Consider the following 44,879-nt stretch of genomic DNA (forward strand, 5'->3'; position numbering starts at 1 on the left):
TCGCCCGCCTCCTCCGCCACTGCTGCCGCTCCCGCCACTACTGCCGCTCCTGTCTCCACCGACCCGACCGGCTCCATAGCCACCCCTGGTACGGCGGGCGCCGCGAGCTCGCCCGCCCCCGCCCCGCTCTTCGCCCCGCCCGAGCTGAACCCGGACGCGTGGGAGCGCGCGGCCGGCCGTCTGCTCGCCAAGACGCTCGGGGAGTTCGCGTACGAGGAGATCATCGCCCCCCGGCCGGTGCCGGCGTCCATACCAGCCTCGGAACCCGCCTCGGAACCGGCGTCCGCACCGGCGTCCGCATCCGCGGCCGGCCCCGGGCACTACGCGATCACGCTCGACGCCGGCGAGACGCTCACCTTCCGCGCCGCGCGCGGCGCGTACGGCCACTGGAGGGTCGCCCTCGGCTCCGTACGGTGCGACGACCGGCCCTTCACCGACCCCCTGCGCTTCCTGCTGATGGCGCGGCGGCTGCTCGGCCTGGACGGCACCACCCTCGGCCATCTCGTCCGCGAACTCACCACCACGCTCGCCGCCGACGCCAAGCTCGACCACACCGCCCTGAGCGCCGCCGAACTCGCCGACCTCGGCTACGCGGAGCTGGAAGGACACCAGACCGGCCACCCCTGGATCGTCCTCAACAAGGGCCGCGTCGGATTCTCCGGCAGCGACGCGGACCGCTGGGCTCCCGAGGGCCGCACCCCGGCCACCCTCCCCTGGATCGCGGTCAGCACCACCCTCGCCACCTACCGGGGCGTCGCCGCGCTCGCCACCCCGGAACAGCTCTACGCGCTCGAACTCGACGACGCCGTACGCGAACGCTTCGACACCGTGCTCCGGGAGCGCGGCCTCGACCCCGCCACCTACCTCTACCTGCCCGTACACCCCTGGCAGTGGGACGAAGTGCTGCTCCAGCTCTACGCGCCCGCCATAGCCGGGGGAGCGATCGTCCCGCTCCCCACCGACGGCGACCTCCGGCTGCCGCAGCAGTCGATCCGTACCTTCCTCAACGTCCGGCGGCCCGACCGGCATACCGTCAAGCTGCCGCTGTCCATCCTCAACACCCTCGTCTGGCGCGGACTGCCCACCGAACGCACCCTCGCCGCCCCCGCCGTCACCGCGTGGATGCACGGCGTGCGCGACGCGGACCCGTTCCTCCGCGACGAGTGCCGCGTGATCCTCCTCGGCGAGGTCGCCTCCGTGACCGTCGAGCATCCGCTCTACGATCACCTCCCCGAAGTCCCGTACCAGTACAAGGAACTGCTCGGCACGATCTGGCGCGAGCCCCTCCAGACCCGGCTGGCCCCTGGCGAACGCGCCCGTACGCTCGCCTCGCTCATCCATACGGATCCGGCGGGCCGCGCGTTCACCGCCGAACTGGTGGCCCGCTCCGGGCTCACCCCCGAGGAGTGGCTGCGCCGCCTCTTCGCGGCGCTGCTCCCCGCCCTGCTGCACTTCCTCTACCGCTACGGGACGGTGTTCTCCCCGCACGGCGAGAACGCCATCGTCGTCTTCGACGACCAGGACGTGCCCGTACGGCTCGCGATGAAGGACTTCGTCGACGACGTGAACCTCAGCGCCCGGCCGCTGCCCGAACACGACGCGATGCCCGACGACGTGAAGGACACGCTTCTCACGGAGGAGCCCGCCTTTCTCCCGCAGTTCATCCATTCAGGGCTCTTCATCGGCGTCTTCCGCTATCTGGCACCGCTGTGCGCCGACCAACTGGACGTGCCGGAGGACGTGTTCTGGTCCCTCGTACGGGCGGAGATTCTGCGCCACCAGGCCAGGTTCCCGGAGCTGAAGGAGCGCTTCGAGACATTCGACCTGCTCACGCCGCGTATCGAGCGTCTCTGCCTCAACCGTAACCGGCTGCATCTCGACGGTTACCGGGACCGCTCCGACCGGCCGCACGCCGCCGTGCACGGTACGGTGCCCAACCCGCTCGCCGTCGTACAGCCGAGCGACTGAGCATCGTTGTCGGCGTTGCCCCGTAGGGTGGTCGGGCTATGACGAAGCCATCACTCCCCGAGCTCCTCCACGCCGCCGTCAGCTCCGTCGGCGGCGTGGAACGGCCAGGCCAGGTCACCATGGCCGAGGCCGTCGCCCAAGCCATCGACGACCCCTCCCACCTGCTGGTCCAGGCCGGTACCGGCACCGGTAAGTCCCTGGGCTATCTGGTGCCGGCCCTGGCACACGGAGAGCGGGTCGTGGTGGCCACGGCGACGCTGGCCCTCCAGCGTCAGCTCGTGGAGCGTGATCTGCCGCGGACGGTCGACGCACTGCATCCGCTGCTGCGCCGCCGCCCCCAGTTCGCCATGCTCAAGGGACGGTCCAACTACCTCTGTCTGCACCGGCTGCACGAGGGCGTGCCGCAGGACGAGGAGGACGGCCTCTTCGACCAGTTCGAGGCCGCCGCGCCGACCAGCAAGCTGGGCCAGGACCTGCTGCGGATGCGGGACTGGTCGGACGAGACGGAGACGGGTGACCGGGACGACCTGACGCCGGGCGTCTCCGACCGAGCCTGGTCGCAGGTCTCCGTCTCGTCCCGGGAGTGCCTCGGCGCGTCGAAGTGCGCGTACGGCGCGGAGTGCTTCGCAGAGCTGGCGCGGGAGCGCGCCAAGCTCGCCGATGTCGTGGTGACCAACCACGCGCTGCTGGCGATCGACGCGATCGAGGGTGCCCCGGTGCTTCCGCAGCACGAGGTACTGATCGTGGACGAGGCCCATGAGCTGGTCTCACGGGTCACCGGGGTGGCCACCGGGGAGCTGACCCCGGGGCAGGTGCACCGCGCCGTACGCCGCTCGGCGAAGCTGGTGAACGAGAAGGCGGCGGACGCGCTCCAGACGGCGGCCGAGACCTTCGAGCGGCTGATGGAGCTGGCCCTCCCCGGCCGGCTGGAGGAGATCCCCGAGGACCTCGGCTTCGCCCTGATGGCGCTGCGCGACGCGGCGCGTACGGTCATCTCGGCGATCGGTTCGACACGCGACAAGTCCGTGCCGGACGAGGACGTCGTACGGAAGCAGGCGCTGGCGTCCGTGGAGTCCGTCCACGGTGTGGCGGAGCGGATCGCCAACGGCTCCGAGTGGGACGTCGTCTGGTACGAGCGGCACGACCGGTTCGGCGCGTCCCTGCGGGTCGCCCCGCTCTCCGTGTCGGGGCTGCTGCGGGAGAAGCTGTTCACCGACCGCTCGGTGGTGCTCACCTCCGCCACCCTCAAGCTCGGCGGCGACTTCAACGGGGTGGGCGCCTCCCTCGGCCTGGCGCCGGAGGGCACGGAGGGCGACGACGTCCCGCAGTGGAAGGGCATCGACGTCGGCTCGCCCTTCGACTACCGCAAGCAGGGCATTCTCTATGTCGCGCGCCATCTCTCCCCACCGGGGAGGGAGGGCACGCGCGGCGACATGATGGATGAGCTGGCGGAACTGGTGGAGGCCGCCGGTGGGCGGACGCTGGGGCTCTTCTCGTCCATGCGGGGAGCCCAGGCGGCGGCCGAGGAACTGCGGAGCCGACTGGACTCGCCGATCCTGCTCCAGGGCGAGGAGACACTGGGCGAGCTGATCAAGGCGTTCGCCGCCGATCCGAAGACGTGCCTCTTCGGCACTCTGTCGCTCTGGCAGGGCGTCGATGTGCCGGGGCCCAGCTCCCAGCTCGTGGTGATGGACCGGATTCCGTTCCCGCGTCCGGACGATCCGCTGATGAGCGCGCGGCAGAAGGCCGTGGAGGAAGGCGGCGGCAATGGCTTCATGGCCGTGGCCGCCACGCATGCCGCGCTGCTGATGGCCCAGGGCGCCGGCCGTCTCGTCCGGGCGACCGGTGACCGCGGTGTGGTCGCCGTCCTCGACCCGAGGCTGGCCAATGCCCGGTACGGCAGCTTCCTGCGGGCCTCGCTGCCCGAGTTCTGGTACACCACGGACCGCAATCAGGTACGGCGGTCGCTGGCGACGATCGACGAGGCGGCCCGGGCGGACGGGCGGTAGCCCTCTCCACGACGTTGCGGTACACGAGAGGTCGGCGTGTACCGCAACGGGATCCTGCTGCGCCGTGGGCCGTGCCGACCGTATGAACGGCGCGGGCGGCGCATTCCCCGTACGTGCCGTGCCCCCTGCGGGGCCCGGCGCACTCCGTCGCCCTTTCAGACCCGGCGCAGGACCGCGACCACCTTGCCGAGGATGGTCGCCTCGTCGCCGGGGATCGGCTGGTACGCCGCGTTGTGCGGGAGCAGCCAGACATGGCCGTCCTCGCGGCGGAAGCGCTTGACCGTCGCCTCGCCGTCCAGCATCGCCGCGACGATGTCACCGTTCTCCGCGACCGGCTGGCGGCGGACCGTCACCCAGTCGCCGTCGCAGATCGCTGCCTCGATCATCGAGTCACCGACGACCTTCAGTACGAAGAGCTCGCCGTCGCCCACCAGTTGGCGGGGGAGCGGGAAGACGTCCTCGACGGACTCCTCCGCCAGGATCGGTCCACCGGCGGCGATCCGGCCGACCAGCGGGACGTACGAAGCGGCGGGCTTGCCCGTCGTGTCCGTCTGCTGCGTGCTCGGCTGGTCCGACCCGCGGACCTCGTACGCCCTCGGCCGGTGCGGGTCGCGGCGCAGGAAGCCCTTGCGCTCCAGGGCCATCAGTTGGTGCGCCACCGACGAGGTGCTGGAGAGCCCCACGGCCTGGCCGATCTCCCGCATCGAGGGCGGGTATCCGCGGCGCTGCACGGAGTCCCGGATGACTTCGATCACCCTGCGCTGCCGGTCCGTGAGACCCGAGCTGTCCGCCCTGATCCCTGGAGGTCGGCCGGGCATCGAACGGGTGGGCTTGGCGCCCTCCGGGTTCGAGGCTGTGTCATTCACATTCATGGCATGCACCGGATCGAGTCGGCCCTGGGAGCGGTCCTGGGCAGTGATGGTGGCACTGTCTGCGGTGGTGGTCACGGTGGCCCCTCTCGAAATGTTCTCCCTAGCTGGACAACGGTAGTAGCTTTCGAAAGGTTGCGCCAAACACACGTTCGAGTGAAAAATTGCGGAGTGTCTGTCGTGGGCGGCTGACTGGGTGTATGAGCAGGTTCTTCCGGGTGAGACGCCGCCGTGATGCCACCGTGCGGCAGGCGGTCCGGGGCCCGTTCCGCGTCGTTTCGCGGCCCGGTTCCGTCCCCTGTCTCCCGGCCGGTTCCGCCCCCGCCGGGGCCTCCGTGAGCTCGCGTCCGGGGCGCTCCTCGCGGCCGCCCGGAGGGCGCTCCGGTACGCCGTCCGGGGCCCCTCCAGTCTCGCATCCGGTGGCCCGCGATCCCCGGCGCCGCGCCCTTCCCGTACTCTCGTGGCCGGTCGCCGCGGCCCCGCCGCACCCGCCCCGACGTGCGACACGCGCTGGGGCCTAGGATGCAGTCAAACCCCAGATCTAGTGGTTGGATTGTCGCAGCCACCCAGAAGTTGTGGTCCCGGGTCTTCGGTCCCGAGCGCATCGCCTATGCTGGGACATGCTTCGAGGGGCCCTTTCCGGGCCCTGGCGGGGCTATTCAGTCGTGCTGTGAAGGAGGGGTTGGGAGCCATGCACTGTCCCTTCTGCAGGCACCCCGACAGCCGGGTCGTCGACAGTCGCACCACCGACGACGGGACGTCCATCCGGCGCCGCCGTCAGTGCCCCGACTGCTCCCGCCGTTTCACGACGGTGGAGACCGCGTCGCTGATGGTGATCAAGCGCAGCGGCGTGACCGAACCCTTCAGCCGTACCAAGGTCATCTCCGGCGTGCGCAAGGCGTGCCAGGGACGGCCGGTCACCGAGGACGCCCTCGCCAAGCTCGGCCAGCGGGTCGAGGAGGCGGTGCGCGCCACCGGGAGCGCCGAGCTGACCACCCACGACGTGGGGCTGGCCATACTCGGCCCGTTGCAGGAACTCGACCTCGTCGCGTATCTGCGCTTCGCGTCCGTGTACCGGGCGTTCGACTCACTCGAAGACTTCGAGGCCGCCATCGCGGAACTGCGCGAGCGGCCTCCCTCGGAGGAATGCGGCACCGGCGAGGCCCTTGAGGTCCCCGTGCCCGCCACCGCCGCGGACTGACCGGCCGGCTCGATCCCGGCCGCTCCGCGGCGACCAAGACCTGTCACGGGTGCGCTGTGCGCGTGCCCGAGGCATCAGACACACACCCCGTGCCACGGGAAGAACATGGCACGACAGGGCGTTTTTGTACGTATATGGGAGGCGGCATGACAGAGACGGCGAGCGGCTCGGCACGGGGTTCCCGCACCAAGGGGACCAAGGCCGGCAAGGGGCTGCGTATCGAGCGGATCCACACCACCCCTGGCGTGCATCCGTACGACGAGGTGGCCTGGGAGCGCCGTGACGTCGTCATGACCAATTGGCGCGACGGCTCGGTCAATTTCGAGCAGCGTGGCGTCGAGTTCCCCGACTTCTGGTCGTTGAACGCGGTCAACATCGTCACCAGCAAGTACTTCCGCGGGGCCGTCGGCACCCCGCAGCGCGAGACCGGGCTCAAGCAGCTCATCGACCGGATCGTGAAGACGTACCGCAAGGCCGGTGAGGAGCACCAGTACTTCTCGGCACCCGCCGACGCCGAGATCTTCGAGCACGAGCTGGCGTACGCCCTCCTGCACCAGGTCTTCAGCTTCAACTCGCCCGTGTGGTTCAACGTCGGCACGCCCCAGCCGCAGCAGGTCTCCGCCTGCTTCATCCTGGCCGTCGACGACTCCATGGACTCGATCCTGGACTGGTACAAGGAAGAGGGGATGATCTTCAAGGGCGGATCGGGCGCCGGCCTGAACCTCTCCCGGATCCGCTCCTCCAAGGAGCTCCTCTCCTCCGGCGGCAACGCCTCGGGTCCCGTCTCCTTCATGCGCGGCGCCGACGCCTCCGCCGGAACGATCAAGTCCGGCGGCGCCACCCGGCGCGCGGCCAAGATGGTCATCCTCGACGTCGACCACCCCGACATCGAGGACTTCATCGAGACCAAGGTGAAGGAGGAGGAGAAGATCCGCGCCCTGCGCGACGCGGGCTTCGACATGGACCTGGGCGGCGACGACATCACGTCCGTCCAGTACCAGAACGCCAACAACTCCGTCCGGGTCAACGACGAGTTCATGAAGGCCGTCGAGGCCGGCGGCAAGTTCGGGCTGCGCGCCCGGATGACCGGTGACGTCATCGAAGAGGTCGAGGCGAAGTCCCTCTTCCGCAAGATGGCCGAGGCGGCCTGGGCCTGCGCCGACCCGGGCATCCAGTACGACGACACGATCAACCGCTGGCACACCTGCCCCGAGTCCGGCCGGATCAACGGCTCGAACCCGTGCAGCGAGTACATGCACCTGGACAACACCTCGTGCAACCTGGCCTCGCTGAACCTGATGAAGTTCCTCAAGGACGACGGCAAGGGCAACCAGTCCTTCGAGTCCGAGCGCTTCGCCAAGGTCGTCGAGCTGGTCATCACCGCGATGGACATCTCCATCTGCTTCGCGGACTTCCCGACGCAGAAGATCGGCGAGAACACCCGCGCCTTCCGCCAGCTCGGCATCGGCTACGCCAACCTCGGCGCCCTGCTGATGGCCACGGGCCACGCGTACGACTCGGACGGCGGCCGCAGCCTGGCCGGTGCCATCACCTCGCTGATGACGGGCACGTCGTACCGCCGCTCCGCCGAGCTGGCCTCGGTCGTCGGCCCGTACGAGGGCTACGCCCGCAACGCCGAGCCGCACAAGCGCGTCATGAAGCAGCACTCCGACGCCAACGGCGTGGCCGTCCGCGTCGACGACCTGGACAGCCCGGTCTGGGCCGCGGCCACGGAGGCATGGCAGGACGTTCTGCGCCTCGGTGAGAAGAACGGATTCCGCAACGCCCAGGCGTCGGTCATCGCGCCCACCGGCACCATCGGTCTCGCGATGTCCTGCGACACCACGGGCCTGGAGCCCGACCTCGCGCTGGTCAAGTTCAAGAAGCTGGTCGGCGGCGGCTCGATGCAGATCGTCAACGGCACCGTGCCGCAGGCGCTGCGCCGGCTCGGCTACCAGTCGGAGCAGATCGAGGCGATCGTCGAGCACATCGCCGAGAACGGTGTGGTGGTCGACGCGCCCGGTCTGAAGACCGAGCACTACGAGGTCTTCGACTGCGCGATGGGCGAGCGCTCCATCTCCGCGATGGGCCACGTCCGCATGATGGCGGCCATCCAGCCGTGGATCAGCGGCGCGCTGTCCAAGACGGTGAACCTGCCGGAGACCGCCACCGTCGAGGACGTCGAGGAGGTCTACTTCGAGGCGTGGAAGATGGGCGTCAAGGCGCTCGCGATCTACCGCGACAACTGCAAGGTCGGCCAGCCGCTCTCCGCGAAGAAGAAGGACGAGAAGGTCGCGGAGAAGGCAGAGGAGACCATCCGCGAGGCCGTCGAGAAGGTCATCGAGTACCGCCCGGTCCGCAAGCGCCTCCCCAAGGGCCGTCCCGGCCTCACCACCTCCTTCACGGTCGGTGGTGCCGAGGGCTACATGACCGCCAATTCCTATCCGGACGACGGTCTCGGCGAGGTCTTCCTCAAGATGTCGAAGCAGGGCTCGACGCTCGCGGGCATGATGGACGCCTTCTCGATCGCCGTCTCGGTCGGTCTGCAGTACGGCGTGCCGCTGGAGACGTACGTCTCCAAGTTCACCAACATGCGCTTCGAGCCGGCCGGTATGACGGACGACCCGGACGTACGGATGGCGCAGTCGATCGTCGACTACATCTTCCGGCGCCTCGCCCTGGACTTCCTGCCCTTCGAGACCCGCTCCGCGCTCGGCATCCACTCGGCCGAGGAGCGTCAGCGTCACCTGGACACCGGTTCGTACGAGCCCGCCCTCGACGTGGACGGTGCCTTTGACACCGAGAGCCTGGCCGCCACGGCCTCGCCCCGCCCGGTCACCCAGCAGTCCGCCCCCGCGGCGGCGCCCAAGGCGACGGTGATCCCGGCACCCAAGGAGGCGCACACCTCGGCCGAACTGGTCGAGATGCAGCTCGGCATCAGCGCCGACGCCCCGCTCTGCTTCTCCTGCGGTACGAAGATGCAGCGGGCCGGGTCCTGCTACATCTGCGAGGGCTGCGGCTCCACCAGCGGCTGCAGTTGAGCCGCGAGGGAACGGGCCGCGACGGGCAGAACCGTCACGACCGTGACGACCGCCACGTGGACGAGGTGGTCCGGTGACGAGGCGGTCCGGTGACGAGGTAGTCCCGTAGCACTCCGAGGGGCGGTGGGCCGAAGTGGCCCGCCGCCCCTCAGGCGGTGCCCATCAGGGCGCCGAAGGACTGCGGGTCCGTGTCGAAGCCGTGCAGGACCGGGCGGAACTGCCAGGTGCCCGATCCGTCGCGGGTGAACTCCGCGAACGTCGCCGCCGTCGCGTCGTCCACGGCCGTGAAGTCGTGCGCCGACAGCTCCGTGTACCCCTCCGCCAGACGGACCGAGGAGTTGGCCACGTCCCCGAACGTCCTGCGACCGCCCTGCTGCTGGATGGCCACCCCCACCACCACGCGGCGGTAGTCCGACCCGAGGCGGTCCAGCTCCAGCGTCATCTCCTCGTCGGAGCCGAAGCCCTGGCCCGTACGGCTCTCGCGGTCCAGCGTGATCGTCCCGTCCGGGGAGCGGCTGCCGAAGTGGACCAGATAGGCGGGTGTGTCCGGGGCGTCCGACGTGTAGGTGGCGGCGACGAGGTCCAGGTCGTGGGGGGTCTCGCCCCTGGGGCTTGGATCCCATTTGAGGGTGACCTCGATCTTGGACACGCCTCTGTTGAAACTGCTCACCAGTCTTCCCTCTCTGCGGAACCGGTGCGGATCTCCGGACCTTCACACAAGGCTAGACCGCGCCACCGACAACCCGCTGCCCCATCTGGCCAGTTGACGCCACCTTGGCCGATACTCGACAGGCCGGGCGTCCCCGCGGAGCCCCTGGCGCGTCCCGTCCGGGCGTGACCGATGCCACGTCCCGCCCCGTACGATGGCGCGGTGCTGGTCAAGTGGATTCGCTGCACCGTGATCGACCGTCGAGGTTTTGAACGCGGGCAGCGGAAATGGGCGGGGTTGCTCGGTGAGCCGGGGTTCCGGGGGCAGGGCGGGGGATGGAGCAGGTCGCGGCCGGGCGTCGTCCATGTCTTCACGTTCTGGGAGAGCCGCGCGTTCTACGACTCGTTCATGGCGCGCTCGCACGACCGGCTGTCCGCCTCGCAGTTCGGGACGTACAAGGAGATCCAGGTCAAGCTCTTCGACCACCGCTTCGACGTGAAGACCGGCTTCGAGCCGCGTTTCACCGACGCGGACGTGGTCCGGGTCGCGCACTCCCGGGTGCACGAGGAACGGGTGGAGCACTTCGCCCTCATGCAGGAGAAGGTGTGGAACCCCGCGATGGCCGGCTCGCCGGGGATGCTGCGCGGGCTCTTCGGGGAGGCGCCCGGCCATGAGTTCATCGTCCTGTCCATGTGGCAGTCGGCGGCCGAGCACGGCAAGTACCGCGTCGAGCGGGTCGAACGGCTGACGCTCCGTGCCCAGACGGCCACGGACGTCGCGGCGCTGGCCGGGGACGTCATCGATCTGGAGCCGTCCTGGACCGTGTGAACACGGTCCAGGACCCATTTGACGGGGCCGTACGGACGCCCGGAGTGCCGGGTGGCCGCACAGTCGCGGCCCGGGCGATCTAGGGTCGTGTCATGGCACGACCGCGGCGCATTGTCCTTGTCCGGCACGGCGAGTCGGAAGGGAACGCAGATGACACGGTGTACGAGCGCGAGCCCGACCATGCCCTGAGGCTCACAGAGAAGGGCCGCAGACAGGCCGAGGAGACGGGGGAACGGCTGCGTGAACTGTTCGGCCAGGAGCCGGTCAGTGTCTTTGTCTCGCCCTACCGCCGTACCCACGAGACCTTCGAGGCGTTCGGTCTCGACCCGGGCCAGGTGCGGATACGCGAGGAGCCCCGGCTGCGCGAGCAGGACTGGGGGAACTGGCAGGACCGTGAGGACGTACGCCTCCAGAAGGCCTACCGCGACGCGTACGGGCACTTCTTCTACCGCTTCGCCCAGGGGGAGTCGGGGGCCGACGTCTACGACCGCGTCGGGGCCTTCCTGGAGTCCCTGCACCGCAGCTTCGAGACGCCCGACTCGCCGGAGAACGTCCTGCTGGTGACCCACGGGCTGACCATGCGGCTGTTCTGCATGCGGTGGTTCCACTGGTCGGTCGCGGAGTTCGAGTCGCTGTCCAACCCGGGCAACGCGGAGTACCGGATCCTGATGATCGGCTCCGACGGCCGCTACACCCTGGACCGGCCGTTCGAACAGTGGCGCGTCCCGGAACCGTACGGCCGCACCGTATAAACCCGCGCAAGTGAGGCCCGTACCGGCTAAAGTGCCCGTTCGATGACCTCTGATTCCGTATCCGACCGGCGCTTCGAACGCGCCCTGGCCAGCCTCCGGGGACTGGCCGTGGGAGACGCCCTGGGCTCCCAGTTCTTCGTGCCCGCCAACTATCCGCTCCTCAAGCGCCGAGAGCTGCCGCCCGGCGGCTGGCAGTGGACCGACGACACCGAGATGGCCGCGTCGGTGCTGGCCGTGCTGGCCGCCCACCACCGGGTCGACCAGGACGCCCTCGCGCGCTCCTTCGCCGAGCATCACGACTTCGACCGCGGTTACGGCCCCGCCGTGAACCGGATGCTCCGGCTGATCAGGGAGGGCGGCGACTGGCGCGTGCTGGCCGCCGGGCTCTTCGACGGCCAGGGCTCCTGGGGCAACGGGGCCGCGATGCGGATCGCGCCGCTCGGCGCCTGGTACGCGGAGGACCCCGAGCAGGCCACGCACCAGGCGGAGATCTCCGCGTACACCACCCATCAGCACCGCGAGGCCGTCGTGGGCGCCATGGCGGTGGCCGCGGCGGCCTCCCTCGCCGCCGCCCCGGACGGACCGCCCACGGCGGAGGCGCTGCTCGACGGGGTGGTGGCGCTGGTGCCGCGCAGCGCGGTCGGGGCGGGGCTGCGCCGGGCCAGGGACATGCTGGACTACGACGACCCGGGCACCGTCGCCGCCGTGCTCGGCTGCGGGCGGCGCACCTCCGCCCACGACACCGTGCCGTTCGCCCTCTGGTCCGCGGCGCGCGGGCTCGGCGACTACGAGCGGGCCTTCTGGACGACCGCCCAGGTCGGCGGCGACGTCGACACCAACTGCGCCATCGTCGGGGGAGTGATCTCGGCCGCGGGCGCGAGCGGGGCGGCGCCGGAGCACTGGCGGGAGCGTACGGAGGCGCTGCCGGGGTGGCTGACGGTGACGGCCACCCGCTGACGGGGCGGGGCTCACGGGCAGGCGTGCGCGCCGGGGCGTGCGGCTTACGGGGTATATGCGCCGTTCATTGTCACGGCCCTGCCACAGCCGTCCTTCCGGAGGCATGAGCCCGAGAAACCTGTGCCTACCCTTCGGCCACGCCGCCGTGTTGATCTTCCACCGGCGCGCGCCGACGAGACACCGGGTTCCGCGCGCCGTTCCTCCGCCGCGAACGGGCCCGGTCGGGAGGGGGTCCCGTGACAGATTCACCGTCCACACCAGATGCACCGTCCACACCCGAGCCCGCCGTGGAGCCGGCCCCGGCACCGGAAGCCGCGACGCGCGACGCGGACGCGGAACTGCGGGAGGCGGACGCCGAACCGCGGGACGCGGTGCCGTCGCCGCCCGCTCCGACCCCGCGGCCGTACACGTACGGCAAGTACCAGGGCGCCCCGCCCCGGCCGGACCAGGCGGGGCAGAGCCCGGAGCAGTACCGGGAACAGTGGCAGCAGTACCGGGAGCAGTGGCAGCAGTGGCAGCCCCAGCGCGGCGAACCGCCCGCGTGGCTGACCGAGGTCAGGCCCGAGCCGCCCGCGCGGATCAGGACCGCCACCCTCTGGGCGGTCCTGGCGACCGCGCTGCTCAGCTCCCTGCTGCTGCGCGACGGGCTCGGTCTCAACCTGCTGGTCGTGGCCGTTCCCGCCGCTCTCGCCGCGTTCTTCGCCGCCCAGGCCGCGGGCCGGGCACCCCGCCCCTGGACGCTGGTCTGGGCCATCGGCGGCCTGGCCCTGCTGACCGTGCCCGCGCTGCGGGACGCCGGTCTGCCCACCTTCCTCGCGGTCGTCTCCGCCGTGGCGCTCGGCGCGCTGGCGCTGGGCGGCAGCCGCACCTGGCCAGGGGTGCTGTTCGGACTGCCCGGGCTGTTCGGCGCGATCGGCCCCGGCACCGTATGGGCCCTGAGCGGTCTGCGTGAGCGCGCGGGCGGGACCCGGGGCCGGGTGGTCCCCGTCCTGCGCGCGGTCGCCGTCGCCGCCGTTCTGCTGATCGTGTTCGGCGCGCTCTTCGCCAGCGCCGACGCGGCGTTCGCCGGACTCCTCGACTCCCTCGCCCCCGAGGTCTCCGTCTCCGGAGGGCCCTGGCAGGTGTTCCTCTTCGCGCTCGGACTCTTCGGCGCCCTGGCCGCCGCGCACACCGCCGCGTCGCCGCTGCGCTGGGACCGGGTGACCGTACGACCGGGGCGGGCCCGCGGCCGTACGGAGTGGGCGCTTCCGCTGATCGTCCTCAATCTGCTCTTCGCGGCGTTCATCGCCGTCCAGCTCGTGGTGCTCCTCGGCGGATACGACAAGGTGCTGAAGGAGACCGGCCTGATGCCCGCTCAGTACGCGCGCCAAGGCTTCTGGCAGCTCCTGTGGGTCACGGTGCTGGTTCTGGTGGTCATCGTGGTGGCCGGGCGCTGGGCCCCGCGTGGCGGAGCGCGCGACTCCGCCCTGGTCCGCGCCGTACTGGGCGCCCTGTGCGTACTGACCCTCGTCGTGGTCGCCGCCGCGCTGCGCCGGATGGACCTGTACGTCGACGCGTTCGGCCTGACCCGGCTGCGGGTCACCGTGGCGGCGGTGGAGCTGTGGCTCGGGCTCGTGATCGTCCTGATGCTCGTGGCCGGCGCGACCAGGGGCCGCTGGCTGCCGCGCGCCGTCGCCGCGAGTGTCGGGGCCGGGGTCCTCGCCTTCGGCCTGATCTCGCCGGACGCGCTGGTCGCTGAGCGGAACGTACAGCGGTACGAGGACAGCAAGAAGATCGACACCGAGTACTTCCGCGAGTTGTCGGCCGACGCGGTACCGGCGCTGGACCGGCTTCCCGAGCCGCTGCGTTCGTGCGCCCTGCGCGGGATCGACCTCGACCTGGTGGACGGGGACGGGCCCTGGTACGCAACCAGCCTCGGCGAGAGCAGGGCCCGCGACCTGCTGGCGAAGCGCGGGCTGCGGAGCGACGTCTCCTGCCCGGGGGTGTACCGCTGACGGGATCACGGTCCCGTGCTGCGCGCGCGGGCGGACTGGGACGGTACGTGACGGTGTGCCCGACTCGGCCGCGCGGCACGGCCGGTACCCGGTCTGTCGCGCGGGGTGCGGGCGGCGTAACCTGGCAGGTGCCATGCCGTACGAACCACCCACGCACACCGTTGAGCGCTCGCTGCGCGCCACCACAGACGCCAGGATCATCGCCGGCGTCGACGAGGTCGGACGCGGAGCGTGGGCAGGTCCGGTCACGGTGTGTGCGGCCGTCACCGGACTGCGCAGACCCCCGGCGGGACTCACCGACTCCAAACTCATCACGCCCAAGCGCCGTACGGAGCTGGCCGGTGAACTGGAGGCGTGGGTCACGTCGTACGCCCTCGGGCACTCCTCCCCGGAGGAGATCGACGCCCTCGGGATGACCGCGGCACTCAGGCTCGCCGCCGTACGCGCCCTGGAGGCGCTGCCGGTACGGCCCGACGCGGTCATCCTGGACGGCAAGCACGACTATCTCGGAGGACCCTGGCAGGTGCGTACGGTCATCAAGGGCGACCAGTCCTGTGTCTCCGTGGCGGCCGCCTCGGTGCTCGCCAAGGTGCGCAGGGACGCGATGATGGCCGAACTGGGCGCAGGGTCCGAGGAGTACGTACCGTTCGCCTTCGGCGCCAACGCCGGGTACCCCTCACCGGTGCACCGGGCGGCGCTGGAGGAACGGGGACCGACACCGCACCACCGGCTGTCGTGGTCCTATCTCGACGCGCTGCCCCGGTGGCGGCACCTCAAGAAGGTCCGGGTCCCCGCGCAGGCCGACGTGACGGAAAGCGGGGGCCAACTCGGCTTCGATTTCTGACCGTCGACCATCCGACAGCGGACCGTCCGGCGTCCGGAGCATCCGGCTCCGGAACGTCCGGCCCCGGAACGTGAGACTTCCGGCACGGGCCTCCCCGGGACACCCGGTGACCCGTCCGGCGAACCCCCGCCCGGGTGCCTCGCGGCCTCGGGCACGGGCACGAATGCGCCCACCCACCGATGCTTTTCGCGCCGGTGTTTGATAGACATCCAGTCATGCCTCTCATCCCTCAGGAGCCTCAGATTCACGAGAGAGCCCAGGGTCCCAGCGCCACGTCGGCCACCGGTCGCACCGCTTCGACCCCCCGTCCCGTACCCGGTCCGCGTCCCGTCCCCGGGCCGCGCTCCGCGACGACACCGAGGCCCGGACGTCCGGGTCCCGGTCCCGCGAGGCCCGCGCCGCCGGCGCAGCGCTCGCACAGCTCCGCCGGTCAGCCGAAGGCGTCCGGCACCGCCGACCCCGCCCCTTCCCCCTCTTCCGCCGTCCCCCAGGTCCAGGTGATCCCGGCTCCTGTGGACGGCGCGCTGGACGCCGCCGAGGAGGCGATCGACCTGCTGCTGGACGCGGGCCGGGCGCCGGGCGACATCCTGGTGCTCACCACCGGCGAACAGCACCCGTGGGCCACCCACGAGCTGTCGTTCGGTGAGAGCGCGTACTGGGCCCAGCACGACGCCTGCGAGGACGTGTTCTTCGCGGACGCCGCCGCCGTCGCCCGTGCACAGTCCCGGCCCGTCGTGGTCGTCGTTGTCAACGGTGGTGACGACGACGCCGTCGCCACGGCGCTGCCCCTGGCCCGTGGCCGGGCCACCGCGCTGCTCGTGGTGTCCGGTGACGCCGAGCGGATCAACGCCGTGCTCGGCGCGGGCGTCTGAGCCGTACGACAACCGGCGCGCCCGGTGGGCGCGCCCGCGTGGTCACGTTCCGGTGGTGACCCGGCCGCCCCTTTCAGGTGGGTGGCCGGGCCGCTTCGGGGAACCGCCCGCAGGGACGTACGCGTCGGCCGCCCCGCTTTCCGCGGGCGGCCGTTCAGCGCGCGGCGGTACGGCGCTGTGCCTCCACCGCGCCCCCTCCACCGCGCAGCGGTGACGGGGCCGGGTCGGCTGTCTCCGCCAGGTTCGCCGGTGGCGACTCCGAGTTGGGGCGACGGCCTCCGCGCCCCTCGCCCAACACCTGCCAGCCGCCGCGGGTCAGCGTGATGTACGCGCCGCAGCGCAGCCCGTGCAGCGTGCACGCGTCGCGCAGCCCCCACATCCAGGCGCCGTCCTCCTCCGTCCAGCGCTCGTCGCCCTCGCGGCAGTAGAGCAGCACAGCCGTGCGCACCGGCGTGCGCCGACGAAGGTCGTGCGGGATGACCCGACGCAGGTGCGCCAGCAGCGCGTTGCGGAACTCCCAGCCGTCCACCGGCGCGGCGCGCGGCACGAACGACGCGCTGGCGGCCAGCCGTTCCTCGGGGTCGAGCACGGCCACCACGGCGGTCGCCGGGGTCGGCGCGTGCCGGCTGTGCAGACCGCTGACGACCTCACGGGGATTGCGCAGGAGCGGAATCCCGGCGGCGGCCCACTCGGCGGGTTCGAGCATTCTGGCGAGGCGGCTGACGGAAGCGGCCTGAGCACTGATCGAAGTGGCTGCGGACGGAGCGAATCCGAAGGTCACGTTCCTCCCTTCGCATACGCGCCCATGGTGCGGGCAGGGTCGGGCGGGGACGCGCCGCGGCACAGCCCTTGCGGAGCGCGAGGGGACAGTGCGGGGGCAGTTCCAATTCTCACCGGCGCGGGGGCGCGCGGCAACGAGCAATTGGCGCTGCTGATGGAAATGCGTAGATATGAGGGCTATATACCTGCGCACTCCCGTCACCTTGCGGGCCGGGCGCCACAATCCCGGCACCCCATCAGCTCTGAACAGCGAGGACCAGCGGAAACACCCCCTCGGCTCCGGCCCTGCGGAGCAGCCGGGTGGCCACCGCGAGCGTCCAGCCGCTCTCCGAGAGGTCGTCGACGAGCAGCACGGGCCCGCCGGCCGCAGTCAGCGCCGCCGCCAGCTCCGGCGGCACGGTCAGGGTCTCGTGCAAGCCCCGCACCCGCTGGGCGCCGTTGGTGCGGGAGATCCGGGCCTCGTCGGCCCCCGGCGCGTACGCGACCGCACCGAGCAGCGGCATCCTGCCGATCTCCGAGATCCGGGCACCGAGCGACTCCACCAGCCGGGGCCTGGAACGGGAGGCGACCGTGACCACACCCACCGGCCGGGGCGGCGCGTCCTCGGCACCCGAGGCCCAACCGCCGGGCCCCTTCGCCCAGTCGGCGAGCACACTCACCACGGCGCTCACCACGTCGTCGGGCACCGGACCGTCCGTGGCGCGCGCCGTCAGCATCGGACGGAGCCGGTTTCCCCAGCCGATGTCGGAGAGCCGCCCCAGGGCCCGGCCGGGGAAGGACTGCTCGCCCTGCGCGATCCGCCCCTTGAGGGAGACCCCGACCGCGGCGAGACCGGTCGGCCACATCTTGCGGGGCTCCACCTCCACCCCGGGCCTGCCCAGCTCGCCGCGGGCGGCGTCGAGCGCGGCGTCGGTCACCTTGGCCTCGAAACGTGTCCCCGCGCAGTTGTCGCACCGCCCGCAGGGCACCGCCTCCTCGTCGTCGAGCTGACGCCGCAGGAACTCCATCCGGCAGCCCGACGCCGCCGCGTAGTCGCGCATCGCCTGCTGCTCGCTCTGCCGCTGCCGCGCCACCCATGCGTACCGCTCCGTGTCGTACACCCACGGTCGTCCCGTCGACGTCCAGCCACCCTTGACCCTGTGCACCGCCCCGTCCACGTCCAGCACCTTGAGCATCGTCTCCAGGCGCGTCCGCCGCAGCTCGACCAGCGGCTCCAGGGCTGGCAGCGACAGCGGCCGGTCCGCGCGCCCCAGGACGTCGAGGGTGCGGCGGACCAGCTCCTCCGGCGGGAAGGCCACCGACGCGAAGTACTGCCAGATCGCCTCGTCCTCCTTGCCCGGCAGCAGCAGCACCTCGGCGTGGGCCACCCCGCGCCCCGCGCGGCCCACCTGCTGGTAGTAGGCGATGGGGGAGGAGGGCGAACCCAGATGGACCACGAACCCGAGATCCGGCTTGTCGAACCCCATGCCCAGCGCGGACGTCGCCACCAGCGCCTTCACCCGGTTCCCCAGCAGATCGTCCTCGGCCTGCTGCCGCTCCGCGTTCTCCGTACGGCCGGTGTACGAGGCGACGGTGTGCCCGCACTGCCGCAGATACGCCGTGACCTCCTCGGCCGCCGCGACCGTCAACGTGTAGATGATCCCCGATCCCGGCAGCTCACCGAGGTGGTCGGCCAGCCATGCCAGCCGGTGCGCCGCGTCCGGCAGCCGGAGCACATGGAGACTGAGGCTCTCCCGGTCCAGCGGGCCGCGCAGCACCAGCGCGTCCGTCCCCGCCCCCGTGCCCAACTGCTCGGCGACATCGGCGCTCACACGGGAATTGGCCGTGGCCGTCGTGGCGAGGACCGGGACACCGGACGGCAGCTCCGCGAGCATCGTGCGCAGTCGCCGGTAGTCGGGGCGGAAGTCATGGCCCCAGTCGGAGATGCAGTGCGCCTCGTCGACCACCAGCAGGCCCGTCGCCGCCGAGAGCCGGGGCAGCACCTGATCGCGGAAGTCGGGATTGTTGAGCCGCTCCGGGCTGACCAGCAGGACGTCGACCTCGCCCGCGGACACCTCGTCCTGGATCGCGTCCCACTCCTCCGCGTTGGACGAGTTGATCGTCCGGGCGCGGATCCCGGCCCGCGCCGCGGCCTCCACCTGGTTGCGCATCAGCGCCAGCAGCGGCGAGACGATCACGGTCGGACCCGCGCCCCGCGCCCGCAGCAGCGACGTCGCCACGAAATACACCGCGGACTTGCCCCAGCCCGTGCGCTGGACGACCAGCGCACGGCGCTGGTCGGCGACGAGCGCCTCGATGGCCCGCCACTGGTCCTCGCGCAGCCGCGCGGCGCCGGTGGCGTCACCGACCAGGCGGGCGAGGACGGAGTCGGCGGATCCCCGGAGAGCTGCGCGTTCTGCGTTGGTCATGGACCCATGCAACCCGATGGGTCCGACAAACCGCGAATGGGGCCGGCGGCCTGTGGAAAAGAGTTATCCACAGGGTCAGCGGGATCCGGCGGAATCCGGCACGGTCGAGTCATGAACCAGCACCGCGAACACCACGAACCGACCGGATCCGCCGACCAGCAGCAGATCACCCTGCGCAGTCCCGCGGAGCTCGCCGACGCCCTGCCCTATCTCCTCGGATTCCATCCCACCGACTCCGTCGTCATGGTCGCCCTGCACGGCGAGCGCGGACGCTTCGGCGGGCGGCTCAGGCTCGGCATCCCCCGCTCGCCCCAGGAGTGGCCGCCCGTCGCCGACCAGCTCGCCGAGTGCCTGATCGACGGCAGCGAGCGCCGGGGCGCCCGTCCGGACGGCATCGTCGCCTTCCTCTGCCAGGACCCGGGCCCCAGCGAGACGGGCCGGCAGGTGATGGAACGGCTGCGCCCCCTCGCCCAGCGGCTGCGCACCGCGTGCGGCGGCCTCGACGTCCCCGTGCACGAGGTGCTCTGCATCTCCGACGGCCGCTTCTGGTCCTACTGCTGCCCCGACCAGCGCTGCTGTCCCCTCGAAGGGACCGGTCTCGCCCTGCCGGGCACGTCGGTGATGGCCGCTACCGCCGCCTACGCCGGGGTCCAGGTGCGGGGGTCGCTGCGCGAGATGGAGGCGCGGCTGGCGCCCTGGACCACCCCCGCCGCCGTCGAGGCGCAGGAACGGGCGCTCGACCGTGCCGGCGCCTCCCTCGTGCCCAGAATCCTGATCAGCGGAAGCCGGGAACAAGTCGGCGCCGAGACCCTGACGCTGGCCCGCTCCCTCGTCGAACGGCTGGTCGGGGCGGGGGCCGGCGACCGGACCGGCACGGACACCGAGGACGACCGGCTCATCGGGGACGACGAGGCCGCCGCCGTCATCCTCGGCCTCCAGGACCGCGAGACCCGGGACCGGGCCGCGGAGTGGATGGAGGGGCCCGACGCCGCGCCCGCGTTACGGCTCTGGCGCGCGCTGTCCCGCCGCTGCGTCGGCCCCTACGCGGAACACGCCACCGCCCCGCTGACCCTGGCCGGCTGGGTCGCCTGGTCCACCGGGGACGACGTGGGGGCCCGGGTCGCCCTCGGGCTCGCCCTGCGCCTCGACCCGAAGTACGTCTTCGCCCAACTGCTCCACCAGGCGTGCAACGAGGGCCTGGACCCCGAGACGCTGCGCCGCTGTCTGCGCGAGGAGCGCGTCGCCCGCGCGCTGCCGGGTCCGCGCGCCACGGCCCGCCGAGCCAAGCCCCGCCCCGCGCGTCCGCCCAGGGCACGGAAGACCCCCGAGCCGAAGCAGCCGCGCCCCGGCGCCGGGGCGGGACACGACCAGGACCGCGCGGTACGGCGCGGCGGACAGCGCGGGACCAGGAGCCGCCGTTGACCGCCGGGAAGCATCGGGCGTGAAGGGCATCGGGCGTGAACGGCAGCAGGTGTGAACAGCAGCGGGCGTGAATGACGGAAGGAGTGTTTATCGTCAGGCAGACGACTAAGATCGCGGCATGGCGCCCTACGACCCCTCGGCCTACCCGGCATTCGCTGTCACCGTCGATCTGGTGGTGCTCACCGTGCGCCGTCACGCGCTCTGCGCGCTGGTCGTGCGGCGCGGAGAACCGCCCTTCCAGGGACGGTGGGCGCTGCCCGGCGGCTTCGTCAAGGCCGACGAGGACCTGGCGGGCGCCGCGGCGCGCGAACTGGTCGAGGAGACGGGGCTCTGCGCCCACGACCCGGTCTCCCCGGCGCCCGGGAACGCCGCCCACCTCGAACAGCTCGCCACGTACGGCGACCCCGGGCGCGATCCCCGGATGCGAGTGGTCAGCGTGGCGCATCTCGCGCTCTCGCCCGACCTGCCCGCGCCCCGGGCCGGGGGAGACGCCAACAGCGCGCGCTGGGCCCCGGTCGACGCGCTGCTCAGCCAGGAGGGCGGGTTCGCCCGGGAGGACGAACAGCCCGCCCCACTCGCCTTCGACCACGCCCGGATCCTCGCGGACGGGGTGGAGCGGGCCCGCTCCAAGATCGAGTACTCCTCGCTCGCCACGGCGTTCTGCCCGTCCGAGTTCACCGTCGGCGAGCTGCGCAGGGTGTACGAGGCGGTGTGGGGCGTGGTGCTCGACCCCCGCAACTTCCACCGCAAGGTCACCGGCACCCCGGGCTTCCTGGTTCCGTCCGGGGGCACCACCACCCGTCAGGGCGGCCGGCCCGCGCAGTTGTTCCGGGCGGGCGGGGCGACCGTACTCAACCCGCCGATGCTCCGCCCCGAGGTCTGACGCGCGGGGCCCGGCAGGGAGATCCGACGGGCGGGGCCCGGACGGCCCCTTTTACGACCTGGTGCGCGATGGCCAGCGGGCTCCCGGCGCCCTGCGACTCCGCCTCCGGCGTTGGCGTCGGTCATCCCCAAGGTCTCGGCTTCGCTCGACCAGGGGAGACCTCATCCGCTCCTGCGTCGCCTTCCGCCTCCGCCTTGGATTCGAACCCGCATGACGCCGCTCGCTGATCCACCGGCTATCGCGCACCAGGTCGTTACCTGGCAAATCGGACATGTCGCGTTATCGTGCTGCGGTACCCGCTGCCGTCGAGCGGTCTCACCTCCCCGCGAGAGAAGCGATGCTCCAGGCCATCGGACTGACCAGTTCCCCCCGTCGAGATCTCCCGCCCGCCGTGGACGATCTGACCTTCGAGGCGCGGCCGGGCTCGGTCACGGCACTCCTCGGCGCCCCCGGCGCGGGCAAGAGCACCGCGCTCCGGCTGATGCTCGAACTCGAACCGGGCCGCGGCGTCACCTACTTCCGCGGGCGCCCGCTCCACCGCGTCGCCCACCCGGCCCGCGAGATCGGCGTGCTCCTCGGTGATGTGCCCGGCCATCCGGCGCGTACCGTCCGCGGGCAGCTCAAGCTGGTCTGTGCCGCCGCCGGGGTGCCCGCCTCCCGCGCCGACGAACTCCTCGACGTCGTCGGGCTCGCCCCCCTGCGCGACGAACGGCTCGGCTCCCTGTCGCTCGGTACGGACCGCAGGCTCGGCCTCGCCGTCGCGCTGCTGGGCGACCCGCACACCCTGCTGCTCGACGAGCCGTCCGCGGAGCTCTCGCCGCGCGAGAAGAGCTGGCTGCACGGGCTGCTGCGCGCCCACGCGGGCCAGGGCGGCACCGTGCTCTACACCACGGAGGACCCCAAGGAGGCCGCCCGCGTCTCGGACCGTGTCGTCACCCTCGACGAGGGCCGTCTCGTGGCCGACCAGGACACCGCCTCCTTCGCCCGCACCAGGCTGCGGCCCCGCGTCGCCGTCAGGACTCCGCATGCCGCCCGGCTCGCCGACGCGCTGAGCCGTGAGGCCCGCGCGGGCCGGCGCTCCGTCGAGGTGGTCGCCGAGGCGGGCAGCCTGCTCACCGTCTACGGCAGCAGTTGCCCGGAGATCGGGGAGACCGCCTTCCGGCACGGCGTCCTCGTCCATCAGCTCGCCGACGAGATCGGCGACACGGGCCCGGGGCCCGGACCGGCGCCGTCGTCCGCGTCCGGCTCCGCACCCGGCTCCGCACCTGTATTCGCACCCCCGTCCGGCTCCGTGCCGGGCCCCGCCCCGGCTCCGGAGGCCCGCGCGGAAGTCCGTACAGAGGTCCGTACAGAGGTCCGTGCGGAGGGCCGCGCAGAAATCCGCAGGGGATCCCGCACCGACGGGCCCGCCCTGCTCCCGGCGCCCCTGCCCGGCCGCCCGGCCCGCTCCCCGCTCCGGCCCGTCCGCTACGAGCTGCGCCGCATGTTCGGCGTCCGTACCGCGCCGTTGATCATGGTCGCCGTGCTGCTCGCCTCCGTCGCCCTCGCCGTCCCCCTCGGCCGTACCGGCGGAACCCCGCTGCCCGGACTGCTCGCCGCCTGGCCCGCCATCCTGCCCCTGCCGCCCGCCGTCCTCGGAGCCGGTCTGCTCGGCGCGCTCTCCTTCGGCGACGAGTTCCGCCACCCCACCCTCGCGGGCGCGCGCGGCACCGTCCCGCGCCGTCTCGCCCTGCTCCTCGCCAAGCTCGCCGTGACGGCCGGCACGGCCCTGCTCCTCGCGCTCCTCGCGGTGCTCGCCGACGGCGCGGTGCTCCGCCTCGTGTACGGTGCCGACGCCGTCCCGGTACCGGACAACTGGGTCTCTCTGGGCGCTGGTTGGGCCGGACTCGCGGTCGGCTGTGCCTGGGCGGGACTGCTCGGCGCCGGGGTCTTCCGGATCGCGATCGCCGGCATGGCCGCCGTCGTCGCCGTACCGACCCTGGTCGTCCCGCTGCTGCAGAAGGCGTTCGCCGGGCCCTCCACGCGCTCCGTCGCCGGACTCCCCGGCAGACTGCGCGACATGGCCTGGCCGGTCTGGCCGCACCAGGCGGACCAGTGGCTGACTGCGACGTTCAGACTCGCGGCCCAACCGGTCGCTGCGGCGCTCACCCTGTCGCTGTCGGCCCTGCTCTGCGCGTATCTGCTCACCGGCCTTCGCCGCAGGGCCCGTTGGTGACCACGTACGACCGGAGAGTCATCTCATGGCCGTAACTCCCCTGATAAAGCCCGCTTCTTTCCGATAAGGCGTCAATCGAAGGGCGGGCGCCGATCACCCTTTCGTGTGCTTTTCACCAAAGACCTCAAGGCGCGTGGAAGCAACGCCGACAAAGGATGCGTGAGTACCCTTGCGCACACCATGATGACCGCCGCCCGCTCCGCCGAGTCCGGCCTCGCCGAGCCGGGCGAACTCGACCGCTACCCCTTCGCCGAGGCGCCCAACGCCGACCGTAGGGCCGCACCCGTGTGGGACGGCGCCGACACCGATCTGGGCCGGGTGGGACGGCGTACGACGAGCAGCCGGGGCCGCGGACTGCACGGCCAACTCGTCCAGCAGCTCGGACAGATGATCGTCTCCGGTGATCTGGGCGCCGACCGGCCGCTCGTCCCCGAGGAGATCGGCCAGCGCTTCGAGGTCTCCCGCACGGTGGTGCGGGAGTCCCTGCGCGTTCTTGAGGCGAAGGGGCTCGTGAGCGCCCGGCCCAATGTCGGTACCCGGGTCCGGCCGGTCAGTGACTGGAATCTGCTCGACCCCGACATCATCGAATGGCGTGCTTTCGGACCGCAGCGCGACGACCAGCGCCGTGAGCTGAGCGAGCTGCGCTGGACGATCGAGCCCCTCGCCGCGCGGCTGGCCGCCGGCCACGGCCGGGCCGATGTGCAGCAGCGTCTCGCGGACATGGTCGGGATCATGGGCCACGCCCTCGCCCAGGGGGATGGGATCACCTTCGCGCGGGCGGACGCCGAATATCACTCCCTGCTGATCCAGCTCGCCGGAAACCGGATGCTGGAGCACCTTTCGGGGATCGTGTCCGCCGCCCTCCAGGTCTCCGGCGGTCCGGTCACCGGCTGTGACCGGCCCACGGAGGTGTCGCTCGACCACCACGCGCGGATCGCCGACGCCCTCGCCTCCGGGGACGCGCACGCCGCGGAATCGGCCATGCGTCAACTGCTCACCGTCCAGCCCGATGTGGAGCGTGTCGTACCGGCGCCGCGCGAGCACTGAGCGCTCCCCGGGGCCAGGGCGTACGGGGATGTACGCGTCGTGTGTCGCCGGACCTGGAGGTCCGGCGACGCGACGGTGGGACGGTGAATCCCGCTTCTGGCTGCTTTGCCGTAAATGGGGTGTGACTCGGGCCACGCGGATTGGGCGTAACACTCCTGGAGGCAGGGCGATGACCTAAGAGGTGACAGCCGAGGAGGGAATGCGACCGCCACATGTGGCGCTGTATTCGTCTCCGAGGTCCAGCCCGCGTCGTCGGCGACATCCCCAGCCGACGGTCGTCGGCTCCGGCCCGATCATGGGCGGGGCCGGAAGCCGTTTCCATCGTTCCGAGAGGTTGTTCGTGTCGGCCAGCACATCCCGTACGCTCCCGCCGGAGATCGCCGAGTCCGAGTCTGTGATGGCGCTCATCGAGCGGGGAAAGGCTGATGGGCAGATCGCCGGCGATGACGTGCGTCGCGCCTTCGAGGCCGACCAGATTCCGCCAACCCAGTGGAAGAATGTTCTGCGCAGCCTCAACCAGATCCTCGAGGAAGAGGGTGTGACGCTGATGGTCAGTGCCGCGGAGTCGCCGAAGCGCACCCGCAAGAGCGTCGCAGCGAAGAGCCCGGTCAAGCGCACCGCCACCAAGACGGTCACGGCCAAGACGACCGTGACCAAGACCGTTGCGGCCACCGCCGCCCCGACGGCGGAGGGCGTCGCCGCCGCCGACGACTCCGTCGCCCCCGCCAAGAAGGCGGCGGCCAAGAAGACCGTCGCCAAGAAGGCGACCGTAAAGAAGACCGCCGCCAAGAAGACGACGGCGAAGAAGACCGCGGGCAAGAAGGACTCCGACGAGGTCGTCGACGGCGACGAGTCGACCGAGGAGATCCAGGCAGGAAAGGGCGAGGAGGAGGAGACCGAGGGCGAGAACAAGGGCTTCGTCCTCTCCGACGACGACGAGGACGACGCGCCCGCGCAGCAGGTCGCCGTCGCCGGTGCCACCGCCGACCCCGTCAAGGACTACCTGAAGCAGATCGGCAAGGTCCCGCTCCTCAACGCGGAGCAGGAGGTCGAGCTGGCCAAGCGCATCGAGGCCGGTCTCTTCGCCGAGGACAAGCTGGCCAACTCCGACAAGCTCGCGCCCAAGCTCAAGCGCGAGCTGGAGATCATCGCCGAGGACGGCCGCCGCGCCAAGAACCACCTGCTGGAGGCCAACCTCCGCCTGGTCGTCTCGCTGGCCAAGCGCTACACCGGCCGCGGCATGCTCTTCCTGGACCTGATCCAGGAGGGCAACCTCGGTCTGATCCGCGCGGTCGAGAAGTTCGACTACACCAAGGGCTACAAGTTCTCCACGTACGCCACCTGGTGGATCCGGCAGGCGATCACCCGCGCCATGGCCGACCAGGCCCGCACCATCCGTATCCCGGTGCACATGGTCGAGGTCATCAACAAGCTCGCGCGCGTGCAGCGCCAGATGCTCCAGGATCTGGGCCGCGAGCCCACCCCGGAGGAGCTGGCCAAGGAACTCGACATGACCCCCGAGAAGGTCATCGAGGTCCAGAAGTACGGCCGTGAGCCGATCTCCCTGCACACCCCGCTCGGCGAGGACGGTGACAGCGAGTTCGGTGACCTCATCGAGGACTCCGAGGCGGTCGTCCCGGCCGACGCGGTGAGCTTCACCCTCCTCCAGGAGCAGCTCCACTCGGTGCTGGACACGCTCTCCGAGCGGGAGGCGGGCGTGGTCTCCATGCGCTTCGGTCTCACCGACGGCCAGCCCAAGACGCTGGACGAGATCGGCAAGGTCTACGGGGTGACGCGTGAGCGCATCCGTCAGATCGAGTCCAAGACGATGTCGAAGCTGCGCCACCCGTCCCGGTCGCAGGTTCTGCGCGACTACCTGGACTAGTCGGCGCTGTCCGGCGGAGCGGTTGGACCGGTCCCTTACCCGGACCGGTCCACGACGCGCCAGAGGGCGCGCGAAGCACGAGTGAAGACCCGGATGCCACCAGGCTCCGGGTCTTCGCGCTGTGCGCGGGGGTGCGAGACCCGTCCGGGTGACTGACCCTGGGTAGATCACTGTCCACCGAGCGTCACCGCACCCCCCGAGAGTCAGGAGCCCGTATGCGCCGTTCGCTTGCCCGCATGTCGACCGGAGGTCTGGCCGTGATCGCCGCGGGGGCCCTGCTGCCGCTCGGTACGCCCGCTTCCGCCACCGCCGACAGCGTGATCATCGGAGGGAAGCAGGTCCGGGTCGAGGACAACCCCTGGGTCGTCGCGCTCTCCAGTCGTGACCGTTTCGGGGGTACGAGGGCGGGCCAGTTCTGCGGGGGCGTGGTGGTGGCGCCGACGAAGGTGCTGACGGCCGCCCACTGCATGGGCCGGGACGTCCTCGGCGCGGCCCCGGACGCCGTACGGGACCTGCGGGTCATCGCCGGGCGCGACCGGCTGCGCGGCCCGGGAGGGCACGAGGTGCCCGTACGCTCCGTCCTCGTCGACCCCGCGTACGACCCGGCGACGAACGCGGCGGACCTCGCGGTGCTGACCCTGTCGAGGGCGCTGCCCGCGGCGTACGCCATCCGGCCGGCGGCGGAGCGTGACCCCGCCACCGCGCCCGGCACGGACGCCGCGGTCCTGGGCTGGGGCGACACCACGGGCGGCGGCGACTACGCACAGGCGCTGCACTCAGCGCCTGTGACGGTCCTCAGGGACGCGGAGTGCGAGCGGGCCTACCCGGGCGGCTCAGGGGCCCAGGGAGGCCGTTACGAGGCCACCACGATGCTCTGCGCGGGCGACCCGGCGGGCGGGCACGACGCGTGCCAGGGCGACAGCGGCGGGCCGCTGGTGGCCGAGGGGCGGCTCATCGGGCTCGTCTCCTGGGGCAGCGGCTGCGGAAAGGCGGGGAACCCGGGGGTCTACACCCGGGTCAGTACGGCGGTGGAGCCGGTCGCCGACGCCCTCGCGACCCGGCGGGCGCCCTGACCGGCGGCCGGCCTGGCCGGCCGGGGCCCGAGGGCATGAGAACGGGCGGCCACCCCGCGGTGTCGCGGGGTGGCCGCCCGTCGGCCGGTCAGCGGGCCGACCCTTGGCTCGTCGTGTGGATGCGAGGTGTCAGCGTTCCTCTTCACCACCGCCGGCCGGGACGGCCGTCAGTCGGTCGGTCTCATCCTGTATTTCCGCGGCGATCTTCTTGAGTTCCGGCTCGAACTTGCGTCCGTGGTGGGCGCAGAAGAGCAGTTCACCACCGCTGGACAGGAGGACGCGCAGATAGGCCTGGGCGCCGCACCGGTCGCAGCGGTCAGCCGCCGTCAGGGGGCTCGCGGGGGTCAGAACAGTAGTCACGTCGCCTCTTCTCTAGCTCGACGAGCTGTCGTACCAGGGTCAACATCCAACCAGGCCGAAAACGTTCCCGCTCGCGGCTTTTCCTCGAAATTTTCTTCCGTCGTGGCTGGCTGCTGGCGGTTGGCGGCGAATGAGCCGTATTGCATCGTTGGGCTTCGCACTACGGGTTTCGCGTTGCTTGCAGATTGTGGTCAGGGGGTGTGTCCTGCGCCGGCCGGCTTGCCGGTTGTTGATGAGGACGTGCCCGGAGCCTAAATGGTTCATGCCTGGAAGGGAACGTGATGTGTGCTTCACTCCAACGAAGGATCGAACACGTATGCGACCTTGGACTAGCATAAGAATTCGCGAGGGTGGCGTGACAACGGCTCTACCAGGCCTCTGTACCCTCTGACCGGTGACAGACGCCGGGCCTTTACCCCACGGGGCCACATCTCAAATTCAGCGAGGAGCGAACCCGCGTGACCGCCGATACGTCCGTGCCGTCCACAGCGCTGCTGACAGCAGACCGTGACGGCTCCAACTACACCGCGCGGCACCTGCTCGTCCTTGAAGGACTCGAAGCGGTCCGCAAACGCCCCGGAATGTACATCGGGTCGACCGACAGCCGCGGCCTCCTGCACTGCCTCTGGGAAATCATCGACAACTCCGTCGACGAGGCCCTGGGCGGACACTGCGACCGCATCGACGTGATCCTCCACGAGGACGGCTCGGTCGAGGTCAAGGACAACGGCCGGGGCATCCCCGTCGACGTCGAGCCCAAGACGGGGCTCTCCGGCGTCGAGGTCGTGATGACCAAGCTGCACGCGGGCGGCAAGTTCGGCGGCGGCTCGTACGCGGCCTCGGGCGGTCTGCACGGCGTGGGCGCCTCCGTCGTCAACGCCCTCTCCGCCCGTCTCGACGTCGAGGTGGACCGTAACGGCACCACCCACGCGATCAGCTTCCGGCGCGGTGTCCCCGGAATGTTCACCGAGCAGGGCCCCGACAGCCCCTTCGACCCCGCGAACGGGCTGCGCAAGGCGAAGCGGGTGCCCAAGAACCGTCTCGGCACCCGCGTGCGCTACTGGGCCGACCGGCAGATCTTCCTCAAGGACGCCAAGCTCTCCCTGGAGACACTGCACCAGCGCGCCCGCCAGACCGCCTTCCTGGTCCCCGGGCTGACCATCGTCGTCAGGGACGAGCGGGGCCTCGGCGAGAGCGGGGGCGGCCCGGTCGAGGACACCTTCCGCTTCGACGGCGGCATCAGCGAGTTCTGCGAGTACCTGGCGCAGGACAAGGCCGTCTGCGACGTGCTGCGCCTCACCGGCCAGGGCACCTTCAAGGAGACCGTGCCGGTCCTGGACGACCGGGGCCACATGACCCCCACCGAGGTCACCCGCGAGCTGGGCGTCGATGTGGCGCTGCGCTGGGGCACCGGGTACGACACGACGCTCAGGTCGTTCGTCAACATCATCGCCACCCCCAAGGGCGGCACCCATGTGAGCGGATTCGAGCGTTCCCTGACCAAAACGGTCAACGAGGTGCTGCGCTCGGCCAAGATGCTGCGCGTCGCCGAGGACGACATCGTCAAGGACGACGCCCTGGAAGGTCTCACTGCCGTGGTCACGGTGCGGCTCGCGGAGCCGCAGTTCGAGGGCCAGACCAAGGAGGTCCTGGGCACCTCGGCGGCCAACCGGATCGTTGCCAACGTCATCGCCAAGGAGCTCAAGGAGTTCCTGACCTCGACGAAGCGCGACGCGAAGGCGCAGGCCCGCGCCGTACTGGAGAAGGCGGTCGCCGCCGCCCGCACCCGGATCGCGGCCCGCCAGCACAAGGACGCGCAGCGCAGGAAGACCGCGCTGGAGTCCTCCTCGCTGCCGGCCAAGCTCGCCGACTGCCGCAGCGACGACGTGGACCGCAGCGAGCTGTTCATCGTGGAGGGGGACTCCGCGCTCGGTACGGCGAAGCTCGCCAGAAACAGTGAGTTCCAGGCGCTGCTGCCGATCCGCGGCAAGATCCTCAATGTCCAGAAGGCCTCCGTCACGGACATGCTCAAGAACGCCGAGTGCGGAGCGATCATCCAGGTCATAGGGGCGGGCTCGGGCCGGACCTTCGACATCGACGCCGCCCGCTACGGCAAGATCGTGCTCCTCGTCGACGCCGATGTCGACGGCGCTCACATCCGCATCCTGCTGCTCACGCTCTTCCAGCGCTACATGCGGCCGATGGTGGAGGCGGGCCGCGTCTACGCCGCCGTACCGCCGCTGCACCGGATCGAGCTGGTCCAGCCCAAGAAGGGCCAGGACAAGTACGTGTACACGTACTCGGACAACGAGCTGCGCCAGACGCTGCTGGAGTACCAGCGCAAGAACATCCGGTTCAAGGATTCCATCCAGCGCTACAAGGGCCTCGGAGAGATGGACGCCGACCAGCTCGCGGAGACGACGATGGACCCGCGCCACCGCACCCTGCGGCGCATCAACATCGGCGACCTGGAGTCGTCCGAGCAGATCTTCGATCTGCTGATGGGCAATGAGGTGGCGCCCCGCAAGGAGTTCATCACCAGCTCCGCGGCGACCCTGGACCGCTCGCGCATCGACGCCTGACCACCACCGGCCCGGGCCGGTCGCGGGGCACGGCACGGGAGACGGCCTGACCACCGCCGCCCCGGGCAGGTCGCGGGGCACGGCGCGGGACACGGCCTCCACCCACGGGTGGAGGCCGTTCCTGTACCCGTGATCCACCCCGAGCCGGGTGCGCGACCCGCGCCCGGGCCGTGTGATACGCCTGTCAGCGCGGATTCATCCCACCACCCGGGACAGACATCACCTGATGGGGTGAAGTCGGGGAGAGACCGGCAGCCGGCCCCCCTGCTCCGACCATCCTTGCTACGCGCGCCGAAACGGTTCGCTGACAAGGAGAGTTGACCGGTGGAGAAGCAGGAAGGGCGCGACGCCGCAGCGGTGCGGCTCGACGACCCGTGGTACGACGCGCTGGCCTCGGACTGGGGCGACCCGGACGGTACGGGGGCGGGCACGGCTCCCGGGTCAGGGCTACGCCCCGGCCGGGGGGACGCGGCCGGAGGGGGCCGGCCCGCCGCCGACATCTACCGGGAGGTCCAGCGCAGCGCCGCCTTCCAGGAAGTACGCGGCAGGTACCGGAGGTTCGTCGTCCCCGCCTCGCTCGCCTTCTTCGTCTGGTACGTCGCGTACGTCGTCGCCGCGACCGCCGCGCCGGGGCTGATGGCCCGGCCGGTGGTGGGCGCGGTGAACGTGGCGATGGCCGCGGGTCTCGGACAGTTCCTCTCCACCTTCCTGCTGACCTGGGCGTACGCCCGGCACGCCCGGCTGCACCGGGACCGCGCGGCGCTCGAACTGCGCTGGGCCGTCTTCGACCACGAGCGCGCGGGGAAGGCCGAGCGCGGCGAGGCGTCCGGGGCATCCGGTCCGTCCGGGACATCCGGTCCATCCGGGGCGTCCGAGGCATCCGGGACGGCCCGGACGAGCGAGAGGGACGGGCGATGAGCGGCGACCACCAGCCCCTGGCCCTGGTGCTGTTCAGCGCGTTCGTCGCGGTCACCCTCGCCATCACCACCTGGGTGAGCCGCCACCGCCATGGCACCGCCGAGGAGTTCTACGCCGGCGGCCGGCTCTTCTCGCCCATGGAGAACGGCTTCGCCATAGCCGGCGACTACATGTCCGCCGCCTCCTTCCTCGGCATCTCCGGTCTGATAGCCCTCTTCGGCTACGACGGCATGCTCTACTCGGTCGGTTTCCTCGTCGCCTGGCTGGTCGTCCTCTTCCTGGTCGCCGAACTCGTCCGTAACTGCGGCCGGTTCACCCTCGCCGACGTCGTCGCCTCCCGGATGGCCGAACGGCCCGTCCGGATCGCCGCGGGCACCTCCTCCGTCACCGTCTCCGTGCTCTACCTCGTCGCGCAGATGGTCGGCGCGGGGAGCCTGGTCGCGCTGCTCCTCGGCGGGACGAGCGGCGCCGCGCGCACCTGGACCGTGATCGGTGTGGGCGCGCTGATGGTCGTCTACGTCTCGCTCGGCGGGATGCGCGCCACGACCTGGATCCAGATCGTCAAGGCGGTCCTGCTGATGGCCGGTGCCGTCGCGCTGACCGTACTCGTCCTGGTCCGCTTCCACGGCGACGTCAACGCGCTTCTGAACACCGCCGCCGCCCACAGCGGCCACGGCGGCGGCTTCCTCGTCCCCGGGCTGAAGTACGGCGGCGACTGGACCGCGCGCCTCGACTTCATCAGCCTGGGGCTCGCCCTCGTCCTCGGCACGGCCGGGCTGCCGCACATCCTGTCGCGCTTCTACACCGTGCCGACAGCGCGCGCCGCCCGCCGCTCGGTCGTCTGGTCCATCGGACTCATCGGCGGCTTCTACCTGATGACGATCGTGCTCGGCTTCGGCGCGGCGGCCCTCATCGGCTCGGACGCCGTCCGTAGCTCCAACGCCGCCGGGAACACCGCGGTACCGCTGCTCGCGCTCGAACTCGGCGGCGGCGCCGGTTCGACCGGAGGAACGATCCTGTTCGCCGTGGTCGCCGCCATCGCCTTCGCCACCATCCTCGCCGTCGTCGCGGGCATCACCCTCGCCTCCTCGGCCTCCGTCGCCCACGACCTGTACGCCTCGCTGCGGCGCCGGCGCCCCGGCTCCACGCCACGCGGCGAGGTCGCGGTGGCGCGGATCGCCGCGGCCGGTATCGGCGCCGTCGCCATCGCGCTCAGCCTGCTCGCACAGGAGCTGAACGTCGCCTTCCTGGTGGGGCTCGCCTTCGCCGTCGCCGCCTCGGCCAATCTGCCGGTGCTGCTCTACTCGCTGTTCTGGCGGAACTTCACCACGCGCGGCGCCGTCTGGTCCGTCTACGGCGGGCTGATCCCGGCGCTCCTGCTGGTGGCGCTCTCGCCGGTGGTGTCGGGGAGCCCCGCGGCCGTCCTCCCCGGGGTCGACTTCCATGTCTTCCCGCTGGAGAACCCGGGGCTGGTCTCGATCCCGCTGGGCTTCCTCGCCGGGTGGATCGGTACGGTCACCTCCACCGAGCCGCCGGACGCGGCCCGCCACGCGGAGACCGAGGTCAGGTCGCTGACCGGCGCGGGAGCGGTCTGACGGGTCCCTGTGCGGTACACGGGTCCTTGTGCGGTGCCCACGGGTCCCTGTCCGGTACGGGGGCGGGCGTACGGGGGCGGTACGGTCCCGTACGGGGAAGCCCCGGCCCCCCCGTACGTCAGGCGCTCGCCGCCCACGCGTAGCGGTGCTCCGGGCGCCCCGTCTCGCCGTACCGCAGCGTCAGCCGTACCCGCCCCGACTGCTCCAGCAGCTTGAGATAGCGCTGCGCGGTCTGCCGGCTCATCCCCGCGTGCTCCGCGATCTCCTGGGCCGAGAGCGGCCCCTCGGCCTTCATGAGCACCTGGCGGATCAGCTCGGCGGTGGTGGGGGAGTGGCCCTTGGGGAGGGAGGGGGCGCTCGCCGCGGAGAGCGCCCCGAACATCCGGTCCACCTCCGACTGCTCCGCCTCGCCGCCGCTCTCCAGGGTGCGGCGGAGCGTCGCGTACGCCTCCAGCTTGGCCCGCAGCCCGGCGAAATTGAACGGTTTGACCAGGTACTGGAGCGCGCCGTGGCGCATCGCCGACTGGACGGTGGCGACGTCGCGCGCGGCCGTCACCATGATCACATCGGTCTGGTGGCCGAGCCGCCGCAGCTCACGGACGACGGCGAGCCCGTTCTCGTCCGGCAGGTAGTGGTCGAGCAGGATCAGATCGACGGAGTGCTCGGAGACGCTGGTCAGCGCCTCCGCGGCGGAGTGGGCCTGGGCGACGACACGGAAGCCGGCCACCTTGGCCACATAGGCCGTGTTGATGCGCGCGACGCGGACGTCGTCGTCCACGACCAGTACATCGATCATCGTTTCTCCCCTGCCGTCGCCTGCTCGTGTGACGTACCGGCCGAGGGATCGGGTCCCACGGGCCCCTCGGGCCGCTCGGACCCCGGGGCGCCCTCCTGCCCGGCCTCGGTCAGCGCCTCCGGGAGGACGACCGTGAACCGCGCGCCGCCGCCCACCGCCGAGCCCACCCGCGCGCTGCCGCCCTGCCGCTCCGCGAGCCTGCGGACCAGGGCGAGGCCGAGCCCGCGCCTGCCGTGCGCCGGCGGCTTCTTGGTCGACCAGCCCTCCGTGAAGACCAGCTCGCGCCGCTCCTCCGGGATCCCGGGACCGCTGTCGGAGACCACCGCCACGACGGTACGGCCCTCGGCGCGCAGCTCCACCTCGATACGCGGCTCCGGGGAGCCGACCGCCGCGTCCAGCGCGTTGTCGACGAGGTTGCCCACGATCGTGACCAGGCCCTGCGGGTCCACCAGCCGGTCGGGCAGCAGGGTGGCGGGCGCCAGCCGCAGGGACACGCCACGCTCGGCGGCGACCGTCGCCTTGCCGACCAGCAGGGCCGCCGGGAGCGGGTCGTGGATCCGCTCGGTGATCTGCTCGGCGGTGGCCCGGTGCACCCCGACCACCTCGGTGACGAACTCCACCGCCTCCTCGTGCAGCTCCAGCTCCAGCAGCCCCAGCAGCGTGTGCATCCGGTTCGCGTGCTCGTGGTCCTGGGCGCGCAGGGCGTCGATCAGCCCGCGGGTGGCGTCCAGCTCCCGGCCGAGCCGCTCCAGTTCGGTGCGGTCGCGCAGGGTGACGACCGCGCCCCCGTCGTCGGTGGGCATCCGGTTGGCGACCAGGACGCGGCTGCCCCGTACGGTGAGCAGGTCCTCGCCCCGTACCCGCCCGGTCAGCACCTCGGTGGTACGGCCGTCGCCCAGCACCTCGCCGAGCGGGCGGCCCGTCGCGTCGGGACCGAGCCCCAGCAGCCGCTGCGCCTCGTCGTTCATCAGCCGGATCCGGCCGGAACCGTCCAGCGCGACGACGCCCTCGCGCAGGCTGTGCAGCATGGCCTCACGCTCGGTGAGCAGGGCCGAGATGTCGGAGAACGCCAGGTCGTGGGTCCGACGCTGGAGACGCCTGGAGATCAGATACGCGGCGAGCGCCCCGGCCGCCAGGGCGCCGCCCGCGTACGCGAGGAGCCCGGGGATCGCGGCGAGGAGCCGGTCGCGGACGCTGTCGTACGCGATCCCGACCGAGACGGCGCCGACGATCGTGCCGTGGCTGTCGCGCAGCGGCACCTTGCCCCGGGCGGAGCGGCCGAGCGTGCCGTTGTCCAGCTCCATGACGTCCTTGCCCGCGAGGGCGTCGCTGGGGTCGGTGGAGACGACCCTGCCGATCTCGTCGACGTCTGTGTGGGACCAGCGCACCCCGCGCTTGTCCATGACCACGACGTACTCGGCGCCGGTTGCCCGCCTGATCCGTTCGGCCTCGGCCTGTACGGGGCCTTCGACCGTCGGCCGGGTGGCCAGCAGGTCCTCGGCGACGGGTACGGAGGCGGTGGTCTCGGCGATCGCGAGCGCACGGCGCATCGCCTGGTCGTCCAGCTCGGCGCTGAAGGGGGCCAGGAAGAGGCCGGTGGCCAGCACGGTGACGCCCGCGGCGATGGCGAGCTGCATCAGCAGCACCTGGGAGAAGACCCGGCGCGGCCAGCCGAATCTTCGTCGTCCGCCCGCGGTGCTCGGTCCGGCACTCATGTACACGAACGGTAGAGGGCGCGCCGCGCTTTCCGAAATTTCGGCGGAATCGGTACGCGGTGGATCCTCGCCGGACGGCCGCCCCGATACCTGGCGGGGCCGGGTCGGCGCGCCCATATCCTGGAGCCGGGCGGCGGACTCAAGATCGTCCGCCCGGGGCCCGGCGCGGGTGCGCGGGCCCGGACGACGCAGCACGGAGGCGCGAGGCGTGAGCAGGAAGCAGATCCCGGTGGTCGTTCTCACGGGCTTTCTGGGATCAGGGAAGACGACCCTGCTCAACCATCTGCTGCGGCGCCGCGCCGGCAACAGGATCGCGGTGGTCGTCAACGACTTCGGGGCGATCGAGATCGACGCCATGACAGTCGCGGGGCAGGTCGGTTCGACGGTCTCGCTCGGCAACGGCTGTCTGTGCTGCGCCGTCGACGCGAGCGAGCTGGACGGCTACCTGGAGCGGCTGACCCGCCCGTCGGCCCGTATCGACCTGATCGTCATCGAGGCCAGCGGCCTGGCCGAGCCGGAGGAACTCGTCCGGATGATCCTCGCCGGGGACAATCCGCACACGGTGTACGGGGGGCTGGTCGAGGTGGTGGACGCCGCCGAGTTCGACGCGACCCGGGCGCGCCATCCGGAGATCGACCGCCATCTCGCACTCGCCGATCTGGTGGTCCTGAACAAGACCGACCGGGTGGCGGAGGCGGATCACGCACGGATCCTCGACCTCCTGGAGACGCTCGGCCCTGGGACGCCGGTGGTCTCCGCGTCGTACGGACGGGTCGACCCGGAGCTGCTCTTCGACCCCGCCGTCCGGCCCGCGGAGGAGGAGAAGGTACGCCAGCTCTCCTTCGAGGACCTGCACGAGGACGAGGACGCGCATGACGGCGAGGACGCGCATGACGGCGAGGGCGCGGGCCACGGTGCCGGTCACGGCGCCGGTCACGAGGGGCATCTCCACACGGCGTACGAGAGCGTGTCGTTCACCGCGTCCGCCCCGATGCGTCCGCGCCGGCTGATGGCGTTCCTGGACTCCCGGCCCGCGGGGCTCTACCGGATCAAGGGCTTCGTGGACTTCGGCGCGGGCGACCCGGACCACCGGTACGGGGTGCACGCGGTCGGCCGCTTCCTGCGTTTCCGCCCGGAGCCCTGGGCCCGGGGTACGGAGCGGCTCACCCAGCTCGTCCTGATCGGCTCGGGCATCGACCCGGACGCGCTGCTGAAGGAGCTGGAGGCGTGCCAGGAGACCGAGGCGGAGGCGCGCGGGCGGGCGGGCGCGGGGGAGGGACCCGAGGCCACGGCCGATCAGCGGGACATGTGGGGCGTCCTGCGCTACGTACCGGACCTGTCGGAGCCCGGGGACCCTTCCGACCCCGGGGCCCCTTCCGACCCCGCAGATCCTTCCGACCCCGGGGACCTCTCGGAACGCTGAGAGCCCTCGGACAGCGGAGACGTCCCGGACCTCGGAAACCCCTCGGGGGCCGGGTCCGAAGACCCGGCCCCCGAGGGCACCCGCTGAGGCACGTCCGCCGTCAGTGCGCGGGCCCGGCCAGCACGTCGACCACCGCCGTGAACGGTGTACCCGAACCGTCCCTGCGCGGGTCGGGGGCCGGCAGTTCGACCGGTGTGCCGTTCTTCTGCGCCGCGTGCGCCGGGCTCGCCCCCGCCCAGGCCAGGGCCAGCATGTCCTCGCCCTTCAGGAAGCGGTGACAGCGCACCCCGCCCGTCGCCCTGCCCTTGCGCGGGTACTGGTCGAACGGCGTGAGCTTCGCCGTACGTACGGAGTCGTCCAGCGTGCCGTGCGACCCGGTGACCGTGAACACCACCGCGTCCGCCGCCGGGTCGACCGCGGTGAACGAGATCACCGTGGCGTCGTCGGCCAGCTTGACGCCCGCCATGCCGCCCGCGGCCCGGCCCTGCGGCCGTACCTGTCCCGCCGGATAGCGCAGGAGCTGGGCGTCCGAGGTGATGAAGACGAGGTCCTCCTCGCCCGTCCGCAGCTCGGCGCCGCCGACGACCCGGTCGCCGTCCTTGAGGGAGATGACCTCCAACTCGTCCTTGTTGGAGGGGTAGTCGGGGACGACCCGTTTGACGACGCCCTGGAGTGTGCCGAGCGCGAGCCCGGGGGACGACTCGTCCAGCGTCGTCAGACAGACGAGGTCCTCGCCGTCGTCCAGCGCCAGGAACTCCGCGACCGGCGCCCCGCCCGACAGGTTCGGTGTCGCGGCCGTGTCCGGGAGCCGTGGCAGGTCGATCACGGCGATCCGCAGCAGCCGTCCCGTGGACGTCACCGCGCCGATGTCGCCGCGCGCGGTCGCCGGGACGGCCGAGACGATCACGTCGTGCTTGACGCGTCGGCCCTCGCCCGCGTCCAGCGGCTCGCCGTTGGCCGTACGGGCCAGCAGTCCAGTGGAGGAGAGCAGCACCCGGCACGGGTCGTCCGCGACCTCCAGCGGCACCGAGGCCACCGCGGCGGCGCCCGACTCCAGCAGGACCGTACGGCGTGGGGTGCCGAACTTCTTGGCCACCGCGGCCAGTTCCGTCGAGACGAGCTTGCGCAGCTCGCTGTCGGAATCCAGGATGCCGGTCAGCTCGTCGATCTCGCCGTTGAGGCGGTCGCGCTCACTCTCCAGCTCGATCCGGTCGAACCGGGTGAGCCGGCGCAGCGGCGTGTCCAGGATGTACTGCGTCTGGATGTCGCTGAGCGAGAAGTGCTCGATCAGCCGCTCCTTGGCCTGCGCCGAGTTGTCGCTCGACCGGATCAGCCGGATGACCTCGTCGATGTCGATGAGCGCGACGAGCAGCCCCTCGACCAGATGCAGCCGGTCGCGCCGCTTCGTCCTGCGGAACTCGCTGCGGCGGCGTACCACCGTGAACCGGTGGTCCAGATAGACCTCCAGCAGCTCCTTGAAGCCCAGCGTCAGCGGCTGGCCGTCCACCAGCGCCACGTTGTTGATGCCGAAGGACTCCTCCAGCGGCGTCAGCTTGTAGAGCTGCTCCAGCACCGCCTCCGGCACGAAGCCGTTCTTGACCTCGATGACCAGGCGCAGGCCGTGCGAGCGGTCCGTGAGGTCCTTGACGTCCGCGATGCCCTGGAGCTTCTTCGCGGAGACGAGGTCCTTGATCTTCGCGATGACCTTCTCGGGGCCGACCGTGAAGGGCAGTTCCGTGACGACGATGCCCTTGCGGCGCGGGGTGACGTCCTCCACCGTCGCCGTCGACCGGATCTTGAAGGTGCCCCGGCCCTTCTCGTACGCGTCCTTGATGCCCGTGAGACCGACGATCCGGCCGCCGGTCGGCAGGTCGGGACCCGGTACGAAACGCATCAGCGTCTCCAGGTCGGCGGCCGGGTGCTTGATGAGGTGGCGGGCTGCCGCCACGACCTCGCCCAGGTTGTGCGGCGGCATGTTCGTCGCCATGCCGACCGCGATGCCGGTGGCCCCGTTGACGAGCAGATTGGGATACGCGGCCGGAAGTGTGACCGGTTCGCGCTCCTGGCCGTCGTAGTTCGGCTCGAAATCGACGGTGTCCTCGTCGATGGACTCCGTCATGAGCGACGTCGCGTCGGCCATCCGGGCCTCGGTGTACCGCATGGCGGCCGGCGGGTCGTCGTTCCCGAGGGAGCCGAAGTTGCCGTGGCCGTCCACCAGCGGCAGCCGCATCGAGAACGGCTGCGCCATGCGGACCATGGCGTCGTAGATCGACGCGTCCCCGTGCGGGTGGAGCTTTCCCATCACCTCGCCGACGACGCGGGCGCACTTCACGTAACCGCGGTCGGGGCGCAGGCCCATCTCGTTCATCTGGTACACGATGCGGCGGTGCACCGGCTTCATGCCGTCCCGGGCGTCGGGCAGGGCCCGGGAGTAGATCACCGAGTACGCGTACTCAAGGAAGGAGCCCTGCATTTCATCGACCACGTCGATGTCGAGGATCTTCTCCTCGAAGTCCTCCGGCGGCGGGGTCTTGGTGCTGCGGCGGGCCATCGCGGCTGCGGCTCCTTCACAAGTTCTGTACGGCAACTTCTGGAACTGACGCGGACCATTGTGGACCGCGCCACTGACAACGCCGACCTCGACCCGTCGTTGGGACGGGAAGGGGCGCGTGTCGGAAGGGTGCCAGATCCCGGACCTGTTACGGGAACTTCGCCAGGTGTCGGCACGCTTGCATACAGTGGCAGGACTTCTCCATATCGCGATCGAAGGGACGTACATGCCCATGGGTCACACGGCCACAGCGCAGGCCGGTTCCGGCGGCCTGACAGCGACTGAGCACCGCCTGGCCAACGGCCTCCGCGTGGTGCTCTCCGAGGACCACCTGACCCCGGTCGCCGCGGTCTGCCTCTGGTACGACGTCGGCTCGCGCCACGAAGTCAAGGGCCGTACCGGCCTTGCCCACCTTTTCGAGCACCTGATGTTCCAGGGCTCGGCGCAGGTGTCGGGGAACGGCCACTTCGAGCTGGTGCAGGGGGCCGGCGGCTCCCTCAACGGCACCACCAGTTTCGAACGCACCAACTATTTCGAGACCATGCCCACCCACCAGCTCGAACTGGCGCTCTGGCTGGAAGCCGACCGGATGGGCTCCTTGCTCGCCGCGCTCGACGAGGAGTCCATGGAGAACCAGCGGGACGTCGTCAAGAACGAGCGCCGCCAGCGGTACGACAATGTGCCATACGGTACGGCCTTCGAACGACTGACCGCGCTCTCGTACCCCGAGGGCCACCCGTACCACCACACGCCGATCGGCTCCATGGCCGACCTGGACGCCGCCACCCTGGAGGACGCCCGCGCGTTCTTCCGTACGAACTACGCGCCGAACAACGCGGTGCTCTCCGTCGTCGGCGACATCGACCCCGAGCGCACCCTCGCCTGGATCGAGAAGTACTTCGGCTCCATCCCCTCGCACGACGGCAAGCAGCCGCCGCGCGACGGCACCCTCCCCGACACCATCGGCGAGCAGCTCCGCGAGGAGGTGCACGAGGAGGTCCCGGCCCGCGCGCTGATGGCCGCCTACCGGCTGCCGCACGACGGCACCCGCGAGTGCGACGCCGCCGACCTGGCGCTCACCGTCCTCGGCGGCGGCGAGTCCTCCCGCCTCCACAACCGGCTGGTACGGCGCGACCGCACCGCGGTCGCCGCCGGCTTCGGGCTGCTGCGGCTCGCGGGCGCCCCCTCGCTCGGCTGGCTGGACGTGAAGACGTCCGGCGGGGTCGAGGTCCCGGCGATCGAGACGGCCGTCGACGAGGAGCTGGCCAGGTTCGCCGCCGAGGGCCCCACCACCGAGGAGATGGAGCGGGCCCAGGCCCAGCTCGAACGTGAATGGCTGGACCGGCTCGGCACGGTCGCCGGCCGCGCCGACGAACTGTGCCGGTTCGCCGTCCTGTTCGGCGACCCGCAGCTCGCGCTGACCGCCGTCGACCGCGTCCTGGACATCACCGCGGACGAGGTCAGGGCCGTCGCCGCGGCGCGGCTGCGCCCCGACAACCGGGCGGTGCTGGTGTACGAGCCGATCGCCCCCGAAGACGCGGCGGACGCCGACGAGACCGACGAGCACGAGGGGGCGGACCAGTGACCGACGCTGCCGTGACCATGGAGTTCCACCCGCAGCCGACCGCCGGCGAGGCCAGGCCCTGGGCCTTCCCCGCCCCCGAGCGCTCCACGCTCGGCAACGGCCTGACGGTGCTGCGCTGCGACCGACCCGGCCAGCAGGTGGTCGCCGTCGAGATCAATCTCGACGCCCCGCTGGACGCCGAGCCCGAGGGGCTCGACGGCATCGCCACGATCATGGCGCGGGCGCTCTCGGAGGGCACCGACAAGCACAGCGCCGAGGAGTTCGCCGCCGAGCTGGAGCGCTGCGGCGCCACCCTCGACGCGCACGCGGACCACCCGGGCCTGCGGGTCTCCCTGGAGGTCCCCGTCTCCCGGCTGCTCAAGGCGCTCGGCCTGCTCGCCGAGGCGCTGCGCGCCCCCGCCTTCGCGGACAGCGAGATCGAGCGGCTCGTACGGAACCGGCTCGACGAGATCCCGCACGAGACCGCCAACCCGGGCCGCCGCGCCGCCAAGCAGCTCTCCAAGGAGCTGTTCCCGGCCTCCCTGCGCATGTCACGACCGCGCCAGGGCACCGAGGAGACCGTGGAGCGCATCGACGCCGCGGGCGTCCGCGCCTTCTACGAGGCGCACGTACGCCCCGCCACGGCCACCGCGGTGATCGTCGGCGACCTGGCGGGCGTCGACCTGGACGCGATCCTCGCGGACACCCTCGGCGCCTGGACGGGCGACACGGCCGCGTCCAGGACCGCACCGGCCATCACGGCCGACGACACCGGCCGGGTCGTCATCGTGGACCGCCCCGGCGCCGTCCAGACCCAGCTTCTGATCGGCCGGATCGGCGCCGACCGGCACGACCGCGTCTGGCCCGCGCAGGTGCTGGGCACGTACTGCCTGGGCGGCACGCTCACCTCCCGGCTCGACCGCGTCCTGCGCGAGGAGAAGGGCTACACCTACGGCGTACGCGCCTTCGGCCAGGTGCTGCGCTCCTCGGCGCCGTCCTCGCCGGACGGGGGGACGGGCGCCGCGATGCTCGCCATCAGCGGCTCCGTGGACACCGCGTCCACCGGACCGGCGCTCGACGACCTCTGGACGGTGCTGCGCACCCTCGCCGCCGAAGGGCTCACGGACGCCGAGCGCGACGTGGCCGTGCAGAACCTGGTGGGGGTCGCGCCGCTGAAGTACGAGACGGCCGCCTCCGTCGCGGCCACGCTGGCCGACCAGGTCGAGCAGCACCTCCCGGACGACTTCCAGGCGCGGCTCTACGCGCGGCTGGTCGAGACGGGCACCGTCGAGGCGACGGCCGCCGCCGTCAACGCCTTCCCCGTGGACCGGCTCGTCACCGTTCTGGTCGGGGACGCGGCGCAGATCAAGGAGCCGGTCGAGGCTCTCGGAATCGGTGAAGTGACGGTTGTCACAGGCTGATTCGTCTTTCCGTGGAACCCCGGCGACCACGGTCGCCGGGGTTCTGCTTTATGTCCCCTTTGGTGGAGAGGATGCCCGTCTGCCCTGTGGTGTGCGCTACAAAAAACCTTGTCTGTTTGGTTATTGAAAGACGAGCCGCTTAGCGTCGGTCCGGCTGTTCGCCGTTGCGCCGCATCAGTGGCATCGGGCAGCCATCGCCGAGTCCCCGTCAGGCGCGAGCCTGGGGAGCCGGGGACCCACGTCCCTGGGGTGAATCGGACGGCCTTCGCGGGCACACCGCGCGGAGGGGTCCGTAGGAGACCTTCCTGCTCCGAACCCGTCAGCTAACCCGGTAGGCGAGAGGGAAGGAAAGGACCAGCCACTCCATGGCGTTCACCCGTGCCACCGGGAAGCACCGCGCCCCGAACCGCATCACCTGCAAGGGCGCGAGCGCCGCCGGGTTCGCGACGCTGACCGCGACCGGCGTCATCGGCTCCCTCGCCTCCCCGGCGCTCGCCGCCGACAGCTCCACCGAGGCCGCCACGCACACCGGACTCACCCAGGTCATCGCCATCGGCGACGCCGTCGCCGGCGCGGTCGACGACCAGGCGGAGGCCCAGCGCCACGCCGCCGAGAAGGTCGAACGGCTGAAGGCCGAGGCCACGGCGCGCGCCGCGGCGAAGGCCGAGGCCGAGCGCAAGGCTGAGGCCCGCGCGAAGGAGCTGCGCGAGGAGCGGGTGCGCGCCGCGCGCGCCGAGGAGCGCAAGCGGCTGGGCACCTTCCGGCTTCCCGTCGCCGGCTCGTACGTCACCACCGGCTACCAGTCCGGCGGCTCCCTCTGGTCCTCCGGCAGCCACTCGGGCGTCGACTTCCGCGCCGCGTCCGGCACCTCGGTCGTGGCCGTCGGCACGGGCACCGTCGTCGAGGCCGGCTGGGGCGGCTCGTACGGCAACAACATCGTCCTCAGGATGGCGGACGGCACCTACACCCAGTACGGCCACCTCTCCTCGATCGGCGTCTCGGTCGGCCAGAGCGTCACCCCGGGCCAGCAGATCGGCCTCTCGGGCGCCACCGGCAACGTCACCGGGCCGCACCTCCACTTCGAGGCCAGGACGAGCGCCGACTACGGCTCCGACATGGATCCGGTCGCGTACCTCCGCGCGCACGGCGTGACGGTCTGACACCTCCCGCCCCACCCGCGCACCGCTTCCCACGAAGGCCCCGGCTCCGCGCCGGGGCCTTCGCCGTGCTCCCGCGCTGGCCAAAAGATATCCATGGATTCCGGGCACCCATCGGAAATTCGCGTTGATTGCAATAGAGTCACGGAACAGGCGTCAATCGGCAGCGTTTCGCGCGGATTAAGGCGGAGGTTCGGACATGCGCATTCCCGCGCACTCGGTATGCACGGCCATTCGCGACGACATCGTCTCCGGACTGTTCGAGCGGGGCAGCCGGCTCACCGAGGAGCAGCTCGCGCGGCGCTACGGCGTCTCCCGCGTCCCCGTACGCGAAGCCCTGCGCACACTGGAGTCGGAGGGCTTCGTGACCACGCGCCGCCATGCCGGCGCCTGTGTCGCCGAGCCCACGGAGCAGGAGGCCGCCGACCTGCTGGAGGTACGGCTGCTGCTGGAGCCGCTGGGCGCGGCGCGCGCGGCCCAGCGCCGTACGGAAGCCCACCTCAAGGTCCTGCGCGGCCTGGTCAGACTGGGCCAGGAACGGGCCCGCAGGGGCCAGGGCGAGGATCTGCGCTCGCTGGGCGCCTGGTTCCACGAGACGCTCGCCCAGGCGTCGGGAAGCCCCGCGCTCACCTCGCTGCTCACCCAGCTCCGCCACAAGATCGCCTGGATGTACGTGGTCGAGCAGCCCAGCCACCCGGTGGAGTCCTGGGCGGAGCACGGCGCGATCGTGGACGCGGTGGCGCGCGGCGACGGCGAACGCGCGCGGGCGCTCACCACCCTGCACGCGGAGCGCACGATGGCGGTGCACCGGCTGCGCCGCCCCGGGCACGGCCCCGACCCCGGCCGGGCCCGGGAAAAGGTGAGGGCTTCGCAACACGCCGTAAACATCGCGAGCGCACAGCATTAACAATCGAGCCGTATACAAAGAGAATAAATAGGCGCGGCCTATTCTTTGCTGCCCGCACGAAAAGACGGAGCCGTGGGGGGGGGGGGGGGGGGGGGGGCGGGGGGGGGGGGGGGGGCGGGGGCGGGGGAATACGGATGGGGGGGGGGGGGGGGGGCCACGGCGCCCCGCCGGGGCCCCCCGGCCAGGGCGGGCG

The 44,879-nt window shown here is 71.6% G+C and carries 32 protein-coding genes and 1 riboswitch; of the genes, 24 read left to right on the forward strand and 8 right to left on the reverse strand.

All coding sequences use genetic code 11. The annotated features are described in order from the left end of the window. Window positions 1-75 precede the first annotated feature (75 nt). Both ACIBJC_RS36945 and ACIBJC_RS36950 read left to right on the forward strand, forming a co-directional pair. Window positions 76-1,968 (forward strand): IucA/IucC family protein, encoded by a 1,893-nt coding sequence (locus ACIBJC_RS36945; RefSeq protein ID WP_399300667.1) that lies wholly within the window; start codon window positions 76-78, stop codon window positions 1,966-1,968. Window positions 1,969-2,006: 38 nt separating this feature from the next. Beyond that, window positions 2,007-3,977 (forward strand): ATP-dependent DNA helicase, encoded by a 1,971-nt coding sequence (locus ACIBJC_RS36950; RefSeq protein WP_399300576.1) that lies wholly within the window; start codon window positions 2,007-2,009, stop codon window positions 3,975-3,977. 155 nt (window positions 3,978-4,132) lie between these two features. On the opposite strand, the gene lexA is transcribed toward ACIBJC_RS36950, so the two are convergent. Continuing rightward, window positions 4,133-4,924 carry a transcriptional repressor LexA gene (gene lexA, locus ACIBJC_RS36955; protein ID WP_329822537.1) on the reverse strand — a complete coding sequence of 264 codons (792 nt, stop codon included), beginning with the start codon at window positions 4,922-4,924 and terminating at the stop codon, window positions 4,133-4,135. A gap of 613 nt (window positions 4,925-5,537) precedes the next feature. Between lexA and nrdR the strand changes: the two genes are divergently transcribed. Together nrdR and ACIBJC_RS36965 are read left to right on the forward strand one after the other, a co-directional pair. Continuing rightward, the gene (nrdR, locus tag ACIBJC_RS36960; RefSeq protein ID WP_399300581.1) at window positions 5,538-6,047 is read left to right on the forward strand and encodes a transcriptional regulator NrdR; all 510 of its coding nucleotides are present in this window, start codon (window positions 5,538-5,540) and stop codon (window positions 6,045-6,047) included. 146 nt (window positions 6,048-6,193) lie between these two features. Then, window positions 6,194-9,088, forward strand: coding sequence for a vitamin B12-dependent ribonucleotide reductase (locus tag ACIBJC_RS36965; RefSeq protein ID WP_399300583.1), 2,895 nt, complete (start codon window positions 6,194-6,196; stop codon window positions 9,086-9,088). A 148-nt stretch (window positions 9,089-9,236) separates the two neighbouring features. Here ACIBJC_RS36965 and ACIBJC_RS36970 read toward each other — a convergent pair whose 3' ends face one another. Next, window positions 9,237-9,758 (reverse strand): TerD family protein, encoded by a 522-nt coding sequence (locus tag ACIBJC_RS36970; RefSeq protein WP_399300586.1) that lies wholly within the window; start codon window positions 9,756-9,758, stop codon window positions 9,237-9,239. Window positions 9,759-9,959: 201 nt separating this feature from the next. On the opposite strand from ACIBJC_RS36970, the gene ACIBJC_RS36975 reads away from it, so the two are divergent. The 6 genes from ACIBJC_RS36975 to ACIBJC_RS37000 all read left to right on the forward strand — a co-directional run bounded on the left by ACIBJC_RS36975 (window position 9,960) and on the right by ACIBJC_RS37000 (window position 15,984). Then, window positions 9,960-10,565 (forward strand): YdbC family protein, encoded by a 606-nt coding sequence (locus tag ACIBJC_RS36975; RefSeq protein ID WP_399300588.1) that lies wholly within the window; start codon window positions 9,960-9,962, stop codon window positions 10,563-10,565. A 92-nt stretch (window positions 10,566-10,657) separates the two neighbouring features. Then, window positions 10,658-11,317, forward strand: a complete 660-nt coding sequence (locus tag ACIBJC_RS36980) for a histidine phosphatase family protein (RefSeq protein WP_329822532.1) — start codon at window positions 10,658-10,660, stop codon at window positions 11,315-11,317. Window positions 11,318-11,359: 42 nt separating this feature from the next. After that, entirely contained in the window at window positions 11,360-12,274 is a 915-nt protein-coding gene (locus ACIBJC_RS36985) for an ADP-ribosylglycohydrolase family protein (RefSeq protein WP_399300591.1), read from the forward strand. 236 nt (window positions 12,275-12,510) lie between these two features. Further along, complete coding sequence (locus ACIBJC_RS36990) at window positions 12,511-14,268, forward strand: DUF4153 domain-containing protein (protein WP_399300594.1); 1,758 nt, start codon at window positions 12,511-12,513, stop codon at window positions 14,266-14,268. Between the two features lie 133 nt (window positions 14,269-14,401). Then, on the forward strand, window positions 14,402-15,112 hold the full coding sequence (locus ACIBJC_RS36995; protein WP_329822529.1) for a ribonuclease HII: 711 nt from the start codon (window positions 14,402-14,404) through the stop codon (window positions 15,110-15,112). A gap of 215 nt (window positions 15,113-15,327) precedes the next feature. Further along, window positions 15,328-15,984 (forward strand): hypothetical protein, encoded by a 657-nt coding sequence (locus ACIBJC_RS37000; protein WP_399300597.1) that lies wholly within the window; start codon window positions 15,328-15,330, stop codon window positions 15,982-15,984. 154 nt (window positions 15,985-16,138) lie between these two features. Here ACIBJC_RS37000 and ACIBJC_RS37005 read toward each other — a convergent pair whose 3' ends face one another. After that, window positions 16,139-16,765, reverse strand: coding sequence for a hypothetical protein (locus ACIBJC_RS37005; RefSeq protein WP_399300600.1), 627 nt, complete (start codon window positions 16,763-16,765; stop codon window positions 16,139-16,141). 235 nt (window positions 16,766-17,000) lie between these two features. After that, the gene (locus ACIBJC_RS37010; RefSeq protein WP_399300603.1) at window positions 17,001-19,172 is read right to left on the reverse strand and encodes a RecQ family ATP-dependent DNA helicase; all 2,172 of its coding nucleotides are present in this window, start codon (window positions 19,170-19,172) and stop codon (window positions 17,001-17,003) included. A gap of 111 nt (window positions 19,173-19,283) precedes the next feature. On the opposite strand from ACIBJC_RS37010, the gene ACIBJC_RS37015 reads away from it, so the two are divergent. The 6 genes from ACIBJC_RS37015 (at window position 19,284) to ACIBJC_RS37040 (ending at window position 27,697) form a co-directional block, all read left to right on the forward strand. Then, on the forward strand, window positions 19,284-20,594 hold the full coding sequence (locus ACIBJC_RS37015) for a DUF4192 domain-containing protein (RefSeq protein WP_399300606.1): 1,311 nt from the start codon (window positions 19,284-19,286) through the stop codon (window positions 20,592-20,594). Between the two features lie 118 nt (window positions 20,595-20,712). Further along, the gene (locus ACIBJC_RS37020; protein WP_399300609.1) at window positions 20,713-21,477 is read left to right on the forward strand and encodes an NUDIX domain-containing protein; all 765 of its coding nucleotides are present in this window, start codon (window positions 20,713-20,715) and stop codon (window positions 21,475-21,477) included. 337 nt (window positions 21,478-21,814) lie between these two features. Then, the gene (locus ACIBJC_RS37025) at window positions 21,815-23,692 is read left to right on the forward strand and encodes an ATP-binding cassette domain-containing protein (protein WP_399300612.1); all 1,878 of its coding nucleotides are present in this window, start codon (window positions 21,815-21,817) and stop codon (window positions 23,690-23,692) included. A gap of 159 nt (window positions 23,693-23,851) precedes the next feature. After that, window positions 23,852-24,739 carry a FadR/GntR family transcriptional regulator gene (locus ACIBJC_RS37030; protein WP_399300615.1) on the forward strand — a complete coding sequence of 296 codons (888 nt, stop codon included), beginning with the start codon at window positions 23,852-23,854 and terminating at the stop codon, window positions 24,737-24,739. Window positions 24,740-25,079: 340 nt separating this feature from the next. Then, entirely contained in the window at window positions 25,080-26,624 is a 1,545-nt protein-coding gene (locus ACIBJC_RS37035) for an RNA polymerase sigma factor (RefSeq protein WP_399300618.1), read from the forward strand. A 215-nt stretch (window positions 26,625-26,839) separates the two neighbouring features. After that, complete coding sequence (locus ACIBJC_RS37040; protein WP_399300621.1) at window positions 26,840-27,697, forward strand: S1 family peptidase; 858 nt, start codon at window positions 26,840-26,842, stop codon at window positions 27,695-27,697. Window positions 27,698-27,826: 129 nt separating this feature from the next. Here ACIBJC_RS37040 and ACIBJC_RS37045 read toward each other — a convergent pair whose 3' ends face one another. Then, window positions 27,827-28,057, reverse strand: a complete 231-nt coding sequence (locus ACIBJC_RS37045) for a hypothetical protein (protein WP_114662714.1) — start codon at window positions 28,055-28,057, stop codon at window positions 27,827-27,829. Between the two features lie 458 nt (window positions 28,058-28,515). Here ACIBJC_RS37045 and ACIBJC_RS37050 point away from each other — a divergent pair, with 458 nt between their 5' ends. The 3 genes from ACIBJC_RS37050 (at window position 28,516) to ACIBJC_RS37060 (ending at window position 33,152) form a co-directional block, all read left to right on the forward strand. After that, window positions 28,516-30,639 carry a type IIA DNA topoisomerase subunit B gene (locus ACIBJC_RS37050; protein ID WP_399300626.1) on the forward strand — a complete coding sequence of 708 codons (2,124 nt, stop codon included), beginning with the start codon at window positions 28,516-28,518 and terminating at the stop codon, window positions 30,637-30,639. 324 nt (window positions 30,640-30,963) lie between these two features. After that, window positions 30,964-31,557 carry a DUF485 domain-containing protein gene (locus ACIBJC_RS37055; protein ID WP_399300629.1) on the forward strand — a complete coding sequence of 198 codons (594 nt, stop codon included), beginning with the start codon at window positions 30,964-30,966 and terminating at the stop codon, window positions 31,555-31,557. Further along, window positions 31,554-33,152 (forward strand): cation acetate symporter, encoded by a 1,599-nt coding sequence (locus ACIBJC_RS37060; protein ID WP_399300632.1) that lies wholly within the window; start codon window positions 31,554-31,556, stop codon window positions 33,150-33,152. Before ACIBJC_RS37055 ends, ACIBJC_RS37060 begins: the two co-directional genes overlap by 4 nt. Window positions 33,153-33,270: 118 nt before the next feature. Here ACIBJC_RS37060 and ACIBJC_RS37065 read toward each other — a convergent pair whose 3' ends face one another. Both ACIBJC_RS37065 and ACIBJC_RS37070 read right to left on the reverse strand, forming a co-directional pair. Next, window positions 33,271-33,948 carry a response regulator gene (locus tag ACIBJC_RS37065; protein WP_399300635.1) on the reverse strand — a complete coding sequence of 226 codons (678 nt, stop codon included), beginning with the start codon at window positions 33,946-33,948 and terminating at the stop codon, window positions 33,271-33,273. Further along, window positions 33,945-35,663, reverse strand: coding sequence for an ATP-binding protein (locus ACIBJC_RS37070; protein WP_399300638.1), 1,719 nt, complete (start codon window positions 35,661-35,663; stop codon window positions 33,945-33,947). The genes ACIBJC_RS37065 and ACIBJC_RS37070 overlap by 4 nt, the downstream gene beginning before the upstream one ends. 208 nt (window positions 35,664-35,871) lie before the next feature. Between ACIBJC_RS37070 and ACIBJC_RS37075 the strand changes: the two genes are divergently transcribed. Beyond that, window positions 35,872-37,086, forward strand: coding sequence for a CobW family GTP-binding protein (locus tag ACIBJC_RS37075; protein WP_399300641.1), 1,215 nt, complete (start codon window positions 35,872-35,874; stop codon window positions 37,084-37,086). A 100-nt stretch (window positions 37,087-37,186) separates the two neighbouring features. On the opposite strand, the gene ACIBJC_RS37080 is transcribed toward ACIBJC_RS37075, so the two are convergent. Then, window positions 37,187-39,637 carry a DNA topoisomerase (ATP-hydrolyzing) subunit A gene (locus tag ACIBJC_RS37080; RefSeq protein WP_399300644.1) on the reverse strand — a complete coding sequence of 817 codons (2,451 nt, stop codon included), beginning with the start codon at window positions 39,635-39,637 and terminating at the stop codon, window positions 37,187-37,189. Between the two features lie 226 nt (window positions 39,638-39,863). On the opposite strand from ACIBJC_RS37080, the gene ACIBJC_RS37085 reads away from it, so the two are divergent. The 4 genes from ACIBJC_RS37085 (at window position 39,864) to ACIBJC_RS37100 (ending at window position 44,686) form a co-directional block, all read left to right on the forward strand. Further along, window positions 39,864-41,222 (forward strand): M16 family metallopeptidase, encoded by a 1,359-nt coding sequence (locus tag ACIBJC_RS37085; RefSeq protein ID WP_399300647.1) that lies wholly within the window; start codon window positions 39,864-39,866, stop codon window positions 41,220-41,222. A gap of 17 nt (window positions 41,223-41,239) precedes the next feature. Then, window positions 41,240-42,622 (forward strand): M16 family metallopeptidase, encoded by a 1,383-nt coding sequence (locus ACIBJC_RS37090; RefSeq protein WP_399300670.1) that lies wholly within the window; start codon window positions 41,240-41,242, stop codon window positions 42,620-42,622. Between the two features lie 185 nt (window positions 42,623-42,807). Continuing rightward, window positions 42,808-42,975: riboswitch (cyclic di-AMP (ydaO/yuaA leader) on the forward strand. A 12-nt stretch (window positions 42,976-42,987) separates the two neighbouring features. After that, complete coding sequence (locus tag ACIBJC_RS37095; RefSeq protein WP_399300650.1) at window positions 42,988-43,782, forward strand: M23 family metallopeptidase; 795 nt, start codon at window positions 42,988-42,990, stop codon at window positions 43,780-43,782. A gap of 196 nt (window positions 43,783-43,978) precedes the next feature. Next, complete coding sequence (locus ACIBJC_RS37100) at window positions 43,979-44,686, forward strand: GntR family transcriptional regulator (protein WP_399300652.1); 708 nt, start codon at window positions 43,979-43,981, stop codon at window positions 44,684-44,686. The last annotated feature ends 193 nt before the right edge of the window (window positions 44,687-44,879 follow it).

This window comes from Streptomyces sp. NPDC050509 (genome assembly GCF_044457965.1).
Taxonomy (GTDB): domain Bacteria; phylum Actinomycetota; class Actinomycetes; order Streptomycetales; family Streptomycetaceae; genus Streptomyces.

Bases quoted from the DNA above. Each gene is read 5' to 3' on its own strand.
- ACIBJC_RS37000 (WP_399300597.1), top strand. From the start codon at position 15,328: ATGCCTCTCATCCCTCAGGAGCCTCAGATTCACGAGAGAGCCCAGGGT.
- ACIBJC_RS37070 (WP_399300638.1), bottom strand. From the start codon at position 35,663: ATGAGTGCCGGACCGAGCACCGCGGGCGGACGACGAAGATTCGGCTGG.
- ACIBJC_RS36985 (WP_399300591.1), top strand. From the start codon at position 11,360: ATGACCTCTGATTCCGTATCCGACCGGCGCTTCGAACGCGCCCTGGCC.
- ACIBJC_RS36965 (WP_399300583.1), top strand. From the start codon at position 6,194: ATGACAGAGACGGCGAGCGGCTCGGCACGGGGTTCCCGCACCAAGGGG.
- ACIBJC_RS37095 (WP_399300650.1), top strand. From the start codon at position 42,988: ATGGCGTTCACCCGTGCCACCGGGAAGCACCGCGCCCCGAACCGCATC.
- ACIBJC_RS37080 (WP_399300644.1), bottom strand. From the start codon at position 39,637: ATGGCCCGCCGCAGCACCAAGACCCCGCCGCCGGAGGACTTCGAGGAG.
- ACIBJC_RS37060 (WP_399300632.1), top strand. From the start codon at position 31,554: ATGAGCGGCGACCACCAGCCCCTGGCCCTGGTGCTGTTCAGCGCGTTC.
- ACIBJC_RS37100 (WP_399300652.1), top strand. From the start codon at position 43,979: ATGCGCATTCCCGCGCACTCGGTATGCACGGCCATTCGCGACGACATC.
- ACIBJC_RS36995 (WP_329822529.1), top strand. From the start codon at position 14,402: ATGCCGTACGAACCACCCACGCACACCGTTGAGCGCTCGCTGCGCGCC.
- ACIBJC_RS36980 (WP_329822532.1), top strand. From the start codon at position 10,658: ATGGCACGACCGCGGCGCATTGTCCTTGTCCGGCACGGCGAGTCGGAA.
- ACIBJC_RS37040 (WP_399300621.1), top strand. From the start codon at position 26,840: ATGCGCCGTTCGCTTGCCCGCATGTCGACCGGAGGTCTGGCCGTGATC.
- nrdR (WP_399300581.1), top strand. From the start codon at position 5,538: ATGCACTGTCCCTTCTGCAGGCACCCCGACAGCCGGGTCGTCGACAGT.
- ACIBJC_RS36950 (WP_399300576.1), top strand. From the start codon at position 2,007: ATGACGAAGCCATCACTCCCCGAGCTCCTCCACGCCGCCGTCAGCTCC.
- ACIBJC_RS37065 (WP_399300635.1), bottom strand. From the start codon at position 33,948: ATGATCGATGTACTGGTCGTGGACGACGACGTCCGCGTCGCGCGCATC.
- ACIBJC_RS37025 (WP_399300612.1), top strand. From the start codon at position 21,815: ATGCTCCAGGCCATCGGACTGACCAGTTCCCCCCGTCGAGATCTCCCG.
- ACIBJC_RS37010 (WP_399300603.1), bottom strand. From the start codon at position 19,172: ATGACCAACGCAGAACGCGCAGCTCTCCGGGGATCCGCCGACTCCGTC.
- ACIBJC_RS37015 (WP_399300606.1), top strand. From the start codon at position 19,284: ATGAACCAGCACCGCGAACACCACGAACCGACCGGATCCGCCGACCAG.
- ACIBJC_RS37090 (WP_399300670.1), top strand. From the start codon at position 41,240: ATGGAGTTCCACCCGCAGCCGACCGCCGGCGAGGCCAGGCCCTGGGCC.
- ACIBJC_RS37085 (WP_399300647.1), top strand. From the start codon at position 39,864: ATGCCCATGGGTCACACGGCCACAGCGCAGGCCGGTTCCGGCGGCCTG.
- ACIBJC_RS37020 (WP_399300609.1), top strand. From the start codon at position 20,713: ATGGCGCCCTACGACCCCTCGGCCTACCCGGCATTCGCTGTCACCGTC.